A 56735-nucleotide genomic window follows, 5' to 3' on the forward strand; every position below is an offset into this window, starting at 1 on the left:
GAGCCAAAAACCACCTCGCTGCCCGAGCCGCACCAGGTCCCGATTTTCGACGGGCGTCTGATCGCGGATAGCTTCTCGCTCGACCGCGAGGGCTTCGCATTGGTGCGCCATCCGACGCGCGTGAAGGATTTTTACAACGACGAAGAGGTGAGGGCGATCTACTATCCCGCCGCCGAAGCTTTTCTCCGCGCGATGCTGAAGGCCGACCGCGTCGTCATCTTCGATCATACCGTGCGCAAGCGCGTCGAAGGCGCCGCCGACATCCGCGGCGGTAGTCCGCGCCAGCCGGCAACGCGCGTCCATGTCGACCAGACCGTCACCTCAGGTGCCAACCGGGTGCGCGAGCATTTGCCGGACGAGGCCGAGGAGCTTCTCAAGGGGCGCGTGCAGGTGATCAATCTCTGGCGTCCGATCCGCGGTCCGTTGCGCGATTCTCCGCTCGCGATGGCCGACGGCACGACGGTAGCGTCCGACGATCTCGTCGCCTCCGACCTGATCTACCCCAACCGCCGCGGCGAAACCTATTCGGTGAAATACAACCCGAACCATCGCTGGTTCTATTTCCCGGAGATGACGCCGGACGAAGCGCTGCTCCTGAAGTGCTATGATTCCGCGACCGACGGCCGCACCCGCTTCGGCCCGCATACGGCTTTTGTCGATCCGACCACGCCGGTCGATGCACCCCCGCGCGAAAGCATCGAGTTGCGAACGCTGGTTTTTCACAAATCGTAACAATGTGTGATGGCGCTGCCGGTATCGGACCGGCAGTGCCTCTGGAACTTCAGGGAACCGATCGACGTTTGCAGCGCCGGGCAGGCCAACCCGGAGCGGTGCCGTGCGAGCGCTGACCACTTTATTGTTCTGTCTTGCGACTTTTTCTCTAGCGCGTGCCGAAAGTGGACTTGCCTCATATTACGGATACGGAAAAGCCGCCAGGAATGGCGAGCTGACTTGCGCCCATAGAACGCGGCCCTTTGGCAGCGTGCTTACCGTGTCCTATGGCGGGCGTTCGATCCAATGCCGCGTCAACGATCGCGGTCCGTTCATCCGTGGCCGCATCGTTGATCTATCCGTCCCTGCCGCCCGCGCGCTCGGCATGATGAGCGCGGGCGTGGTGCGAGTCTCCGTGCAATAGGCGGCCAAGTCGGCTCCCGGCCCCGCAACTATTTGGGCGTGTCGTAAAGTGGCGCGCCTTTGTCGACGATGTGCGTGGATAGGTAGACGATCGGCTTGTCGCCGACGACCTTGAAGGCGCCATGAGGAACGTCACGACGGTTGATGCCGGTCGTGCCGGTCGGGAAGGGCACCTGCTTGCCGTCTGGAAGCTCAATCGTTCCGCCCGACATGACGTAGAACGACTCCTCACCATGATGGACGTGGAGGACCGAGGAGTCGCCGGGCTTGATCTCATTGATGCTGGTGATGACCTCCATGCTCGTGCCCGAGAGGTCGGCTCGCTTCAGCTCCTTCCGGAAAGGAGAGTCCTGCGCATACGCTGCGCTCATCAGGACACCTGCCAAGAAAACGCCGAGACACCACTTCATGGAAACCTCCCTTTTCCCAACGGCAACAGCCGAACTAGACTAGCGGCCGGTGGCGCGGTCAGGCAAGGGCCTGCGGTGACGGGAAAACAATGCGCAAACGGAGGCGCTCGCAATGGCGAAGATCAGGGTGGGGCTCGTGGGCTGCGGCTTCGTGTCGGAGCTGCACATGTACGCGTTTCGGCGCGTCTATGGCGTGGATGTCGAGGTTGCGGCGGTGGCCGCGCGCGGAGACCACGTCGTAGAGTTCGCCCGGCGCCATCAGATCGCACGCAGCTACCGCAGCTTCTCCGAGCTGATCGCGGATTCCGATATCGACGTCGTCGACATCTGCACGCCGCCCAATCTGCATGCGACGATGATCGTCGCTAGCATGCAGGCGGGCAAGCACGTGATCTGCGAAAAGCCCTTTGCCGGCTATTTCGGCCGCGAGGGCGACAAGCAGCCGATCGGGAAGCACGTGCCGAAGGCGTTGATGTACGAGCGCGTGCTGGAGGAGATGGAGGCCACGCGCGATGCGATACAGCGGACCGGCAAGCTCTTCATGTATGCCGAGGACTGGGTCTACGCGCCGGCGGTGACCAAGACCGCGGAGATCATCAGGGCGACCAAGGACAAGATCCTGTTCATGAAAGGCGAGGAGAGCCATTCCGGCTCGCATGCCGCGCACGCTGCGCAATGGGCGATGACCGGCGGCGGCTCGCTGATCCGCATGGGCTGCCACCCACTCTCTGCCGTCCTGTACCTGAAACAGGTCGAGGCGAAAGCGCGCGGCGAGACGATTCGTGTCGCGAGCGTCACCTGCGATGTCGGCAACGTCACCGCTGGTCTCAAACCGGAGGAGCGCACCTACATCAAGGCCAATCCGGTCGATGTTGAGGATTGGGGCACGCTCACCATCACCTTCTCCGACGGCACCAAGGCGACGGTGTTTTCCGGCGACATGATCATGGGCGGCGTGCGCAATCTGATCGAGACCTACACCAGCGGTGGCTCGCTATTCGCCAACATCACGCCGAACACGCATCTGACGAGCTATCAGACCAGCGAGGAGAAGCTCGCCTCCGTCTACATCACCGAAAAGGTCGATCGCAAGACCGGCTGGCAATATGTCTGCCTGGAGGAGGAGTGGACACGCGGCTATTTGCAGGAGATCCAGGATTTCATGGAGTGCGCGGCGACGGGGCGACAGCCGCTGTCGGATCTCGCGCTGGCTTATGAGACGATCAAGGTGAACTACGCCGGCTATTGGGCCGCGGAGGAGGGGCGGCGGGTGGTGTTGTGAGGGCGGGGTGAGCGCGCTCTGCTTTGACCAAAAGCATGCTGCCTTCCCTTCTGCCCTTGCGGGAGAAGGTGGCGCAAAGCGCCCTCTCCCGCAAAGGGGGGAGGGTGTTCCGTCATCGCGGCAACTATGCCCCGTAGGTTGATCCCTTCGGCAGCGGAAACACCGGGTCTTGCGTGCGGATGTTGGTCGGCCACACCACCGAGATGTGCTCGCCGGCATTCTGCATCACGACCGGTGTCGAGCGCTCGTTCTGGCCGGAGAGCGGCGTGCCCGGCGGGAAGAATTTCACGCCGTAGCCCTGGATGGTGCCGCCCGCGGGGATGTCGACGTCGAGCGCGGCCTTGCGGATCGCATCCGGCTCGAAGCTGCCGTATTTCTCCTTCGCCACCGGCAGCACGTTGTTGAGCAGCACCCAGGTCTGGTTAAAGCCCATCGAGCAGTGCGGCGGCACGTCGGTCGCACCCGTCTTCGCCTGATAGCGCGAAACCATGGCCTTGATGAGATCGCCCATGCCGGGGGCGAGCTTGGACGGATCGAGCAATTGCGCCGGCACCGGGTCGATGTTGCAGAAATTGTCGATGTCGGTGCCAAACGTCGCGCGCAGCTTGTCGAGCTGGCTGTAGCCGGCGCCGGCACCGAACAGCATCTTGAAGCGCAGACCGCTCTCGCGGGCCTGGCGCAGGAACAGCGTGATGTCGGGATTGTATCCGGCATGCGAGATCACGTCGGCCTTGGCGCGCTTGATCTTCGTCACCAGCACTGAGAGGTCGGGCGCAGACGCCGAGTAGCCCTCGCGCAGCACGACTGAAATCCCGGCCTCCTTCGCATAGGCCTCGTCGGCGGCGGCCACGCCCACCCCATAGGGGCCGTCCTCGTGGATCAGCGCGACCTTGACGTCCTTCGGATCCATGCCGAGCTTGCCTTTCGCATGTTCGGCGAGGAAAGCCGCGAAGGCCTGGCCATACTGGTCGGAGTGAATCTGGGCACGGAAAACATATTGCAGGTTCTTGTCCTTGAACACGGCGGTCGAGACAGCGGTCGTGATCCAGAGGATCTTCTTCTGCTGCTCGACCTTTGCCGCGAGCGGCACCGCGTGAGCACTTGCATAGACGCCGTTGATGATATCGACCTTCTCCTGGTCGATCAGACGTGTTGCCTCGTTGATCGCGACGTCGGGCTTGCTCTGGGAATCCGCGGCAACAGGGACGATCTTGGTCTTGCCGCCGATGCCACCCTTCTCGTTGACGAGGTCGATCGCGATCTGCGCGCCGATCGAGGAGGCAACCGAGCCGCCAGCCGCAAACGGGCCGGTCAGATCGTAGATCACGCCGATGCGCAAAGTTTCAGCTTGTGCCTGGGCCCGTGTCCAATCGAGGCTGAGTGCGGCGGCGGCAGCCGCCGAGGTCTTCAGCAGCGTCCTGCGTGAAGTCGGCATCCTATCCTCCCTCTGATCCGGCGTTCGAGACCGGTTTATGCTTGTTTTTGCCGAGTATTTGGAGCGGGTGGTGGAAAGTCAACATGCGCCGCACTAGGCAGTTCGGACATACCGCAATGGGCGGCGCTGGCGATCGCGCTCGGGATTTCGGATCAGGTGTCGCGTCGCCCACTGGGGGCTCGGCGCCCACCGCGGACATTTTCCCCTGAGTATCATTCTTTTTGCGCCATCATCGGCGCGTCCTCAGGCGCGCTGCACGAGGTCGCAGTGCCTCCCGTTTTTGTGATGGATTTTTGCTGGCTTGTTTGGCGCGAGCCGAGGGCGACGATGGGCCTTCGGCTTGTGCGCATCGCAGATTGCGTGCCATCCTAGCCGGGTAAATTGCATGGGAAGCCCAATTCCCGGCATGGCCATCGGCCAATTCAAGGGTTGGAAACGTAAAACGCTCAAGGAGAAGGGACATGGAATGGACGCATCGTCTTGCAGGGCTGGCTTGTGCCGGTCTCCTGCTATCCCCGGTCAGTGCTTTGGCAGGCCCCAAGGTCGTGTCCGGTCCGGGCGCCGATCCCGGATGTTTCAAGCCTTGGTCCAGCCAGACCAAGTTCTTCCAGTGGGATAAGAAGCCGGGACCTTACAAGATTGCTCTCGTCAACGGTTTCGTCGGCAACACCTGGCGCATCCAGATGGTGAAGACGGCGAAGGCGTTTGCCGAGCAGCCCGGCATCAAGGAGAACATCAAGGAGTTCAAGGTGGTCTCGACCGGCACCGATGTTGCAGCGCAACTCGGCGCGATGGAGGACTTCATCAATCAGGGCTTTGACGGCATCGTCACCATCGCGGTGGCGCCCGACGGCTTCGACCGCATCATCCGTCTTGCCGACAAGAACAACGTGGTGGTCGTTCCCTTCGACAACATCCTCGATACCGACAAGGTGATGATGGTCAACGAGGACCAGAAGGAAATGGGCCGGATGTCGGCGAAATGGATCATGGATGAAAGCGGCAAGAAGTCCGGCGACATCCTGGAGGTCCGCGGCCTGCCCGGTAATTCCGTCGACCGCGACCGCCATCTTGGCTTCCGCGAGGTGATGGAAGCACCCGGCAACAGCTTCAAGATCACCGAAGTGGTCGGCAATTGGGATACCGGCACCTCGCAGAAGGTGACGGCGGACGCGCTTGCGGTGCACGGCCACTTCGACGGCGTGTTTACGCAGGGCGGCTCCGACGGCACCGTGCAGGCGATGATGTCGGCCAAGCATCCCTTCGTGCCGATGTCGGGCGAGGGCGAGAACGAGTATCGCAAGCAGATCGCCGATCACGCCAAGGACGGCCTCAAGGGCATGTCCTACGGTCAGTCGCCGGCGCTGGTCGCCATCGCCATGAAAGCGGCGATCTCGGCGCTGCAGGGCAATCCCATGCCGCAGCTGATCTCGATCCCGATTCCGGTCGCGACCTACAAGGATCTCAAGCCCGGCACCAATTACTGGCCCGATCTCAACGCGAACTTCTTCGCGCCGAACCAGTTCACGCCTTGCGGCGTGAATTTCACCGCGCCGGAGATCATGTCACAAAGCGAAAAGAACACCCAGTGACAGGGCTGGAGATGTCATGCTTGCGGCCCGGCCTTGGCCGGGCCGCCGCTGCGTGAGGATCCGCCATGTCGGATGCGGTCCGAACGCAAGGAGCCTTTCTCGAACTGTCCGGTATTTCGAAACGCTACGCCGGCGTGCGGGCGCTGGAAGGCGTCGACTTCGCCTGTGAGCGCGGCAAGATCCACGCCGTGCTGGGCGAGAACGGCGCCGGCAAATCGACACTGATCAAGATCATCGCCGGCGTGGTGCAGCCCGATAGTGGCAGCATGCGCCTCGCCAGACATGATGTGAGCTTCGCGACACCGTCGGCCGCCAATGCCGCCGGCGTGGTCTGCATCTTCCAGGAACTGTCGCTGATGCCCGACCTTTCGGTCGCGGACAACATCTCGATCGCTTCGCCGCCGCGCCGGTTCGGCCTGATCGACGCGCGGGCCCAGCGCCGCCGCGCCGAGGCGCTGCTGGCCGAGATCGGGTGCGAGGACGTCAACCCGCTGATGCGCGTCCGCGACTTGCCGCTGTCGCGCCGCCAGATCGTCGAGATCGCCAAGGCGCTCGGCAAGAAGCCGCAGCTTTTGATCCTGGACGAGGCGACCTCGGCTCTCACCAGCGCCGACGTGGAGAAGGTCTATGCGATGCTGGCGCGGCTCAAGTCCGAGGGCGTTGCCATTCTCTATATCTCGCACCGCATGCACGAGGTCGAGGCGCTCGCCGACCGTGCTTCCGTGTTTCGCAACGGGCGCCACATCGAAACCTTCGACAAGGGCAGGCGCTCGACCGCGGAGATCGTTCAGCTCATGATCGGTCGCGACATCGCGGCTCAATACCCTCCCAAACCGGCCCGCAGCTCGGTGAAACCGATGTTGGCGCTCGACAACCTGTCGTGGGAAGGTCGTCTCGACCGCATCTCGCTCCGTGTCGGCGCCGGCGAGATCGTCGGCCTCGGCGGCCTCGACGGCCAGGGCCAGAAATCCCTCCTCCTCGCGCTTTTTGGCGTGCTGCGCGGTATTTCCGGGCGGGTCACGGTCGAAGACCGCGAGGTACGGCCGGGCTCTCCGGCAGCCGCGAAATCGGCGGGCATTGCGCTGGTACCCGAGGATCGCAAGACGGAAGGCCTGATGCTGCCGATGTCGATATCAGACAATCTGGTTGTCGCCTCGCTCGCCGCAATCTCGACCGGACCTCTGGTCGATCGGGCCAAGGAGAGCGAAGCGGTCAAGCGTGCCATTGCGCGGCTCCAGATCAAGATCGGCGCGCCCGGCGACGCGGTCTCGACGCTGTCGGGCGGCAACCAGCAGAAGGTGGTGCTCGCCAAATGGTTGATGACCGAGCCGCGCATCATCCTGCTCAACGATCCCACGCGCGGCATCGACGTCGGCACCAAGCAGGAGCTCTACCGGCTGATGCGCGAGCTTGCCGACCAGGGCGCCGCCATTCTGTTCTACTCGACCGACTATGACGAGCTGATCGGCTGTTGCGACAGGGTGGCGATCATGTATGACGGCCGTATCGTGCGCGAGCTCGAGGGCGATGAACTCACCGAGACCAATATCATCGCAAGCGCGCTGAACATCGATGCCGCAGCGCCGGCTGGCACCGGAGCCGTCCATGCTTGACGATGTGGCCATTCGCGTCCGCCAGAACGTCGGCATCGTCACCGCCGTCCTGTTGTTCTGCGTCCTTTATGTGCTCTACAACCTCGCGCATCCCAAGGGCTTCTCCTCAGCGGTTCTGGTGCAGAACAGCGACGAGATCTTTGCGCTTGCCATGCTGGCCATGGCCCAGACCGTCCCCGTGCTGGCGTCGGGCCTCGATCTCTCGGTCGGCGCCGTCATGACCATGGTGGGGTGCTTTGCGAGCTATCTGCTTACGGGCACGCCGGGAGGCGCTCCGCTGCATCTCGATATCTTCGGCCTGCATCTTTCTCTGGGTACCTTTCCCGGCGGCATCAGCGGCATCCTGCTCGGAATCGTCGTGTGCCTGGCCATCGGTGCACTGGCCGGCTTCGTCAACGGCTGCGTCGTCGTCTATGGACGCATCCAGCCGATCATTGCGACGCTCGCGACCGGCGCGGTCTATATCGGTATCGCGCTGTTCCTGCGGCCGACGCCGGGCGGCAAGATCGATGAGGATCTCAACTGGGCGCTGACCAATTCGCTCGGCGATTTCGCTGCGACAGTGCACATTTTCGACGACGGTGCGGCAGGCTGGTTTGCGCCAATGGCATGGATCCCCGTGCCCTTCGTGCTGCTGGTCCTGATCGCTCTCCTCGTCTGGGTGCCGTTCCGCCGCTCCGTGCTCGGCCGCGCCGTCTATGCGGTCGGCTCGGCCGAAGGCGCCGCCTATATGTCGGGACTGCCGATCGACCGCGCCAAGATCGCGGCTTTCACGCTCGCCGGCTTCTTCGCCGGCTGCGGGGGTCTTTTCCTGGCCATCCAGACCTCCTCGGGCAATGCCGACATTCCGCAGGCCGGCGCCTATACGCTCAACTCCATCGCCTCCGTCGTGATCGGCGGCACGTCGCTGCTCGGTGGTACCGGCAGCGCGATCGGCTCGATCTTCGGGGCCATGGTCCTGCGCGTGATCTCCTTCTTCTTCCGCATCTTCGACATTGCGCCCCTGCTGCAACCGCTGTTCGAGGGCCTGATCCTGCTGGCGGCGGTCAGCATCGGCGCGCTCGGCGTCTTGCGCGTCAAGAACACGCTGGAGCTCTTTCGATGACGTCGGCCTCTCTCAGCCTCTCGCGCGACGACCGCCCGATCCTGATTGCGGCGCTGTTCATCCTGGTGATCCTGGTGGCGGGCACCGTCTATACGTTCGCCCGTTTCGGCAGCGCGCCGCTGCTGTCGCCGACATACCTGTTGCAGCAGCTCCAGATCGGCGCCTTCCTCGGCATCGTCGCGGCCGGCATGATGATCGTGATCCTGATTGCCCAGATCGACCTGTCGGTGCCGTGGACGCTGGCTGCCGCCGCCATGATGGCGACGTCGATCGGTGGCCCGCTCGCCATTCCGGTCGGGCTCGGGATCGGTCTACTCGTTGGGCTCGTCAACGGCATCGGCGTCGCGTATTTGCGCGTGCCCTCGATGATCTTCACCCTCGGCGTCAACGCGGTAATGCGCGGTCTGATGGTTGCCCATACCGGCGGCTACGCGCCGCAGACGGCCGCCACCGATTTGATGCGGACGCTCGCCGCCGACCGTACGCTCGGCATTCCCAATGCGTTGTTCGTCTGGGCCGCGGTGTCCGTGCTGGTCGCCGTCATGCTCCTGCGGACCGCGCTCGGCCGTTACATCTATGCCATCGGCAACAAGGAGGCTGCAGCGTATCTCGCCGGCGTCGACACCCGCTGCATTACCGTGATCTGCTTCGTCATCTGCGGCGCTGCGGCTGCACTCGCCGGCGTCCTGCTCGCCGGCTATTCCACAAAGGCCTATCAGGGCATGGGCGATGCCTATCTGCTGCCGTCGATCGCGGCGGTGGTGATCGGCGGCACCAACATTTTGGGCGGTCGCGGCCGATATCTCGGCACGCTGATCGGCGTCGTTCTGATCGTGCTGCTCAACAGCGTACTCTCGATCATGGACATGCCCGAAGCTGGCCGGCAGGTGATCTACGGCCTCGTCATCATCTTCATGCTGCTGGTCTATGGGCGCGGCGAACGCGTCACGAGCTGACGCATCGCTTTAGCTGATGCCCCTCGCCAAAGGCTACTTTGCATGGGGTTGTTCTCGACATTCTTGTTTGTCGTGCGGCCGTGCGTGCTCGTGGCGCTCCCTACACCGCCGCGCGCGTGTTGAGATAGATCGAGTACAGCGAGGTCTGGCCGCAGATGTAGAGCCGGTTGCGGCGGGGGCCGCCGAAGCAGACATTGGCGACGATCTCTCCAACCGGAACCGTGCCGATATGAGTGCCATCAGGCGCGTAGCAGAACACACTGCGACCTGCCGACGTCCAGATGTTGCCATGGATGTCGCAGCGGAAGCCGTCGTAGAGACCCTCGGCGCAGGTGGCAAAGAGAGCGGCGTCTCCGGTCGTTCGCTGTCCTTCCACCTTGTAGGACCAGATCGTTGCGGGCAGGCCGGGGACGTGCGTGGCGCCGGTGTCGGCCACATAAAGCAGCGTCTCGTCGGGCGAGAAGGCCAGTCCGTTGGGTTGCACCCGGTCGGATATGACGCGCGTGATTTTGCCGTTGCTGCCGTCGATCCGGTAGACGTTGCTGGCGCCGATCTCGGACGGGCTTTGCTGCCCTTCATAGTCGCTGTCGATGCCGTAGGTCGGATCGGAGAACCAGATCGAGTCGTCGGATTTGACCACGACATCATTCGGCGAGTTCAGCCGGCGGCCCTCGAACTGGTCGGCCAGCACGATGATCGAGCCGTCATGCTCGGTGCGGGTGACGCGCCGCATGAAATGCTCGCAACTGACAAGCCGTCCCTGGCGATCGGTCGTATTTCCGTTGGAATTGAAGCTGGGCGAGCGGAATACCGACACCGATGCATCGGTCTCGTCGAACCGCATCATCCGGTTGTTGGGAATGTCGGACCAGACGAGGTAGCGGCCGGCCGGGAAATAGGCCGGGCCTTCGGCCCAGCGGCAGCCGGTAAAAAGCTTCTCGATATTGACATGACCGATGACGAGTCGCTCGAAGCGCGGGTCGTGGCTGACATAGGGGAGCATGGGTCCTCCGCGATGAGCCGCAGGTTCTGAGATGCCTGCGTGCTGTTGATGGTCACTCTGATCGACCCTGCGAAATTTGCAAGTGGCGCTTCATCGGAGGGACGCACCGAGACAAGGACGCAAATGCCCGGGACGAGCCCGGGCATGACGCGTTTGAGGGGGACAGCCTTTACTGCGACAGCTTCACAAAATTGGGAAACTTGAGCTTCCCTTCCGCGATCTTCTGCGGCCAGACCGTGATCTGCTTGCCGTCCTGCCATTGAAACACCAGGCCGGTCACCGCGCCGGGACCGGACTTGATGCCGTGGGTGAACTCGTCGTTCCTGCCATAGAACTGGATGCGGCCGATCGTGCCCTCGAAGTCGGTCTTCTCCAGCTCGGTGACCATCTTGTCCGGATCGGTCGAGCCCGCGCGCTTGATTGCATCCGTGATGATGTAGACATCGTCATAGGCGGTATAGCCGGTATAGGCCGGCGGCGTGCCGAACTTGGCCTTGAAGGCGGCTGCGAACGGTTTCGTCTTGGGCGTCACCGCAACGTCGGGTGTTGCGACCGCCAGCGAAGGCACGCCGTCGGCAGCGCCGTTGGTGTCGTTCCAGAAGGTCGGGCTCAAGGCTTGCGCACTGATGCCGAACATCGGGATCGGCACCTGCTGGTTCTTCCACTGCACCGTCGGCTGCACGCCGACATGGGAGATTCCGGTCACGATCACGTCCGGCTTCTTGCTCTCCATGTTGTTGAATATCGGCGTGAAGTCGGTCGTGTCAGGCGAGAAGCGCACATGCTCGACGACCTTCAGGCCGGCCTTGGGCAGACAGGCTTCGTAACCGACGTCGAGCGGCTTGGTCCAGGCCGCGTCCTCGCTCATGATCGCGACCGTCTTGAACTTGAGCTGATCAACGAGCAGCTCCTTTGCGGCATCGCAGACGAGCTGCGCCTGCGCGGCTGACGTCAGGTAACCGTGGAAGGTGTACTTGTTCTTGTCGTAGTCGTTGTGGATCGCCTTGGTGATCTCGTTCGAGGCCGCGCCCGGCGTGATCAGCGGCATCTTCAGCCGCGCAGCCCAAGGCTCCAGTGCCAGCACGACCTCGCTGATATAGCTCGCGATCACCGCGGAAACCTTGTCTTCGCTCACCGCACGCTGGAACGCACGCACCGAATCCGCCGACGAGCTCTTGTTGTCATAGGTGACGATCTCGATCTTGCGGCCGAGCACGCCGCCCTTGGCGTTGATCTCGTCGGCGGCGATCTGCGCACCACCCGGCGTCGCGGCGCCCGCGATCGATTGCACCTCGGCGATGACGCCAATCTTGATGGGGTCGCTGGACTGCGCGTAGGCGGGCGCCGCGAGGCACAGCGCCAGCGCGGAGGCAAGAAGAAGGTTGCTGGTGAGGCACTTCGATACTGGCATGCTTGTCTCCCTTGCTGCGTTTTATTGTCGTTGTGGCAATCGTCAGAGATATCCGGCGCCGGCCTCCGCGGCGAACCGCCCGGGGTCGCCCTCCCAGACGATCCGCGCATGTTCGAGCACATACACGCGGTCGGCGTGGGGAAGGGCGAAGGTCACGTTCTGCTCGCCGAGCAGTACCGTGATTGACGTCGTCTGCCGCAGCTTCTCCAGCGCCTTGGACAATTGCTCGAGGATGACGGGCGCGAGCCCCAGCGTCGGCTCGTCCAGGATCAGGATTTGCGGTTGCATCATCAGCGCGCGGCCGATCGCGAGCATCTGCTGCTCGCCGCCGGAGAGCGTCTGTGCGAGCTGTCCCTGGCGTTCCTTGAGGATCGGGAACAGCTCGAACAGCCAGGCGAGCTGCGCCGCGCGTGCCTCGTCGGTCAAATGCTGGCCGCCGAGATCGAGGTTTTCGCGCACCGTCATCTCACCGAACAGCTCGCGCGACTCAGGGCATTGCACGAGGCCGCTGCGCGCGATCTTCGCCGCGCTCGTGCCGCGCAGCTTTTCGCCGCTGCGCAGAATCTCGCCGTCATAGGGCAGGAAGCCGGAAATGGTGTTGAACAGCGTGGTCTTGCCGGCACCGTTCAGGCCGACGACTGAGACGAACTCGCCTTCATGGACATGGATCGAGACGTTCTCCAGCGCCTGCGCCTTGCCATAATAAACGCTGACATTCTCCACCTGCAGCAGCGGCACCTTGTCCTTGAAGCTGGTCTCAGGCCGAGCATGGGTCTGGATCGCGCCGCCGAGATAGACCCTCCGCACGGTTTCGTTTCGCATCACCTCGTCGGCCTTGCCGGTGACGATTTCCTCGCCGAGATACATCGCGAGCACGCGGTCGACGAGCGCGGCGACGCTCTTGACGTTGTGGTCGACCAGCATCACCGCGCGGCCCTCGTCGCGAAAGCTGCGGATCAGGTCGGAGAAGACGTCGACCTCGGCCCGCGTCAGGCCGGCGAAGGGCTCGTCGACCAGCACCACCTTCGGGTCGCGTGCGATCGCCTTGGCGAGCTCGAGCCGGCGCAGATCGGCAAAGGGCAGCGTCGGCGGACGGCGATTCATCACGGCGCCAAGTCCGACGCGGTCGGCGATCCACTTGGCGCGGTCGACCAGCGCCTTGTCCGGAAACAGCATGAACAGGCTGTCCGGCAACAGCGCGACCATGATGTTCTCCAGCACGGTCTGCCGGTTCAGGGGCCGCGAGTGCTGGAACACCATGCCAAAGCCCTTGCGCGCGATCTTGTGCGCGGGAAGGCCCGCGACGTTCTCGCCTTCGAAGATCACTTCGCCCGCGCTTGGGCGCTCGATGCCCATCACGCTCTTCATCGCGGTGGACTTGCCCGAACCGTTCGGCCCGATCAGGCCAAAAATCTCGCCGCCACGCAGATCGAAGCTGAGATTTTTCACGGCCGTCAGGCCGCCGAACCTCTTGGTCAGGCCGCGAACCGTGAGAACGGAGGTGGTTGCGACGGTTTGATCCATCATGAACGCGCCTCGCGTGACAGGGCCGCTCCGAGGAAACCGCCGGGGAAGAAAAGGACCACAAGCAGCGCAACCGCCGAGACGATGAAGGTCGCAAGCTCGCCGGTCGGTCGCAGGAACTCGCCGGCGACGATCAGGAAGATCGCGCCCAGCGCTGCGCCGAGCACGGTACGCCGGCCGCCGAGCACGGCCGAGACGATGACGTTGACGCCGACCGCAACGTCGACAACGGTGCCGACCGAGGCGGTGCCGAAATAGAACACCAGCAGCGCGCCTGACAGTCCCGAGAAAAACGCGCTGACAACGAACGCGGCGAGCTTGTGCTTGACGATGTTGAAGCCGAGCGCCCCGGCCTGCACCGGGTCCTGACCACTTGCTTGCAGCACGAGGCCGATCGGCGATTGCGACAGGCCGTAGAGGATGGCCGCCGAGATCGTCATGAAGCCGAGCGCGATCCAGTAGTTGGCGCCGGCGTTGATGGTGATAACGTCGGGAATGGTCAGCCCGATCTCACCGCCGGTGAGATCGGCAAACACCACAATGAAGTTTTGCAGCATCAAAACCGCAACCAGCGTCGTCAGGCCGAAATACGGCCCCCGCACCCTGAGTGCCGGCAGCGCCAGCACGAGGCCGGCGACCACGGAGGCAAGCGCGCCGAGCACGATGCAGAGATAGACCGACCAGCTGAACTGGTTGTTGAGAATGCCGGCCGTATAGGCGCCGACGCCGATCAGGAAGGTCGGGCCGAAGTTGACCTCGCCCGCGAAGCCGAACAGGAGGTCCCAGGCCATGGCGAAGACGCCGAAATAAAAGGCGACGGTGAGCAGGCCGAGGACATAGCCGGAGACGTAGAGCGGCAGGGTCGCCGCGATCAGGACGAGCGCGAGCGAGACGAAGAACAGCCGTGAGGTGAAGAATCCGGACATCTCAGCGCCTCCCCAGAAGGCCCTGGGGCCGGATGTACATGACGACCACCAGGAGCAGCAGCGCCGGAATGGTGCGATAGGCGGGCGAGATCAGATAGGCTGTGATGGTTTCGAGATAGCCGACCACGAAGGCCGCGATCAGCGAGCCGGAGACGCTGCCGAGGCCGCCGAGCACGACGATCGAGAACGCGCTCGCCGTCAGCGGCCCCACGCTGTAGGAGCTGACGCCGAGGAACATCCCAAGCAATACGCCCGCGATACCGGCGAGCACGCCGTAGATCGCCCAGACCACGATGTAGATGTTGGTGAGCTCGAGGCCGAGCAGGGTGACGCCGCGCGGATTCATCGATGCCGCCAGCACCGCCTTGCCGGTGCGGGTGCGGTTCACCAGCAGCCACAGGAGCGCGATGACGAGGCAGCACACCACCGCGGTGAAGATCTCGTTGCGCGGCGTGCGCACGCCGAGAATGTCGACGACGCCCTCGACGATCGGCAGCACGGTCTTGGCGTTGTTCGTGAAGAAATAGGCGATGAGCTCCTGGATCATGATGCCCCAGAGCAGCGTGCCCGTGAGGACGAAAATCTCCTTCTCCTCGTTGGGGATGCGCCGGGAATCCTGGATCGGCTTCACCACCGCGAAGTAGGTGGCAAAGGCGGTGACGAGGGCGACGGCCACTCCGATCAGCGCGCCGGAATAGGTATCGACATGCAGGATGCTGGCGGCCGCCCAGGCCGCCACCGCCGCCGCCACCATGATGGCTCCGTGGGAGAGGTTGAGCACGCCGGAGACGCCGAAGATCAGCGTGAATCCGGTCGCACCGAGAGCGTAGAGGGCGCTGATGGCAAAGCCATCGATCAATATCTGGAATGCTCGCATCTATGACTGGCAATCTGGTCTATGAGAGGCGGTCTCGCTGCCTCTTTGGAGAAAAGGTGCTGCGTCCGCCAGATGTGAAAGCTCCCGGGAGATGGCCCGGGAGCAGTTCCGACTAGTTGGTTGTGAGCTTGATGAAGCTCGGGAACTTGACATCGGTCTTGGCGACGTCCTTGGGCCAGACCGCGATCTGTTTGCCGTCCTGCCATTGCAACATCAGTCCGGTGATCAGACCCTTGCCGTATTTGATGGAATGGGTGAACGGATCGTCCTTGCCGTAGAACTGGACACGGCCGATTGTGCCTTCCCAATCAGTCTTCTCCAGCGCCTCGACCAGCTTGTCGGCATCGGTCGAGCCCGCCCGCTTCACGGCGTCGGCGATGTAGTAGACCTCGTCATAGGCGGTGTAGCCGGCATAGGACGGATAATTGCCGTACTTCTTCCGGAAACCCTCCGCGAACGGCACCGACTTCGGTGTCACTGCGACACCGGGGCCGGAGACGCCCTGGTAGAGCACGCCCTCGGCCGCCTGGTTGGTGTCCTTGCCGAATGTCTCGTTGGTCGCCTGCGAGGAGATGCCGAACATCGGAATCGGCACCTGCTGGTTCTTCCACTGCACAGTCGGCTGCACGCCGACATGCGAGATGCCGGTGATGATCACGTCGGGCCTTGCGCCCTCGATCTTGTTGAAGATCGGCGTGAAGTCGGTGGTATCGGGTGAGAAGCGGATGTGGTCGAGCACTTTCAGCCCGATCTTCGGCAGGCACTCCTCGTAGCCGACGTCGAGCGGCTTGGTCCAGGCGGCATCCTCACTCATGATGACAGCCGACTTCATGTGCATCTTGTCGACTAACAGGTCCTTGGCGGCATCGCAGACAGAGAGCGCCAGCGCGGCGGAGGTCAGGTAGCCGTGGAAGGTGTACTTGTTCTTCTCGTAGTCGGCGTGAACGCTCTTGCTGATCTCGTTGGAGGCGGCACCCGGCGTGACGAACGGCGTCTTCAGGCGCGAAGCCCAGGGCTCCAGCGCCAGCACCACTTCGCTGATATAGCTTGCGATGACGGCGTTGACCTTGTCTTCGTTGACGGCGCGCTGGAATGCACGCACTGAATCAGCCGAGGAGGAGTGATTGTCGTAAGAGATGATCTCGATCTTCCGACCATCGACGCCGCCCTTGGCGTTGATCTCGTCGGCGGCGAACTGAGCGGCCTGCGGGATCGATGCGCCGGCGATCGCCTGCGCCTCCGCGATCACGCCGATCTTGATGGGATCTGCTGCAAGTGCCGCGCCTGATCCGGTCATCAGCGCGCCGAACGCTGCCGCACCGAGGAATATCCGCAATGCACCAGGGAGTATGCTTTTCATTCTGTTTCTCTCCTCTTAAACAAGCCTCTTTTGAGCTATTGGGCGCGACTATAACGGTGACGACAATCTCGGCAAGCGAAACTGCATTCAGGATTGTGAGAGCCGGACTAAAGTCTAGCGCTGCGCAAACAGAGGGCAGCAGGGTTCGCTGCAGGCATGCAGAATTCGCTGGCGGGCATGCGTTCGCGCCCGCCGCGGATTGCAGGGTGCTCGTGACGCGAGCACACACCGATCGACGCCCGCCTCAAGCGCGAGATACGAAGGCGGTCGCCCGGCCGGCATAGCCGGGATAACGTTACGCGGCCCAGGAAGGTCCTATTGATGGCTCAACTCGTTCAGTGCCGCCTTGTCAACGAGCCGTTCGCCGACCCCGGACTGCTGGTCGATTTCAGGTTCGGGCGGCGCGCCATGTTGTTCGACCTTGGTGATCTATCTTCCCTGGCCAATCGGGAATTGCTGCGCGTCAGCAACGTCTTCGTCAGTCATCGTCACATGGATCACTTTGCCGGATTCGATCAATTGCTGCGGATCAGGCATCATCAGGCGGGCCGTTTGCGCGTGATCGGGCCGCCCGGTCTCACCGCGGGCATCGCCGGCAAGCTGGCGTCGTACAGCTGGAATCTGCTGAACGAGGAGTCGCCGGATTTCGAGATCGCCGCCGCTGAATTCTGTGATGGCCGGCTCGGCGACTGGACCGGCTTCTCGGCGAGGCGGCAGTTTCATGGTTCGCCGATCGAAGAGCCATTCGTTGCACCAGGGCTGGTGTTTGCAGATGGCGATCTGCGGATCGAGGCTGCAACCCTCGATCACGGAATTCCCTGTCTTGGCTTTGCGTTGCAGGAAACCCAGCGCGTCAACGTCTGGACAGCCGGGCTCGCCGGACTCGGCCTTCAGGTGGGTCCGTGGCTCAATGCGGCGAAGAGCGCGGTGCGGATGGGCGCCGATGAGAACACGCCGATTGAAGTTGACGGTGGCCGGACAATCCGGCTTGGCGAGCTGACCAGGCACGCGCTCAAGATCGCGCCCGGGCAGCGCGTCACCTACGTGACCGATGCCGCCTTCACTCCGGCCAACGCCGAAAAGATCGTCGCGCTCGCGCGCGGCGCCGATCACCTGTTCATTGAGGCCGCCTTCGCAGGTGACGATGCACAACTGGCATCCGAGCGTCGTCACCTGACCGCGGCGCAAGCCGGACATCTTGCGCGGGAAGCGGGCGTGAAGCGGATGACAACGTTTCATTATTCTCCGCGCTATCTGGAGACACCGGACCGGCTGCGAGATGAGGCGGAGGCCGTGTTCGCCGGCCGTGCGGCGACGCCGGCGTGATCATCGCGCTTGTAGCAGCGACGGATCGAGCGGCCGAAGCCGGGCGGGATCGAACGACGTCAAATCGACCTTGCGTGTTGCGCCCTCGGTGATCAATTCTGCCATCGCTTCGCCGGTTGCGGGCGCATTGAGGATGCCCCAGACATTGTGTCCGGTTGCAACGTAGAGCCGCTCGCTGTTCGGCACGCGGCCGATCAGCGGCAGGCCGTCCTGCGTGACCGGACGGAAGCAGGCCTGCCGGGCAATGATCCTCTCACTGTGAAACAGCGGCGACAGCCTTTCAGCGATCGCTTGCAGGCGATCGATAACGTCCTGATCCGGCGTTACGGCCGCGGGATCCACCGGTAGCGGCGCGACGTCCGAGAACGCCGTGATCAGCGTGCTGCCGTCCGCGCGCGGAAAGACCTCGATCGAAATCGCACTGCCGCTCTCTTCATACTCCAGGAACAGCGCCTCCGCCGGAACGTGCGTGCCTGTGTCGTACACGATGCTCGGACTTCGCTGGCCGTACACGGCAGGCAGCCGCATCCACTGGGTCGCCAGCAGCGACCATGGTCCCATGGCGACGACAACGCCGTCCGCCTCGATGACGTCGCCCTCGATCTCAACGCCCTTAACGGTCGTTCCGTCTGCATCGCGCGCGATGTTCGTGACGCGTCCCCGGCGCAGCTCGGCGCCCTGCGCGCGCGCCGCGTTCATCATCGCCGAGGCGAATTTGCGCGGATGGACGATGGCCGTCGTATCCGTCGTGCCGAGCCGGTGCGCGATAACGACGCCGTCGGACAGCCAGCCGAGCGCGGATGGTGCGTCACGCTGTGCGTCATCGCCGGCAACGAAGCCGCCATAGGCGGTCATGCGGCGGTAGTCCCAATCGCCTGTGACCTCGTGCGGCAGTTGCGCATGAAGCGCAAAGCTTCGCCGCGCCAGCGCATCGAGCGGCGTTCCCGCGCACCAGTCGAGCGCGAGGAATCCTCCGGCCTTGCCGGATGCCGCGGCGGCAACTTCGGTCCGTTCGACGACGACGACATCGACGCCGCGGCGGCTGAGGAAATAAGCAGTGCAGGCGCCAATCACACCGCCGCCGCAGATGACAACGCGCATGGTGTCTCCTCGATGATCTCCTCGCGCATCGGCTATCAAAACAATTCGGCGCCGGCGGGGCACGCCGGCGCCTCGTCGTGATCCGGCTCGCGCTGCTTCAACCCGGCCCGGCGCCTTGCGTCGCTGTGTACACGGCGTAGAGCGACTGGCTCGCGGCCATGAACAGGCGGTTGCGCTTGGGACCTCCGAAGCAGACGTTGCCGCACACCTCGGGTAGGCGAATGCGGCCAAGCAGCTTGCCTTCCGGTGACCACACTGTCACGCCGTTATAACCGACGGCGCGGCCGGCGTTGCTTGAGGCCCAGACATTGCCGTTGACGTCGCAGCGCACGCCGTCCGGCCCGCACTTCACGCCGTCGATCGTAAAGTCGCTGAACAGCTTCTGATTGGAGAGCTTGTTGTCGCTGCCGACATCGAAGACGTGCACGTCGCCCTTGCCGCCTGCACCGGTGTCGCCGGGACCTTTGCCGGTCGAGACGACGTAGAGCTTCTTGAAGTCGGGCGAGAAGCAGAGACCGTTGGGATCGGGCACCTGATCCTCGCTGACCACCAGGTCGATCCGGCCAGTGGGATCGATACGATAGCAATTGGTCGGCAGCTCGCGCTTGCCCGGCGCGAAGCCGGCCGGTTGGCCGATCCGCGGATTGAGCTTGCCGCCGGCGTTGCTCGGGCCGCCCGGAGCATCCGGCTCGCCCTCGTAGAGCTGGCCGCCATAGGGTGGGTCGGTGAACCAGTAACTGCCGTCGGGATGCGCCACGACGTCATTCGGCGAGTTCAGCTTCTTGCCCTGATAGGAGTCGGCGAGCACCGTGGCGGTGCCGTCGTGCTCGTAGCGCGTGACGCGGCGCGTGAGATGCTCGCAGGAGAGCTGCCGCCCCTGGAAATCGAAGGAGTTGCCGTTGCTGTAGTTGGATGGCATGCGGAACACGCTGACATGACCATCGTCCTCGCTCCAGCGCATCTGCCGGTTGTTGGGAATGTCACTCCACACGAGGTAGCGGCCTTGCGAGCTCCATGCCGGCCCTTCGGCCCAGAGCAGCCCGGTATGAAGCCGCTTGATCGCCGTGTTCGGTTGCGCGAGGTCATTGAAGGACGGGTCGACCGCGATGATGTCGGGGTCCCAGAAATAGGTGGTCGGCGCACCACGCGGGCTGAAGTCACGGGGCGGATTGGTGATCGTCGTCGGCGGTGCCGCCGGCGCGTTCTGCGCCAGTGCCGCGCCGGCGCCCGTCATCGTGGCGCCTGCAGCGATCGCAAGACTTTGGACGATTGATCGTCGTGAAAGCGTGGTTTCCGGATCGCGCTGCTCAGAATTATTCTGTTGGCGTGTCATCGCTTCCTCCCGGTGGGGTTCGCCGGCCGGTTGATCCCGGCCGAGCAACCTCAAGGTTAGTCCCGTCCGTCTGCGGTTGCGAGAGCCGCGTTCGATTTTTAGGCGTAGCGAGACGCGCGTGCGATGCAAGATGGATTCTTCCGTCGCGCGAGAGCGTCGCCACAGTTTCGATACAATTGCTCGCGCGATCGTGTGACCGGCGCCAGTGCGCATTGACACGCGGTAGCAACAAAATACCCTGCGCGCGATCGAATACGAGACCGGCGGGCAAGCCGCGCAGGAAAGAGCAAGGTTCATCATGGCTTCACAATCAAAACTGCCACGCCGCACCCTTGGCCGGACCGGGCTCCAGGCCTCAATCCTTGGTTTCGGGACCGCGCCGCTCGGAGACCTTTTCCTAAGGCTTGACGACCGCACGGCGATCGCCGCCGCGGAACGGGCGTTCGAGCTTGGCGTCAATCTGCTCGACACTTCCCCGCTCTATGGCTACGGCCTGTCGGAACACCGCTGCGGTACTGCGCTGCGGCGCGTGGCCCGCGAGGACGTCGTTCTCTGTACCAAGGTCGGACGCTGGATGGACGCGTTCCACCGGCCGGAGAATCGGTCGGGCTTTGTCGGCGGTCAGCCGCACAACGTCGTGGTCGACTACTCCTATGACGGCACGATGCGCTCGGTGGAGCAGTCGTTGCTGCGACTCGGCACCGACCGGATCGATCTGCTGCTGATCCATGACGTCGACGTCTGGACGCATGGCGCTGCAGCGATCGAGGACCGGTTCCGCGAAGCAATGTCCGGCGCCTATGTGGCGCTCGACAAGCTCCGCTCGGAGGGCGTGGTCGCAGGCATCGGGATCGGCGTGAACGAAGCCGACATGTGCGTGCGCTTTGCCAAAGCCGGCACGTTCGACGTGATGCTGCTGGCCGGGCGCTATTCGCTGCTCGAGCAGCCGGCGTTGAAGGAATTCTTGCCGCTTGCGCTTGACCAGGGAATTGCCGTGCTGCTCGGCGGCGTCTTCAATTCGGGCATTCTCGCCACCGGCGCGGTCAAGGGCGCCAAGTACAACTATCAGGACGCGCCGCCGGAGATCCTCGCGAAGGTCGCCGAGATCCAGCGCGTCTGCGAGGCCCATCGCGTGGCGCTGCCGACGGCTGCAGTCCACTTCGCGCTCGGCCATCCGGCGGTGGCGAGCGTGGTACTGGGAGCGCATGGTCCGGAGGAGGTCGAGCGCAACGTGGCAACGCTCACGACCATGGTGCCGAGCGCACTCTGGGCCGATCTGAAGGCTGCGCGCCTGCTCGATGCGGATGCACCCGTGCCTGTGTAAGCGCGTTGATCGCCGCTATTTTCCGGCGCCCGTCGTCAGGCCGCTGACGATGTAGCGCTCAAGGAAGATGCCGACCACGACAAGCGGCGCGATCGCCGCCGTCGACAGCGCCGCCATCGACCACCAATTGATGCCTTGTGAGCCGGTCTGGCTCGCAACCATCACCGGCAGCGTCTTTGCGTCGGTGCTGGTGAGGAGGGCGGCAAAGAAATATTCGTTCCAGCACAGCACCAGCGAGAGGATGAACGCGGCGACCATGCCGGGTATCGCGAGTGGCAGGATGATGCGCAGGAACGCGCCCCAGGTCGACAGGCCGTCGACGAAGGCCGCCTCATCGAGTTCGATCGGAATCGCGTTGAACTGGTCGCGCATGATCCAGATGACGATCGGCAGTACGGTCAGCGTGTAGAGCAGGATCAGGCCGAACGTGGTGTCGAGCAGCGCCAGGGCCTTGTAGAGCACGAGGAAAGGCAGCGCGAGCACGACCGGCGGCAGGATCAGCTGCGACATGAAGAAGAACAGGATGTCGTCATTGCGCATCCAGGCGAACTTGTAGCGAAAGCGGCTCAGGCCATAGGCGGCGAGCGATCCGAGGATGAGCGCGAGCAGCGATGCGCCGACCGAAGTGATGACGCTGTTGACGAAGCGGCTCATGAATTCGGAACGCGCGGTCGAGGTACCGAACAGCGTATCGGGCGACAGGCCGAGCGAGCGCCAGCCTTTCCAGTCCGGCTGGAAGTCGACCCAGGGGATCAGATGCGCCTGTGTCACATCGACCGCCGATTTGAACGAGGTCGTCACGGTCCAGTAGATCGGAAACAGGCAGATGAAGGTCCAGAGCAGCAATGCGGCATAGATCAGCGCGCGGCCCAGCATCCGTCTTGCACGCGGCGCTGCCGGACGCTTTCGGATCGGGTTCGATGCCACGGTCGAGATAGCCAAAAGCTCAAACTCCTTTTCCGACCTAGACGACCTTCTGGGTCCAGCGCTTCGACAGGCGCAACATCAGTGTAAGCAGCACGATGATCAGCAGCAGATAGACCATGGCGAGCGCCGTGCCGTATCCGACGTTCGAACGGTCGCGATAGACGCGGTAGATGAAGCTCGAGACCGTGTCGGTCGCGCCGCCGGGACCGCCGGCCGTCACGTTGATCACGATGTCGGCGAGCTTCAGCTTGAAGATGATTCGGATGATCAGGACCGTGATGCTGACAGGCAGCATGATCGGGAAGGTGACGTGCCAGAACGACTGCCAGCCATTCGCGCCGTCGACCTTGGCGGCTTCCTGCACTTCCTTCGGCATCGCTTGCAGGCCTGCGAGCAGGATGATCATGATGAAAGGGATCGAGACCCAGGCGTCCATCGCCTGGATGCTGAAGCGTGCCATCCATGGCGAGGCGAAGAATGCCGGATTGTCCCAGCCAAGATAGCGCGCCAGCGTTGCCGCCGGGCCGAAGCGATATTCCAGCAGCGACTTTCCGATCATCCAGCTCACGGCCACGGGGCTCAGCATCATCGGCAGCAGGAAGACGACGCGGAAGAATTTTCGCGCGCGAATCTCGGCGCTGAGCAGCAGCGCAAGCCCGAATGCGATCGCGTATTCGCCGAGCACCGCGACGGTGTAAAAGACCATGTTGCCGAGTGCATTCCAGTAATAGGTGTCGTTCAGCATTCCCTTCAGATTGTCGAAGCCGGAAAAGCGCGGGCCCTCGATCGAGCTGAGATTCCAGTCGAGCGAGGCGATGTAGATCCCGAAGATCGTCGGAAAGATCACGACCGCGACGGTGAAGAATACTGCTGGCAGCAGGAATAGTGCGCGCTGGCCGCGCTCGCCGCGGATCAAGACCTGTCCGACGCCAAATGCGACGGCCCAGACGAGATAGGCGATGAGGATCGGCCGCCAATCGGAAAATCCGGCGGTCATCGCGCCGGTCGTGTGTAAGACCTGAATGAGGAGGACAAGCAGGAAGCCGATCGACGCCAGCAGAACGAGCGAGCGGCCGGCGGCCTTCCTGCTGCCGGGAGCGCGCTTCGTCGCCGGCTGGTGGTGCGCATCGGCGCTCACGGGTACGGAATTCTGCATCGAGATGAGTCGCATTCAGGGCCGGTTCTGTTGCCGGGCAAGTTTTCGGCTGGCGCCCGGGGACGCCAGCCGAAGCTAGATGATCTCGCGTAAGCGCGCTACACGCCGAGCGAGGCCTTATAGAGCGCGATCTGCCGTTCGCGGCCGATCTGGTCGGTCAGCTTCTCCCAAGCCGCCGCGATGTTGTTCGCCCCGGTCTGCGCGTCGACCTTGCCGGCGAAGATCTTCGTCAGCTCGTCTTCGGCGATGCTGTAGTACTGGAAGATGCCGGGGATGCGCGGTTCAACCGCCCGGTTGGGGTGGTTATAGGAACCGAGCTGCGAGTTCAGATAGGACGTGATGTACTTCCTGTCATAGCCCGCAGCCACCCACTCATCGTACTGGAAGTGGCTGGTGCGGTGAGCCTGGAAGCCCGACGGATATAGCACCGTCCAGAACGACAGGTCCTTGCCGCCGAGATGGGCGGCTGCGCTCCAGGCGGCCTTGTGCTTCTTCTCGTCGCCATTGACACGCGCCATCACGTAGATGCCCCAACCGAGATAGGCGCAGTTCGGTGCATGGTTCGGACCGCTCGCGAGCTTGTCCCATTGCCCGGTCTTGGAATTGTAGACATCGTCCGAGCCGGGGAGGATGTCGAAGCCGACGATATCGCCGATGACAGAGGTGTCGCTCGCCTTCGCCACCTGGCCGATGTCGCCCCACCATGGGATCATCGAACCGATACCGGCCAAAAATTGCTGGAAGCCGGTGGTGTTGGGATCGGCGTTGAGCTGGTCGGCCGGCTCGGACGGCAGCGCGTCGATCACGTCCTGGATGGCGCGCACCCAGGCCGGATTGTTGATGCGCGGCTTCATCGTGTCGATGTCGAACAGCCAGGCCTTGTCGTCGGGATGTTTGGCGTAAGCCGTGGCGCGGCTGCCGAGGAAATAGAAGCCGAATCCGCCCCAGGGCTTTGGCGCATCGAGATAGCCGTATACGTTCTGGTTCTTGAACTTCTTTCCCTTGAGGAATTTCGTCACGGCCTGGACCTGCTGCCAGGTTTTCGGCACGCCCCATTCTCCGGTGTTGCCGGCATCCTTCCACGCTTTGGCGAGAGCCGGATCGGAGAAGACGTCAGTGCGGTAGTTGAAGTTGTGGCAATCGCCGTCGATCGTGATGCGGTAGGTCTTGCCGTTCCAGGTTCCGACCGGCGGCTTCAGATAGTCGACATAGTCGTCGATATCGATCTGCTTCTTGACCCAGTCGGGCATCTCCGAGGCGAGCCCCTTGCCGCAGACGTCGCCTTCGAACGGCGCGCCCATCTCGAGGATGTCGAAGTCGACCGTGCCGGTCGCGATCGCCTGCTGGAGCCGCGGGTTGTAGTCGGCTTGGGCGAGATCGATCCAGGAGATTTTCGCGCCTGTATAGGCCTCCCAGGGTTTCAGGAAGCCGCGGAACAGGAGATTGTGCAGGTTCTGATTGTTGAGCCCCATGAAGGAGAGCTCGACACCCTTGAACTCGCCTTCCTTGATGCTTGCCTTGGTCGGTCCGAGGCAGAGCTCGCCGACCTTCTGCCAGTCGGCATCGGTCGGTGCGCCCTTGCCGACACCGGGAATTTGCGCGATCTGCGCGCGCAGATTGTTTTGTGCGAGCGCAATCTCCGAGAACGTGCCGAGCGCGCCGCTGGTGCCCAACGCCGCGGCGCTTGCCGCGCCTTTCAGCACCGTGCGCCGGTTCGGCCGCATGGCGGAAAGCCGATCGTAATCCTGCTGTTTCACCGCGATACCCTCCCTTGCTGACTTTCTTGATGTGAAGTCTGAGTAGCCGAAGCACATCGAGGACGTGACGCTCGTGAGCTTCGGTGTCGTCGTGATGGGTGACTGAGGCCGCTTTCGAGTATGCAACGGCGCTCATCAATGTCAACGAAAGCACGCCGAGTTGAAGCCGTCTGCCATCGCGAAGAGATGACGAAGAGACGTTTTGCGATGCCGCGCTGCAAGATGGATGTCCGCGCGCGACATCATTTGGATGTCATAGTTGTGCCCGGGCTCTCATGCGGCCCTCGTCGATACTGATTGAGGTGCACACCTCAACTGGCTTCGGGCGGGATGACACCTTTCTTGAAGATGAAGCAGCCATAGAAGCGCCGGTCTCCGGTCTGGATCACGCAATAGGATTTCTTGGCGAGCTCGTAGAAGGCGAAGCGCTCGATCGAGCCCATGGGAGAGGATTTTCCCTCCGCCGCGTCGATTTCAGCCTGTACTTCGCGCTGCACGGGTGGGATCTCGTTGGGCTGGCCGACGATCTCCATGCGCGATGCGGGTTTGTCGACAAAACTGTCGAGCGGCAGCACCGAGAGGATCGCACGCGCGGCGCGCGCAGAGGTGACGTTGTCGATGCGGATGAGCTTGCCCAGCACGGTCTGGCGCGCGACCGCGTCGGCCGGAAAATTGGTGTCGCACAGCACGAGATCATCGCCGTGGCCCATGGACCGCAGCGCGTAAAGAACATCGGCATTCAGAAGCGGGTCGATCGATTTCAGCATGCAACGCCTCCCGGGACGCAGGTCAGTTTCTTAAGGCTGACGACTATCCAACGTCGCGGCGCCGCCGTCCATATCGACGTCAAAGTCCGCAGTCCGGCTCAAGTCGGCTTGAACCGGACTCCGTTGGTGTGCCCAGGGCCGCAAGCCGGTCAGAGCAGCCCGTTCTTCTTCAGGATCTCCGGGGCATTCTCCTTGGTGATCAGCATTGTCGGCAACGTGATGACAGGCTCCAGCTTTTCGCCCTTGAGCAGCTTGACCGCCTGCCGCAGGCCTTCGGCACCGGGCGTCGCATAGAGGAACGTCGCGGTGAGCTGCCCCTTGGACACCCAGGTGACGCCTTCGTCCGGCAGTCCGTCGATGCCGATGATGAACTTGATGTCCTTGTCGCGGCCGGCGTCCTTGGCGGCGAGGTAGGCACCATATGCCATCGGATCGTTGTGGCCGTAGACGAGGTCGATCTTCTCGTTGTTGCGAAGCGCGGTCGTCATGATGTTGTAGGCTTTGTCCTGCTTCCAGTCGCCCGACTGGTTGTTGAGCAGATATTTGATGCCCTGCTCCTTGTCGGTGTGGGCATGGAAGCCGTCGTGCCGGTCGTGCGCCGGCTGGGTGCCCATGCCGCCCCAGATTTCGACGACGTTGCCCGCTGCCTTGCCCGGCCCGCCGAGCAGCTTGACCGCATGCTCGCCGGCGGCCTTGCCGATCGCGACATTGTCGCCGCCGATGAACTGGGTGATGCGCTTGGTATCGACGTTGCGGTCGAGCACGATGACCGGAATCTTGGCGTCGATCGCCTTCTCGACCACACCGGTCAGGCCCGCCGACTCCTTGGGCGAGATCAGGAGCACGTTGACCTGCTGCACGATCAGGTTTTCGCAGTCGGCGACCTGCTTCTCGGTCTTGTCCTGGCCATCGGTGATGACGAGGTCCACGTCCGGCTGGTTCTTCGCCTCAGCCTGGATGTCCTTGTTGAACTGCACGCGCCACGGTTCGAGCGTGGTGCACTGGCTGAAGCCGACCTTCCACTTGCCTGCGGCTTTGGCCGGGCTCCAGCCTGCCGGCAGATAGACGGTCATGGCCGCGCCGGCCATGGTGGTCGACAGTTTCAGGAATTCACGACGCTTCATCGAGATCCTCCCTTTCTTTTGATTGCGCCTTTGCGGCGTTTGGCAGCCGACTGGTTTCGGCTGTTTTCGGATCGGCATGGGCGCCCCGCGACAGGTTGAATCGCCATCGCGAGACGAGCTGGCCGAGATTCTGCTCCTGCACCAGCACGGTGCAGACGATGATCAAGCCCTTCATCAGGAGCTGGACGTTGGAATCGATGTTCTGGAGTTGAAGAATGTCCGACAGCAGCCCGAAGATCAGGACGCCGACGAAGGTGCCGGCAAGGCCGCCGCGACCGCCCATCAGGCTGGTGCCGCCGATCACCACCGCGGCGATGGCATCGAGCTCGAGGCCGGCGCCGGCATCGGGCTTGCCTTGCCGATATTGCGCGACGAACAATACGCCTGCGATGCCGGCGAGCAGTCCGGACAGAAGATAGGCCGTGAGCTGGACCCGGGCGACCTTGATGCCCGAGAGCTTGGCAGCCTCGACGTTGCCTCCGATCGCATAAGCATAGCGGCCGAACGTCGTGAAACGCAGGATCGCGCCGAACAGGATGATCGCCGCCAGGAAGAAAACGCTCGGCACCGGCAGCACGCCCCAGAGCATCGAGCGCAGCAGCTCGAAGGCCTCGGTGGCATTGGTGCCGGTATAGACCGGGACCACGGCGTTGTCCGATCCAGCCGTCAAACGTGCAATGCCGAGGGCGCTGACCATCATCGCGAGCGTCACGATGAAGGGTTGCATTCGTCCGGTGACGATCAAGAGCCCGTTGATGGCCCCAAGCAGCAGCGCAAGGCAGGGCGCCACCAGGAGCACGCCGAGAACGCCGAATTTGACCGGCACCTGGCTCACCGTCCACCATCCAATCGCGATCGCGACGATCAGGCCGAGCAGCGCGGGAATACCGGCGCCGTGCCAACGCGACAGCACGGTGTCGCGGCGCCGCCCGGCGCCGACATCGCGGCCGCGGGCAAGGCCTGTGAAGATGAAGCGCGCTGCCAGCGCCGACGCCGCACCGCAGACAAGCACGGCCGCCGGCACGCCCAGCGCCGAGGCCGCCGTCCAGCCGGGCTTGGTGAGCAGCATTGCGCATATCACGGTCGAAAAGCCCATCACGGAGCCGACCGACAGGTCGATGCCGCCGAGCAGGATGACCATGGTCATGCCAGTCGCGACCAGTCCGGTGATCGAGACCTGGCGAAGCACGTCGGTCAGGTTGCCGTAGGACAGGAAGATGTTGTTGCCGGACGAGGTGTGCGGCGAGGTGAGGGCGCCGATCAGGCAGATCAGCAGCAATCCCCAATAGAGTTTCGTTTGCGAGAGAAGTTTGAGTGCCTTCATGATGCTTCTTCCTGCGACCACGTCGCCATGCCCGGTGCGGCGAGGCGCATCACCGCCTCCTGTGTCGCATTTTCGCGCGTCAGGAGGCCGGTCTGCCGTCCCTCGCACATCACGAGGATGCGGTCGGACAACAAGAGAAGTTCGGGCATTTCCGAGGTCACCACGATGATGCCGAGGCCTTGCGCTGCGAGATCGAAGATGAGGCGATAGATCTCCTGCTTGGCGCCGATATCGATGCCGCGGGTCGGCTCGTCGAGCAGGAGGATACGTGGCTCGGTGGCGAGCCATTTGCCGATCACGACCTTCTGCTGGTTGCCGCCCGACAGCGCGGCGGCCGTTTGGCCAATGCCGGTGCAGCGGACCGACAGCCGGCCAACCATCTCGCGAGCCAATGCACGTTCGCGCGCGAAAGCGCGCAGGCCGAATTGCGCCAGGATCCCGATCGACGGCAGCGCAATGTTGTCGCAGATCGAGGCCGCAAGATGCAGCCCACGTTCCTTGCGATCCTCGCTGACGAGCGCAAGGCCGAGGCGATAGGCGTCCGCCGGCGCGTTGATGTCGGCGGTCGCGCCGTCGATCGCGATGGTGCCGCCGCGCCAGCCCCGCGCGACGCCGAAGATCGATTCTAGGATCTCGGTCCGTCCGGAGCCGAGCAGGCCGCCGATACCCAAAATCTCGCCGCGCCTGAGCTCGAAGCTGACGCCGTGCAGCATCCGGCGCCATCCCCGCGGACTGAGCGTGTCGAGCGTCAGGTCCTTGATCGACAGGATGACCGGGCCATCCGCCGCTGCCGCACCGCGGTCGCTTGCGGCCATGTCGCGGCCGACCATCGCCGAGATGATCGCGCCGCGCGACAATTCGCCGATTGGAGCCGTGACCACCCGCCTGCCGTCGCGCAGCACGGTGACGCGGTCGGCGAGCTCGAGCACCTCCTCGATGCGGTGTGAGGTGTAGATGATCGCGACGCCTTCGGCCGCGAGCTGTCGCACGATCATGAACAGCGTCGCGCATTCGGATGACGACAGCGCGGAGGTCGGCTCGTCCATGATGAGGATACGGGCATCGAGCGACAGTGCCTTGGCGATTTCCACCAGTTGCTGCTCGCCGACACGCAAGTCGGCAACGCGGCTCTCCGCGTCGAGCCTGACGCCCAGCCGCGCCAGCAGGCGCCCGGCCGCCTTCACCATGCGGCGGCGATCGATCAGCAAGCCCGCGATCAGTGGCTCGCGACCAAGAAAGATGTTGTCGGCAACGCTCAACTCGGGAACGAGATTGAGCTCCTGGTGGATGATCGCGACGCCGGCTTCCTCGGCATCGCGCACGCCGGCGAACGACACCGCCTGGCCTTCGACCTGAATGATGCCGTCATAGCTGGTGTGCACGCCGGCCAGGATCTTCATCAGGGTGCTCTTGCCGGCGCCGTTCTCGCCCATTAGCGCGTGCACTTCGCCGGGACGCAGATCGAAGTCGACATTCTGGAGCGCCTTCACGCCGGCGAAGGATTTGGAGATCTGTTCGGCGGAGAGAGCGATGTGACCGCTCGGCGCGCCGGCGCGGGCGCCAAGCTCGATCACGCGGGAGGAGGCGCGTGATTCATCCTGCGCTCCGAGAGCACCGACGCGTACTTCCATGCTGCTCCTCCCGGCCCTGACTCTTCGGTGTCCGACGGACGTTGAGCCGTAGGGTGGATGGTTGTTGTTTTGCTGGTATGCTAGTTATATCAGTCGTTGTTCGTCAAGCCTTCGTCCGCGCAATTGGACTTCGCCAACCGAAAAAGTGAAAATCAGGAGGGGATTCCATCATGCATTCAATCGACGGACTCAGGGGCGGAACCGTTGCAGGGCGAGGGCGCAGGGCAGGCGGGTCGAAAGTCGACCAGGCCTATTTCGCACTGAAGCGCGCGATCGTGTCAGGACAGCTCGCGCCGGAAACGCCGATCGACAAGAACGAGTGGTGCGCCGCCTTCGACGTGTCACGGCTGTCGATCACGACCGCGATCAACCGCCTCGCCTTCGAAGGCCTCGTCGTTGTCGAGCCACAGCGCGGCTCCTATGTCGCGCGGATTCACCTCGAGGATGTGCGCCAGTGGATGCTGATGCGTCGCGCTCTGGAGGTGGAGGTCGTCGGGGTCTGTGCCGCCGACATGTCGGACGAGGCGATCGCTGCGCTTGGTCAGAATCTCGCCTATCAGAAAGCCGCCATCGCCAGCGGTGATCTTGGAGGCTTCCATGAACTCGACACCAGATTTCACCGCCAGATGACTGAAACCCTGAATCTTGCGCGGGTTGGCGAGGTGCTTGATCCGATCCGCACCCATCTTGAACGCGTGCGTCGGACCCTGCTTCCCGAGCCGGGGCGGCCCGAAGGGACGTTCCAGGAGCACGAAGCGATCTATCGCGCGATTGCAGCCCACAGGCCCGACCAGGCCAGGCGCGAAATGGCTGATCATCTTGACCGCGTCTCGCGCGAGCTGCAGTCCTTTGTCGCCAAGCATCCCGGCTTCTTTGACGAGTAGAGGTCTCTGCCGGCCACTATCGCGTCAGGTGAAAGCATCATGTATCTCGGCATCGATCTCGGCACCTCGGCGGTCAAGACCGTCCTCGTCGACGACACCCAGCGCGTGATCGCGAGCGCGAGCCGGTCGCTCGCCACGGCCTCGCCGCGTCCCGGTTATTCCGAGCAGGATCCGCGGCAGTGGATCGAGGCGGCGTTTGCGACGCTGGATGAGCTGAAGGCGGATCATCCGCGCGAATTGGCGGTGGTCGAGGGCATCGGCCTGTCCGGCCAGATGCACGGCGCCATGCTGCTCGACGCGAACCTCAAGCCGCTCCGTCCCTGCATTCTCTGGAATGACGGCCGCTCTGCGGCCGAATGCCGTCGACTTGAAGAGCGCTGGCCGGCCTTGCGCGCCACGACCGGCAACAAGGCGATGCCCGGCTTCACCGCGCCGAAGCTTTTGTGGATCGCGGCGCACGAGCCCGAGATCTTTGCGGCGACAAAACTCGTGCTGCTGCCCAAGGCCTATTTGCGCCTGGTCCTTTCGGGCGAAGCGATCGAGGATGTCTCCGACGCCTCGGGATCGCTATGGCTCGACGTCGCGCGCCGCGACTGGTCGGATGAGGGCCTTGCCGCGACCGGCCTGTCGCGCGCGCGCATGGCGCGGCTGGTCGAAGGCTGTGCGCCGTCGGCGCGGCTGACGCGCGTGCTCAGCGAGCGCTGGGGCATGGTGAAACGGCCGATGATCGCGGGTGGTGCCGGCGACAACCCGGCCGGCGCCGTCGGCATCGGCGCGATCCGCCCGGGAACCGCATTCATCTCGCTGGGCACATCCGGCGCGCTGTTGACGCCCACCGACAGGATTGCCGCGAACCCGGATCGCGTCGTGCACACGTTCGCACATGCGATCCCCGCCATGTGGATTCAGGCGGGGGCGATCCTCTCGGCCGCATCCTGCCTTGCCTGGATCGCGCGGCTGCTCGGCGCCCCGGAGGCCGAGCTGCTGGCGCCGCTCGGTGCGCGCCCGCAGGCGCCGTCGGCCATAAGCTTCCTGCCTTATCTTGCCGGTGAGCGGACGCCGCATGACGACCCCAATGTGCGCGGCATGCTCGATGGCCTGAGCCATGGCAGCGATCGCACTGATATCGTGCAGGCGGTTCTTGAAGGTGTCGCGTTTGCGCTGGCCGATTGCCGCGATGCGCTCGCTGCCGCCGGCCTCACAGTCTCACAGGCCGATGTGATCGGCGGCGGCTCGCGGTCCGCCTTCTGGCTCGCCGTGCTGGCGAACGTGCTGAATATACCGATCCACCGCTTTGCAGCAGGCGAGACGGGTGCCGCATTCGGTGCGGCGAGATTGGGGCGCCTTGCTGTCACGGGCGAGGCGATCGCAGCCGTCTGCACGCCGCCTCGGCGCGTCGAGACTTTTGAGCCGGAGCGAGCGCTCGCCGATGCCTATGCCGCGCGGCTTCCCGCATGGCGCGAACTGTATCGGCCCCGCCACTGACCTCGTGCGATCTGGCTTTCAATACCTCGGTATACCCGTCTTCGGTATTGCTCTGCGTCACCGCTTTTGTTTAATGGGCAAACCGCGCGACACACGAATGAGACGCGGGTGGGAAACGCATTGTGCGCCGGGAGGCACGATGAACGATCCGATCCTCGAGATGCGCGGGGTCTCCAAATCCTTCTTCGGCATCAAGGCGCTGCGCGCCGTTGATCTCACCGTCTATGCCGGCGAGGTCCACGCCCTCATGGGTGAGAACGGGGCCGGCAAATCGACCCTGATGAAAATTTTATCGGGTGCCTACCGGCCCGATCCCGGCGGCGAGATCCGCATCGAGGGCAAGCCGGTACGGATCGAAGGCCCGCTCGGCGGCCGCGCCGCCGGCATCTCGATCATCTACCAGGAACTTTCATTGGCCCCCAATTTAACCGTCGCGGAGAATATTTATCTCGGCCGCGAGGTTTCACGTTCGGGACTGCTCGCGCGCGGGGACATGCGTGTCGGTGTCGGCCCGATCCTGGAGCGGCTGGGCGCCGACTTCACCCCGTCGACGCTGGTGGCACATCTTTCCATGGGCCAGCGCCAGCTCGTCGAGATCGCACGTGCGCTGCACGCGCGTTCCAAAATCCTGATCATGGATGAGCCGACCACCGCGCTGTCGGCCGGCGAGAGCGAGCGGCTGTTCGCGCTGGTCCGGCAATTGCGCGCCGAAGGGCTTGCCATCATCTACATCTCGCATCGCATGGACGAGGTCTATGCCCTCGGCGATCGCGTCACGGTGCTGCGCGACGGACGCTTGGTCGGCTCGCTCGACAAGTCCGACATTCGCGCCGACAGCATCGTCCGCATGATGGTCGGGCGCGACGTCTCGTCCTTCTACAAGAAGGACCACGATCCCGAGGCTGGAAAGGGGCATCCGGTGCTCACCGCGACCGACATGTCCGACGGGCAGCGCGTCAAGGGCTGCTCGCTGACCGTGCATGCGGGCGAGGTCGTGGGACTGGCCGGCCTGATCGGCGCGGGTCGCACCGAACTTGCACATCTGATCATCGGCGCCGCGCCGAAGATTTCCGGCCATGTCGAGCTCGAAGGCCGCCCGATCGACATCCGCACGCCCGGCGAGGCGCTCGAGGCTGGCATCGCCTATCTCACCGAGGACCGCAAGGCGCTCGGCCTGTTCCTGGACATGTCGTGCCAGGATAACATCAACCTTGCCGTGCTTGGGCGCGATGCGAAGCTCGGCTGGTTCCTCGATCGCGACAAGGCGCGTGAGCGCGCCGACAGGGCTTTCGCAGGATTAAGCATCCGCGCCGCCAACGCTAGCGTCCCCGCGGGCGGACTATCCGGCGGCAACCAGCAGAAGGTGCTGCTCTCGCGGTTGCTTGCAATCGGACCCAAAGTCCTGATCCTCGACGAGCCGACGCGCGGCGTCGACGTCGGGGCCAAGTCCGAAATCTATTCGATCATCGACAATCTGGCCAAGGCCGGTACGGCGATCCTCATCATCTCGTCGGATCTGCCCGAGATTATCGGCATCTGCGACCGCGTCATCGTGATGCGACTGGGGCACGTCGAAGGCGAGATCAGGCGAACCGCGACACAGCCGCTGACCGAGGAGGATATCATGGCACTTGCCACGGGGATGGAGCACCTCGATGCCTGATCAGGGATCTTCACCGACAAAGGCGGCCACCGCAAACGGACTTGCCGCTGCCCAGGAGACGAAACGCCAGAGGGTCCGGCTCCTGATCCAGGCGGCCGGCATGCTGCCGGTGCTGCTGATCCTGTGCGCCGGCTTTCATTACCTGTCGGACGGCCGTTTCTTCACCGGCCAGAATCTCGGCATCGTTCTGCAGCAGGCTGCCGTCAACACGGTGCTCGCCGCGGGCATGACCTTCGTCATCCTCACCGGCGGCATCGACCTGTCGGTCGGCTCGATCCTGGCGGCGTCGGCGATGGCCGGGTTGACGCTGTCAAAGCTGCCTGAGCTCGGGGCGCTGTGGCTGCCGGCCGCCGTCCTCACCGGACTCGGCTTCGGCGTCGTCAATGGCGCGCTGATCGCGCTGTTGCGGCTACCGCCCTTCATTGTCACGCTCGGCTCGCTCACCGCCGTACGCGGTCTGGCGCGCCTGCTTGGCGCCGACACCACCGTGTTCAACCCTTCAATTCCCTATGCTTTCATCGGCAACGGCTCGCTCACTCTCATTCCCGGCGTGATTTCGATTCCCTGGTTGTCTGTGATCGCGCTGCTCGTGATCCTCGTTTCCTGGCTGGTGCTGCGCCGCACCGTGCTAGGCGTGCACATCTACGCGGTCGGCGGCAATGAGAGCGCGGCTCGGCTTGCCGGCATCAAGGTGTGGGCGGTGCTGATCTTCGTCTATGGCGTGTCAGGACTGTTTGCCGGTCTCGGCGGCGCGATGCAGGCAGCGCGACTCTACGCGGCCAACGGATTGCAGCTCGGACAGAGCTACGAGCTCGATGCAATCACCGCCGTGATCCTGGGCGGCACCTCCTTCGTCGGCGGCATCGGCTCGATCTGGGGAACGCTGGTCGGTGCGCTGATCATCGCCGTGCTGTCGAACGGCCTGATCCTGGTTGGCGTGTCCGACATCTGGCAATACGTCATCAAGGGGCTGGTGATCATCGGTGCGGTGGCGCTCGATCGTTACCGCCTGCAAGGCTCGGCGCGCACCTAACGTCGGTGCGCGAAGGTACAGCCACTCGCGCTGTGGAACTCCGTTGCGGCAACTGGTCAGCCGCGCGGCACGTCAAATCAGACCAGGGAGGAAGCCAATGTTGAAGACGATCTCGCTTACCAGCGCCGCCGTGGCGCTTGCTCTGAGCTCCGCGCCGCTGCAGGCGAAGGAGCTCAAATCCATCGGCGTCTCGCTCGGTTCGCTCGGCAACCCGTTCTTCGTCGCGCTGTCGAAGGGCGCGGAGTTCGAGGCCAAGAAAACCAACCCCAACGTGAAAGTCACGACAGTCGGCTTCGAATACGATCTCGGCAAGCAGGTGACGCAGATCGACAACTTCATTGCCGCCGGCGTCGACCTGATTCTCCTGAACCCCGGTGATCCCAAGGCGATCGGCCCGGCGATCAAGAAGGCGCAGGCCGCCGGCATCGTCGTTGTCGCGGTCGACACCGCCGCCGAAGGCGCCGACGCCACGGTGACCACGAACAACGTCCAGGCCGGCGAGATCTCCTGCCAGTACATCGTCGACAAGCTCGGCGGTAAGGGCGACGTGATCATCGAGAACGGCCCGCAGGTTTCCGCGGTGATCGATCGCGTCACCGGCTGCAAGACCGTGTTCGGCAAGAATCCCGGCATTAAGGTCCTTTCCAGTGACCAGGACGGCAAGGGCTCTCGCGAAGGTGGCCTCACGGTGGCGCAGGGTTACCTGACCCGCTTCCCCAAGATTGATGCCATCTTCGCCATCAACGATCCGCAGGCGATCGGCACCGATCTGGCGGCACGCCAGCAGAGCCGCTCCGGCATCATCATCACCGCCGTCGACGGCGCGCCCGACATCGAGGCCGCGCTGAAGGATCCGCAGTCGCCGCAGATCCAGGCCTCAGCCTCGCAGGATCCGTTCTTCATGGCGCGCCGAGCCGTGCAGGTCGGTGTCGGCATCCTGGGCGGACAGAAGCCCGCCTCTACCGTCGAGCTGTTGCCCTCGAAGCTCGTGACGCGTGACAACGTCAAGGACTACAAGGGCTGGACCTCGGACCGCACGCAGTAAGCGGCATTGCATTTGCCGGCGTCGCCCCTTGCGGGCGGCGCCGGAACGCTGCAAGACGGGAGGCGTTGTGATCGGCGGCTTGTGCCGTTCGACATATCCCCTATGAGTAGCGCAGCCCATGCAGCAATCTGATCAATCGACTTCGTTCGCATCCCGCCTCGTCGGGCAATACGCACTCGTGACCGGAGCGTCGCAGGGTATCGGGCGCGCGATCGCGGTTCGCTTCGCGCAGGAAGGGGCGACCGTCGCCATCAACTATCTGGAGCATCGTGCGGATGCCGAGCAAACGCTCGCACAGGCGCAGGCGGCCTCGCGCGAGCGCGGGCATGGTGATCGGGACCATCTCGTCGTTCAGGCCAATGTCGCCGTCGAGGCCGACATCGCGCGGATGTTCGAGACGATTCTGTCGCGCTGGCGGCGGCTCGATTGCCTCGTCAACAATGCCGGCTTCCAGAAGGAATCGCCCAGCGAGGCGCTCGACATCGAGGCCTATAGGCGCATCATCGACGTCAATCTCAACGGCGCCGTTCTCTGCGCGCAGAAAGCGCTGGCGCATTTCGTCAGCCGCAAGGGCGGCGGCACCATCGTCAATTGTTCGAGCGTGCACCAGATCGTCCCGAAGCCCGGCTATCTCGCCTATTCGATCAGCAAGGGCGGCATGGCGAACCTGACGCGCACGCTGGCGCTCGAATTCGCCGGCCGCGGCATTCGCGTCAACGCCGTGGGGCCGGGCGCGATCGACACGCCGATCAACGCTGCCTGGACCGGGGATGCGAAGAAGCGCGCGGATGTGGAGAGCCACATCCCTCTCGGCCGGGTCGGAACGGCCGAGGAGATCGCGGCGGTGTTCGCCTTTCTAGCTTCCGACGAGTCGAGCTACATCACCGGCCAGACGATCTATGCCTGTGGCGGCATCACACTGTTCGGTGAATTCCGCGAGAACTGGGCAAGCTAGAGCTTCCGACCTCTGCTACGCTCCGCTTCAATCCGAAAAGCGCGCCACGCGCGTGACACGAGCGGCAAACGGGGAGGGGAAAAATGTCGACGGCCACGGGCTCTGACGAGCAAGGTAGCGGCTACTTTCCGCGCTGGAAGCTGAAGACATCGGGCGTGATCCTGCCCGAGGAGCGGCTACCCTGGGGCCAGACTATCATCGCCAGCCTCCAGCACGGCGTCGCGATGTCGGGGGCCACGATCATCGCGCCGCTACTCATGGGGTTCGATCCGAATCTCGCGCTATTCTTCTCCGGCGTCGGCACGTTGATCTTCTTTGCGATCGTGGCGGGACGTGTGCCGAGCTACCTCGGCTCCAGCTTCGCCTTCATTGCTGTCGTCATCGCGGCGACCGGTTATTCCGGGCAGGGTCCGAATCCGAATATCGAGGTCGCGCTCGGCGGCATCGTTGGCGCCGGCGTGCTCTACGGCATCATCGCGCTGATCGTGATGTGGGCCGGCGTCGGCTGGGTCGAGCGCCTGATGCCGCCGGTCGTCACGGGTGCGGTCGTCGCCGCGATCGGTCTCAATCTGGCGCCGGTGGCTGTGAAGGCGGTCAGCGCCAGCGCGTTCGACACCTGGGTCGGATTGCTGACCGTGCTGATCATCGGCCTGACCGCGGTGGCCGCACCGGGACTTTGGCGCCGGCTGCCGATCATCGTCGGCGCTGTCGGCGGCTATCTTTTGTATCTCCTGCTCGCCAATGGCTTTGGCCTGGGCAAGCCCATTGATTTCACCCAGCTTTCGGCTGCGCCATGGATCGGCCTGCCAAAATTCACGACGCCGACCTTCCATGCCGATGCGATTTTCCTGATCGCACCGGTCGCGATCATCCTGGTCGCCGAGAATCTCGGCCACATCAAAGCCATCGGCGTGATGACCGGCCGAAGCCTGGATGGCTATCTCGGTCGTGCGTTTCTAGGCGACAGCCTTGCAACGATCGTCTCGGCCTGCGGCGGCGGCACCGGCGTCACCACCTATGCCGAAAACATCGGCGTCATGGCGGCAACGAAGGTCTATTCGACGCTCCTGTTCGCGGTGACCTCCGCGGTGTCGATCCTGCTTGGCTTCTCTCCGAAATTCGGTGCGCTGATTCTGTCGATCCCGGGACCGGTGATCGGCGGCCTGTCGATCGTGTTGTTCGGCCTGATCGCGGCGATGGCCGGGCGAATCTGGGTCGAGAACAAGGTCGACTTCTCCAACCCGCGCAACCTGATCACGGTCGCCGTTGCGCTCACCGCCGGCGCCGGAGATCTCACGCTCAAATTCGGCGCCTTCACGATCGGTGGCATTGGCACCGCGACCTTCGGCGCGATCATCCTCTACCAGATTTTGGCCACAAAGGACGCGGGCAACTGATCAGCGGAAGCCGTGATGCGCGGATTTCATCAGGCCACGGGTAGCTCGAGCGCGATGACGCCGTCGCCGCTCTCCGTGGACCTGATGCTGTCGCGCGCCACCGATTCGATGGCGGGCCATCGCTCGCGGAACAGCGCTGATGCGTCGTGGAAGTTCGGGGCGTCGACCCTGACACAACAGGCCCGCCGCTTGCCGCCATCCGCTATCTGAAATGAGAAGGTGAAGCCGACCTGCTCTGCATCGCCGTCGATCGCCCGCTGTTTTTGCATCAGTGTCCCCTGATGTTGCATTCACGAGCGTACCTTGCGTCTTCGATTTGGAAATTCCTGCGACACGATTGTGGCGCCGATCAAATAGGTTTGCAGTGTTGCAAACATCTGACACTTGTCGTGAGGTGAGGCTTCCAGGCCTTGTTCCCCATGACTACGATTGAGGCAAGCAGCCGAACGCATGAGCTGAAAACGACATGAGAGCGGGACGCCATATCATCGCAAGCTTCACGCTTGCGGTTGCAGTCACCTTCGGCGGGGCAGTGAATGTCGAATCATCGGCGCACGCGCAGCCGGTCGCGCTCACCGCTAAGCAATCGGGGGCGATCGAGGCCTACAGTCGGGCCTTGAATGATTTCAGGGCGATCCTCACCGAGCGGCGCCGCCAGATTGACGCGCATGAGTCGCTTCCGAACCTGCCGGGGCAAGCCCTTTACCTGGCCCGCGTCGAGGTCATGAGCACTTACAAGGACCTCACCGATGCACTTCCATCACGGATCGGACGGCCCAACAAATACGAGGTTCCGCCGGCCTATTTCGACGCTGATATCGAGCCGCTGATCGACGAATACAGAAGCCTTTTCGACGTCATGGAGGCGCCGCCCGCGAATGCGCAGGCCTCACCGACGCCGTTCAAGGACGTCGTCGATCTCGGCACGGCGATCGCGCGCGCGAAGGGATTGGATACGAAGGGCGCGGACGCCGCCGGTCGTATCAGCCTGGGGCTGTTCTTCGCCGAGACCAACGGCAAGCAGAATGTCGGCAACGGGCGTTCCAACACCTATATCGGCAGCTTTCAGACCGGCCCGTCCGAAGACCGCAATGGTCGGAAGCGATGGCAAGCGATCAAGTCGTCCATCGCCTCGCTTGATCCGAAACTGATCGCGCGCGACGACAAGGAGGAGGCGCGCGTCAGTGGCCTCGACCATCGGCTCAACCACTGGACCGCAGTGCGTGACGGCCTCATGAACGCCCACGCGGATCTCTTCGCGGAGATACCCGATATAGCCAGGACGCTGCCGGACCCGATCGACCAGATGAAATTCTTCGAGCTCATCCAGATCATCCCGACCGCGACGCGGGCCGCGCTGAGGTCGGGCAATTTGCTTCAGAGCCGGGTCTCCGACCCAACGGTCCTGAAATACTTACGCAACAACAGCATCTTTGCCTATGGCCGCGCCGACAGGGCCAGAACGTCGGCGAGCTTCCGCGAGATCCTCGACGCGATGTGGCTGTTCAACCAGAAGTTCGCGCGGGCGCAGGCGGAGTTCGAGCGCGTGCGCGCGCGGTGAGGATATTCACCCCCGTCGTCTTCGACAGCTTGCTTCATCCGCCGGCGGAGCAGGCGAGGGCAAGGCCGGGTTGGGCCGGCGGATGGCCCCAATCAGGTCAGCTACCCTGACCATCTTTTGGCGTTGCAGTTTCGGCCATTTCTCGTCTAGAAACGCGTCAACGGGCCTCCCGGCAACGAACCGTCAACGGTTTTGGCCGAGGATTTTGTGGCTCAAAGGGTCTGGCAATGTTGATTCGCGGCCAAAACGATGGGATCTCGGGGGAGGCGGCTCTGGCCGTCGGCACCGCCGCGTCCCGGCCCGCGATCCTGCCCACCCTCCTTCTTGGCGAGCTCCTTCTTAGCTGCCCCTGAGGGCCGGCTGGGCGACCGCGCCTGGGCACTCAGGGGTTGTACGAGATCACCGGACACCTCAAGCGCTCGAGCCAAATATGAAGGGCGCACCAGCTTAAAGGAATTTCGAAATGGCCTCCGTGAACAAGTCCGAGAAGGACCGCGTCATCATTTTCGACACCACCCTGCGCGACGGCGAGCAGTGCCCCGGCGCGACCATGACGTTCGAGGAGAAGCTCGAAGTCGCGGAGTTGCTCGATGATATGGGCGTCGACGTGATCGAAGCGGGCTTCCCCATCACCTCCGAAGGTGACTTCCAGGCCGTCAGCGAGATCGCCCGCCGCTCCAAGAATGCCGTTATCGCCGGCCTGTCGCGCGCGCATCCGGCTGACATCGACCGTTGCGCCGAAGCGGTGAAATTTGCAAAGCGCGGCCGCGTCCACACCGTGATCGCGACCTCACCGCTGCATATGCGGGTGAAGTTGAACAAGACCCCGGAGCAGGTGATCGAGACCTCGGTTGCCATGGTCGCGCGCGCCCGCAACCTGATCGACGACGTCGAATGGTCGGCTGAGGACGGTACCCGCAGCGAGATGGACTTTCTCAGCCGCATCGTCGAGGCCGTCATCAAGGCCGGCGCCACTACGGTGAACATCCCCGACACTGTCGGCTACACCACGCCCGACGAGTACACCCACTTCATGAAGACGCTCATCGAGCGCGTGCCGAACTCGGACAAGGCGGTGTTCTCCGTGCACTGCCATAACGACCTCGGCATGGCGGTTGCGAATTCGCTGGCAGGCGTCGTCGGCGGCGCGCGCCAGGTCGAATGCACCATCAACGGCATCGGCGAGCGCGCGGGCAATGCCGCGCTCGAAGAGATCGTGATGGCGATCAACGTGCGCAACGACAAATTCCCGTACTGGAACAAGATCGACACTACGCAGCTCACCCGCGCCTCGAAGGTGGTATCTGCCGCGACCTCGTTCCCGGTGCAGTACAACAAGGCGATCGTCGGTCGGAACGCCTTTGCGCATGAGAGTGGCATCCACCAGGACGGCGTGCTGAAGGACGCCTCGACCTACGAGATCATGCGGCCGGAGATGGTCGGCCTGAAGCAGTCCTCGCTGGTGCTCGGCAAGCATTCCGGTCGCCACGCCTTCGTGCACAAGCTGGAGGAGATGGGCTACAAGCTGGGCCCGAACCAGCTGGAAGATGCGTTCGCGCGGATGAAGGCGCTGGCCGACCGCAAGAAGGACATCTACGACGAGGACATCGAGGCGCTGGTCGACGAGGAAATGGCGGCCTCGCACGACCGCATCAAGCTGACCTCGCTGACCGTGATCGCCGGCACCCATGGTCCGCAGCGCGCGACGATGAAGCTCGATGTCGACGGTCAGACCAAGATCGAGGAAGCCGAGGGCAATGGTCCGGTCGATGCCGTCTTCAACTGCATCAAGGCGCTGGTGCCGCACGAGGCCAAGCTCGAGCTGTACCAGGTTCACGCCGTGACCGAAGGCACCGACGCGCAGGCCGAGGTGTCGGTCCGTCTGTCCCATGACGGCCGGTCGATGACGGCGCGCGCGGCGGATCCGGACACGCTGGTGGCCTCCGCCAAGGCCTATCTCGGCGCGCTCAACAAGATCGTCATGAAGCGCCAGCGCGATACGGTGCAGGCGGCAGCGGCGAGCTGACGAACGTTGGCTTGTCATTCCGGTCGAGCAGCCCCGGAGTGACGCCGTAGGCGATGAATACCTGCCCTGCTAACGGCCAATAGCACCGGTGTGCGCCGGCCTGTATTGATGCAGCCAGCATAAGGATGGGCCACCCGCGCGCCGGGTGGCCCAAATAACAACAGGGAGAAATCATGCGCACCTTCGCGATCGCGGCATCCGTCGCGGCTTTGGTTCTGGGGCTTGCGGGCTCGGCGGCCGCCGATCCCATCGTCATCAAGTTCAGCCACGTGGTTGCGACCGATACGCCGAAGGGCAAGGCGGCCGAGAAGTTCAAGGAGCTCGCCGAGAAGTACACGAGCGGCAAGGTGAAGGTCGAGGTCTATCCGAACTCGACGCTCTACAAGGACAAGGAAGAGCTCGAGGCTCTCCAACTCGGCAGCGTGCAGATGCTGGCGCCGTCGAACTCCAAGTTCGGTCCGCTCGGTATCCGCGAATTCGAGGTGTTCGATCTGCCTTACATCCTTCCCGACCTGAAGACGTTGCGGAAGGTGACGGAGGGACCGTTAGGGGCGAAGCTGCTCAAGCTGCTGGATTCCAAGGGAATCACCGGTCTTGCCTATTGGGACAACGGCTTCAAGCAGATGAGCGCCAACAAGAAGCTCGTCACGCCGGCCGACTATCAGGGCGTGAAGTTCCGCATCCAGTCCTCGCGCGTGCTGCAGGCGCAGTTCAAGGCGCTGGGGTCGCTGCCGCAGGTGATGGCGTTCTCGGAAGTGTATCAGGCGCTCCAGACCGGCGTTGTCGACGGGCAGGAGAACACCTGGTCGAACATCTACACCCAGAAAATGCACGAGGTGCAGAAGTACATCACCCAGACCAATCATGGCTACATCGGCTACGTCGTGATCGTGAACAAGAAGTTCTGGGACGATCTGCCGGGCGACATCCGCGACCAGCTTGCGAAGGCCATGAAGGAAGCGACCGACTTCAACAACGCACAGTCCCAGAAGGAGAACGACGACGCGCTCGCGGAGATCAAGAAGAGCGGCAAGAGCGAGATCATCTCGCTGACGCCTGAGCAGGACGACGCGATGCGCAAGGCGATGGAGCCGGTCTACAAGGATGCTGCGAGCCGCGTCGGCCAGCCGTTGATCGACGAATTCCAGAAGGAAGCAAAGAGCGCGACGAACTGAGTTCGCGCGGCGTTGCAACGCGAAGGGCTTCCGTGCGACACGCGGAAGCCCTTCGTCTTTTCAGCCGTGATTGTTGCGAATGATTTCAAAGTGCAGCCGCGGATTACATCTTGGTAAGACTGCTCTCTCTATCGAACTTGTAAGTTGAACCGCGCGCAAATGGCGCCCATCTTCAGGGAACCTTGGAAGAGGAGGTTCGTATGAGGAAGTTCGCCATCGCCGCCATCGCCGCGCTCAGCATTGCCGGCTCGGGCGCAGTCTACGCGCAATATCACCGCTTCTCCGATCACATGCGCCACATGCGCATGAATCCGGAAGATCGCGCCGCGTTCGTCGACGCGCGCATCGCGGCCGTGCACGCCGGATTGAAGCTGAACGCCGACCAGGAGAAGCTGTGGCCGCCGGTCGAGGCAGCCGTTCGCGATCTTGCCAAGCTGCGGATTGATCGCGCCAACGCGCGGATGAATGCGGCGCCTGGTGATGCCGACAAGCCGGATGATCCGGTCGCTCGCCTGCGCCAGCGCGCTGACGACATGGGCGCCACGTCCGCGGCGCTGAAGAAGATCGCCGATGCTGCCGACCCCCTCTACAAGACCCTGGATGAGGGCCAGAAGCGGCGCCTGGCCGTCCTGACCCGTCACCAGGGCCCGTTCGGCGGCGAAGGCGGCTGGCACCACCGCTTCATGGAGCGCGGCATGGATCGCATGATGGACGGCGGCATGAACCGCTTCCACGGCGGCGACCGGGATGCCGGTCCGGATCGGGACGGCGGGCGTCTCTAGGCCCCGCAATGCTCCGGGCAAAGCGAGCGAAGCCGCTGGAATCCGGCGGCTTTTCTCTTTTTGGGACCCGGCCATGAAGACTTGGAAAACCTCGTCCACATCGCTTGCCTTCCCGGGATCGCTTTGCTAAAGGACCGGCCTCGCAAGGCGTTAGCCGCCTTTCGGGCGCATAGCTCAGTTGGTAGAGCAGCTGACTCTTAATCAGCGGGTCCCAGGTTCGAGCCCTGGTGCGCCCACCAAATAAATCAAACACTTAGCGGTTTGAACAAGCGGCAAAACCAGCGCCGTTTACACCACCGTTTACAGTTTTGTTCTCGCTTCGAGCTTCAGCACCGCAGCTTCTGCGAGCTGAATGTCACGACCGAGATCGTGCGCATCGAGGATGGCCTCGACGTCCTTTAACGAATGACCGGTGACCGCCGCGATCTGCGGCACGCTGGCGCCTGCGATCGCGAGGCGAACCACCGCCGTGCCGCGCAGATCATGAAACGTCAGGCCGTCGATGCCGGCACGCTCGCATGCCTTTCCCCAAGACGTCCGAAAGCCATCGGAGGTCCAGGGCCGGCCCAGCGTGTTCGTCAGGATAAGCGGCCCCCGGCGGCTCGTCGCGTCGAGCAGGGCCCTCAGGGGTGCGCCAGCGGGCATTGCAACCCGGCGGCCACCTTTCGACTGGCGAAGGCGAATGTAGGGGCTCTCGTAGGCCGACCAGGGTAGGCGCAGCAGGTCGCCCTGCCGTTGCCCGCTCCATAAAGCCAAGATCAGCGCGAGCTGGATCTCGCTGGATGCGACGGCGAGAACCGCAGCAATGGCTTCCTCGGTCCAGATCTTATCTTTGCGGTCAGCCACGTAGAGACGGCCGCCACGTTCGCACGGGTTGGTCGCGATGATGCCGCGGTCCTTCGCGAACGACATGACGCGCGCAAGCGTCGTCCAGGCATAGTCGGCCTTGCGGGGCGTCTCAGCGAACGAGTCGCGCCAGGTCTTGAATTCGCCACGCACACGACGGTCGGCTAGAGCCGCCACCGGTAGGTCGCCGAATTCGTCTTCAATAAGCTTAATATAGGCGAGGTACGCGACGGCGCGTCGAATTCTGGTGCGGCCTTGTATTGTCCGATGATCGTCATGAACGTGCCGGCGCGTGGTTGCCGAAGGCTTGCGTGCGCGTCGTGATATTCGCGAACGAACTCGGGTGAGCCTGGCCTAGCCTGGATCGCGGGCCCACCGCGCCACGCGTAAAAATGCACCTTCATCTCGCCGTTGGCGAGCTTTCGTTTGACCCTATGAATTCCTTTCAGAACGACGCGCACGTTTAGCTCTCCATTCATCTAAGGCAGACGATTCCTGTTGCGGTTGAAGGCCGCTCATCGCATCTAATGCGAAGTCGATTGCTCGCAGATCCTACCGGGTCGTGCCGGGAAGGGGGCGGTAGCTTGCCGGACCGCACCCAAGTTGAGAATGAGGTTAGTCATTTCCGCGGAAGCATCAAAAAGGCACCGAAGACGGAAGGCGCAGGTGACAAAAGCGATGGCACCGACATCCCGACCGGCGTCCTTCAGGACGGGCAACACAATGGGCTTAGCGCGCTACTTTGTTCGCGCGCGGAGGTGGTGAACCATCGTGGCGAACTCGACGGTGACTACCAGCTCGCGCCGAACCCCCATGCCGACGTGGCTTTGCCGGCGACATTCCGGCTTCGCGGCATTTACTATGCGGTGGAGCAAAGCGGGGATGGCTACAACATCACACCTCAAAGGAATGAACTTCTCACCTGACACGTCCTTTTGCCGATCATCAGTGAAAATTCCGCGCCTTGATCTTGAGCGTATCGATGTGAAGGTCGGGCTCATACATATCGCGGGGGCGAATGATCGGTGCCTTGGGCTCACGGCTGTCCATGCCGCTGCCGCCCTGCTTTGCTTCATCGCCGCGCCCGGCCGGCAGCGTTAGCGTGTCACCGGCACCAGACATGAGCTTAAGGTCGTTTGTAAAGTCCTCGCACTCTTGGTTTCAAACGGCGTGAGGGCTTACGAGACCTTCGGGCGACTGTAAGATTTGGTCGCAAATGGAGTCAGTTCTTCAACTGATAAGGTTTCTAAGAAAACCTTATCAGTGGCGAATTTGGCCGGCTTTATCCGATGTTACGCCCCAGGTCCTGCGCCACAGCTTTGCGAGCATCGCCAACGATTTCGGTTTTACCGAGGTGGCCATTGCGGCTTTGGTCGGCCATTAGCTGGCGGACGATCCGTATATGCAAGGTCGTATTTCTCCTTGCTCCTCTGCCTACGCTGCAAGCGCCAGGCGATGCGTGAGCCGTTCGCCGGTGCTCCGCGAAAACAACACGGCGTCCGAAAGGTCCAACCCGACGGTCACGGCATCGCCGGTCTGCAAGTCGCTATAGCCTGAGACGGTAATCATGATTTCACCGGGAACCGCCCCTTCCTCCTCATGCGCTGTGTTGGCCTGCGATAGCTTGACAGCGACTAAAGACTCGGCGCCCACGTGCTCCACGAGGCTAACAGTGCCGATCAGGCCTTTCCCATCTGCACTTCCGAGCGTGAGCGCGTTAGGCCGGATACCGAGCAGCACGATTTCCTCACCGGCGCTGCGGCCGGCCGCCGCGAGCGCCGGAGGCAGCGCGAGGTTCGTTTCGCCGATTCTGATGCCGCCGTGTTGGATGTGTCCCTCGATCAGGTTCATCGGCGGCGTACCGATGAATCGTGCGACATAGGTGTTGGCGGGGGATGTGTAGATCTCGCGCGGCGTACCGAATTGCTGGACGACACCATCGCGCATCAGAGCGATCCGCGTGCCCATCGTCATCGCTTCGACCTGATCATGCGTGACATAGACGAAGGTGCCGCCGACGCGCTGGTGCAGGCGCGTGATCTCGCCGCGCATGGCGGTGCGCAGCTTGGCGTCGAGGTTGGAAAGCGGCTCGTCCATGAGGAAGACCTCAGGCTGCCGCACCATCGCGCGTCCGAGCGCCACACGCTGACGCTGGCCGCCGGACAGCGTGCGCGGGTGGCGGTCCAGCATCTCGGTGAGGGAGAGGATCTTCGCCGTCCTTTCGACGAGTTCGGCTACGTCGGGCGAGCGTTCGATCCGCCGCTTGACCAGGCTGCCGATGATCGGAAGATGAAACCACCATTTGAACTGCCGCATGATCAGGGGGAAGGCGATGTTTCGCCGGACCGTCATATGCGGGTAGAGTGCATAGGATTGGAAGACGAACGCCATGTCACGCGCGCTCGGCGGAAGCTGGTCGACGCGTCGCTCGTTCAGATGAATCTCTCCGCTCGAGACGCTTTCGAGCCCAGCGAGCATGCGCAGCAGGGTGGACTTTCCGCAGCCGGAAGGGCCGAGCAAAACGAGAAACTCGCCGTCGGCGACCTCGAGATCGACGTCGGCAATTGCGACCTTCGGGCCGAAATTCTTGGCAATGTGTTTGAGTGCGATCGAAGCCATGTCGGATCCGCTTTCTCAGCCCTTGACGCTGCCGGCAGTCATGCCGGCCACGACGTAGCGCTGGACCATGAGGTAAAAGAGAACGGCCGGCAGCGTGTACATCGCGCTGATGGCCATGACGGTGTGGATCGGCGTCGAGAGCTCGCCGATGAAACTGGCAAGGCCGACCGAGGCCGTGCGCAGTTCCTGACTGGAAACCAGCGTCCGCGCAAACACGTACTCGTTCCAGCCATGAAAGAAGGCGATCACCGCAGCCGCCGCGAGTGTAGGGGCGACCACCGGAACCACGATCGACAGCACGATGTCGAGCCGCGAGCAGCCGTCAACGCGTGCCGCTTCCTCGACCTCCAGCGGAACGCCGTCGATCGCGCCTTTGAGAATCCAGGTGATGACCGGAACGGTGAAGGCCGTGTTGGCCAAGATCAGGCTCCCGAGACTGTTGAGTAGAGACAGATTGGCGAAGATCGCGTAGAGCGGCACCACCAGCATGGCCTCCGGCAGCATCTGCGTCGCAAAGAGCAGGAAGCCGATTCCGCCTTTCCCCCTGAAGCGGAAGCGGGACAGTGCGTATGCCGGAAGGATGGCAAGCAGGATCGATAACACCATCGTGCCAACCGCCACGATCGTGCTGTTGATGAGCCAGGTGATAACGCCCGTGTTGCGGAACGTATCGGTATAGTTGAAGGCCTGGCTGGGGTCCGGAAGGAGCTGCGGCGTGTCGGAAAACAGGTTCGCCGAAGCCGTCAGAGAAGTCACGATCATCCAGTAGATCGGAAAGACGGACACGCCCAGCAGAGCCAGGACGAGCACGATGCGTACGGTATGAGAGTTGGAACGGCGCATCAGCGTCGGCCCTCCGCTTTCTCGGCCTGGTGCGTCCGCCAGAAATAGACGAGCGTCACGACAAGGGCGATGGAAAGGCCGACCATGCCGACCGCCGCCGCCTCGCCAAGCTCGCGGGAGACGAAAGCGCGGCTGTAGAGCTCGATGACGATCGTCTTCGTAGCGCCGATTGGGCCGCCCTGGGTCATCACCCAGATGAGGTCAAAGCGGCGAAGCGACCAGATCGTGACGAACAGGGCGAGCAGAGCCACCGTGGGACGAATCGTCGGCCAAACCGCGACCTTGAAGATGTTGAGACGGTCGGCCCCGTCGATCTGTGCGGCCTCGCGCACCTCGTCGGAGACGCCTTGGAGCGCAGCGAGGAGGACCACGGACGAGAAGGGGAAGATCTGCCAGATCGTGGTGAAGAGAATCGCAGGCAGAGCGAGCCGAGGGTTATCGAGCCAATTCTCGTAGCCGATGTCGAGATCGAACAGCTTCAGGACGTGATTGAAGATGCCGTATTGCGCGTTGAGCATCCACGCGAAGATCGTGGCCACCGCTATCGGCGGCGCCGCCCATGGCACCGTCACCAGCGCACGCGCGATTCCCCGACCGAGGAAGGGGCGATCGAGCAGCAGGGCTGCGCCGAGGCCGAGCGAGATCGCAATGATCACGCAGGCGACGGTGTAGACGGCGGTGACGCCAATGACGCGCCAGAAATCCGGGCGCGCCATCAGCTCCGAATAGTTGCGCACACCCACGAATGTCGATTGTTGCGGTGTCAGCAGGGATGTCTGGGTGAAGCTGAGCATTAGCTCGCGCAGCAGGGGATATCCCTGCAGCAGCAGCAGATACAATACGACCGGCGCGACGAACAGGTAGGGAGTCCACCGACTGCCTTCAATTCGCGCGGCCCGTCTGGGCCGCGCGTCGAGTGGCGGGGAAATTGTCGGCGAATGTCGAATGGTCGCGTCCGCCATCGCGTCACCGTCTCAGGATGCGGCTGAGCGCCTGGCTTTGCGCGTCGTCCATCACCTTCTTGGGCGTTTCGTCGCCGATCAGGCAGCGCAGCACGTTCTCGCAGACGATCTGCTGGAAATCGAGCGTCTTGCTCTCCAGCGATCGCACCAAAAACGGCTGGCCATACGGCGTATTCTCATCGAACGCCTTGACCCAGGGATATTTCTTGAGCTCTTCCTCGGCCCGCGGGATCTGCGTTGCCACGTTCGAGGCGCCGAGCAGCAGCTGCAGTTCGGCCTGCGGCTCAGGCTGCAGCATCCATTCAATGAAGGCGGCGGCCGCCGCGTTCTTCTTGGAGTTGGCGTTGAAGGCCAGCATCGTCAGGACGATACCCTGCTCCTTGCGCGGGAAGGGCGAGGGCGCAGCGTCGAACTTGAAGTCCGGCGCCTGGGCCGAGAAGATGCCACCGACGCCGCCATTGTCGACGTTCATGGCAATCTTGCCTTCCCAGAACATGCGCCGATAGGTCGCTGCGTCCGTGCCTTTCGGGATCACGCTGAGATCGTAGACGCGCTTATATTGGGTGATTGCCTCGACTACTTCGGGGCTGTTGAGCAGCGGTTCGCCGCCGCCGCCCCATTCGCCGCCGAAGCCATAGACGTAATTCGACAGGTCGAACCAGAATCCAGCGCGCTCCGGCATGGTGGCGCGATAGGCGTAGCCGAACTTGCCGCGTCCGGTCGCTTCCTTGGCAGCGGCCAGGAAAGCGTCCCAGGTCTTGGGCGGCGCGCCGTCTTTCAGGAGCGCCGGATTGTAGAGCAGGGCATAGTTTGCGGTTTCGAACGCGATCCCCATGCGCTTGCCGTCGACCTTCACGAACTTGTCGGCGGCCTGAAACTTGTACTTCGACAGATCGAGGAGATCGTCGACCGGAAACAGGCGTTTGGCTGGCACGGCTGCGAAGAAATCGGTCTGGTCGAACCGGATTATGTCCGGTCCCCCGCCGCCCCCCATCTGGGTGAAGACGGTGTCGGCGAGCTTCGAGAACGGGATTGCCACCGGCTCAACGACATAACGGTCCTGGCTCTTGTTGAACTTGCCGATCCATGCGCGGGTTCGATCGCCGCGACCGGCCTCGGCAAAGAGCCCGGCCGCGAAGGTCAGCGTCTCCCTTGTCTGGGCGAAGCTGCGGGTGACGTTGAAGGCGGCGGCGCCGGAAATGGCTTTCAGTAGGTTGCGTCTGGAAAGTCTCGTCATAAATTTCCTCCATTGATGTTCTGGTTGGGAGCGCCCGGTATTCCGGGTCGCGGGCAAGCGTCATGCGAGATCACTTGATGTCGTGGTCCGACATCAGGCGCCGGTTCGGCTTTGAGCGGTCTTCTGCTGCACCTCGTTCTGCCGCTCCAACGCGTCGATCAGAACGTTGCCCCACCGGATATCGTCTTGGATCGCCGCGCGTGCGCCCTTCGCGTCGCGTCTTCGCAACGCTTCGAGCACCTGGTGGTGGAGATGCTCGTCGGCCGAGAGCTCGCGTTTGGGAATGTGCACGTGAAACATGCGCAGGAACGGCCCCATCAGCACCCATGCATTCTCGACGATGCCTTCCAGGATCGGCAGGCCTGCGACATGCAGCAGCGCAAAGTGGAAGTCGCGGTTGTGAAGGCTGGCCTCGGCTGGGTCGCGCGCGGCCGCATCGAGAAAGCGCTTGTGGATCTCGGTCAGCTCCGCGAGCTGCTTCTCGGTGATCACCTGCGCCGCGCGTTCGGCGGCGGCGCCTTCCAGCTCGATACGGATGAGCTGCACTTCGCGCAGCCGTCCGGCATCGAGATGCGGCACATGCACGGCGGTCGCGGCCCGCATCTCCAGGGCCCGTTCGCTGACCAGGCGGAAGATCGCTTCGCGAACCGGCGTAATGGAGGTGCCGAATTGCTCGGCCAATGCCGAGATCGTCAAGCGTTCGCCCGGCTCGAACTGGCCGTTCATCAGCGCGCCGCGCATCTGGGCATAGATGCGCGCGGAGAGGTTGTCCTTGCTGACCTGCTTGATCGGCATTCTGGGTTCAGCCATTGCGCGGTGTCTCCGGTATCTCGACGAGTTCGATCAGGATGCCGTGCGGATCACGCATGAAGAGCCCGCGCAGGCCCCGGGCAATTCCCTCGGTGATCTCGCTGACCTCGCCCTGGAGCGCGCCGCCGGCATCGAGCACCGCCTGGCGCAGCTCCGACAGCTTCGTCACGCGCAGACAGACATGCGCGGCACCGGGTTGATTGGCCGCGGGACGAATCGGCTCGCCCGAGGGCGACACGAACTGGATAAATTCGATGTGCGCGCCATGGCCGTAGAGATGGACGAGCCGCATATGTGCGCCCGGTACGCCGATGAACCGCGCGAGCCATGGCCGGCTCCGCTCGCCGATCGGCTCGGCGCGAAAGCCGAGCACCTCCGTCCAGAATGCGACGGAGCGTTCGATGTCGGGCGTGATGAAGCCGGTATGGTCGAAGGTGATGGTCGGTATTGCCGCGTTGGCCGTTTGAGACTGATGCATCCTCATCCTCCGATGCGCTCACTGCGCAGCGCGAAGCACGTCGCACGATCCCAATCGAAGGCGATCGCCGCGCCCGGAGCCTCCGAAATCAAGAGATCGCCGTTCTCGATCCGGGCTTCCTCGGTGAACAGCCGGTCGATCGGATCGGCTCCGACCTCGGGCAAGATCGTCTCGACGCAGCGAATTGTGGGAAAGGCGGCCGCGAGCTGGCCGTGCAGGCTGGGAAAGACGTGCGGAATGACGTCACGGTCCATCGTTGTCGCGAGGTGGAGGGCTTCTATGACGCCGGTCAAGCCGCCGGAGACCGAGGCGTCGATGCGCAGCACGCGTGCCGATTCGGCGAGATCGCGAAACCCATAGCGGTCGATCACGTCCTCTCCAACGGCGAGCGGGACCTTCAGCTCGGCCTGCAAGGCCGCGACGTTGCGCCATTGCTGCGGCAGGAAGGGATCTTCGACGAAGATGGCGCCGAGATGCTCGGCGAGCCGACACGTCGGCAATGCGTCCGCCAGGGTCTTCCAGGACCAATGGGCGTCGATGCCGAAGGCGACCGCCTCGGGCAGTGCTTCGCGGACGGCGCTCAGAAGTCGGGTGTCGCCGGCAAGATCGTTCCCGTTGATCATCACCTTGACCAGCCGGAAGCCGCGGCTGGCGAGGTCCCGGCATTGCCCGGCAATCGCTTCCGGCGAAGAGCCGTAGCCGACCACGGGCATGACCGGGACTCGTGTTCGCGTTCCGCCCAGGAGCGCCCAGAGCGGAAGTCCCTGGTGCCGCGCGCATGCATCCCACATCGCGACATCGAGCAGGCTGATGCCGCGCATCAAAACGGCACGGGCCGGAGGCGTTGCGCTCTCTGCCGCCTGGCGGGCCGCGCCGCGCATAGCGGGCGAACGGCCGACATAATGCGGCGCAACCCGCGTCACGAGGTCGAGAAGCGGCATGCCGCGCTCGAAGCCGACGGCATGACCGATGCTGCCGTCGGCCAGCTGCAGGCGCACCAGCACGTAGTCGCGATGCGTCATGCGAACCTTGCCGAGCTGCAGTGGATTCGGAAACGGAATCCGGCAATGCATCGCCTCGACCGCGATGACCGCAGGCATGGTCGCAACGTCGGCAACGGAGGTGGCGGGGGAGGAGGTCATGCGGCAAGCCCGAGATCGGTGACTTCCGGCTGGAACAAGGTTGCCGACATGCCACCATCGACCATCAATATGTGACCCGAAACGAAGCCCGCTGCCGCCGAGGCGAGGAAGATCGCGGGGCCGACCAATTCGTCCGGGGAAGCCCAGCGTCCAAGCGGCGTGCGATCGACGACCTGCTGGTGAAAACGCTGGTCGGCGAGGGTCGCCTTGTTGATCTCGGTCTCGATATATCCTGGTCCGATCGCATTCACGGTGATTCCATGGGCGCCGAGCTCGGCGGCGAGCGCGCGCGTGATCCCGACGACGCCGTGCTTCGCCGCCACGTAGGAGATCACGCCGGGGCGCGAGGAAATGCCCATCAGCGAGGCCGTGTTGATGATGCGGCCATAGCCGGCCTTGCGCATGTGGCGCGTGGCCTCGCGCGCAAGCGCGTAGAACGACGTCAGGTTGACGGCGATGACCTTGTCCCAATCGCCGATCTCGTGGGTTTCGACCGGCTTGCGGATCAGGATGCCGGCATTGTTCATGAGGATGTCGAGCTTGCCGTGGCGGGCGACGATTGCATCGATGGCGTCGGCGCCCGCGGGGTGATCGGTCACGTCGAAGGCTTGCGGCTCCGCCCTCAATCCCTCCGCCTGCAGGCGCTCGCAGGCCGCTCGCGCGGCTTCTTCGCTGATGTCGTTGATGACGACGGTCGCGCCAGCTTGCGCAAAGCCGCGTGCGATCGCATAGCCGATCCCGCGTCCCGCACCTGTCACCAGCGCGACCCGTCCGGTGAGCGAGAAATCGGCTATTGGGCGGTAGGTCTCAGACGTCTTCATTCGGCAGCATCCTTCTTGCGCGAGGACATCGCTTCGACCGTTTCGATCGCCTGTACGAGATCCTGCGTCGAGACGGGACGCAAGAAATGCTTCATATGTGCGGCCTGTGCGGTCAGCTCCGCGATCGTCACGATGTCGTTGGGACCGCCCGTAAAGCCGAGATCGGCAAGGCTTAGCGGCAGATCGACCTCGACGAAGAAGCCACGTATGTCGTCGATGAATGCGGCGTCGCGCCCCTCCAGAACGAGCTGGACCAGGAGGCCGTAGGCCACCTGGTGGCCGTGCAGAGCGGAGGCGGCCCCGGGCACGGCCGAAAGGCCGCGCGTCATCGCGTGGCAGACCGACAGGCCGCCGCTCTCGAAGGCAAGGCCGCTCATCAGCACGGTTGCTTCCACCAACCGCTCCAGCGCTTCGTCAGGTTCGCCGCGCCGCACCGCCGCAAGCGCGGCGACTGAATCGGTGCGTACCGCATCGTAGCATGCGCGCGCCAGCGCCAGCGCCGTGCGTGACGAACGGCCTCCGAAGACGTTGTTGCCCTGAACGCCGGCGCACTGCTCGACCTCGAAGCGCTTGACGATGGCATCGCCGATGCCTGCCGAGAGCAGGATAGGGGGCGCCTTGGCGATGATCGCCGTATCGACCAGCACGAGATCGGGATTGGCCTTGAGCTTTTCGACTCCGACGAGCTTGTGCTGCTCGTCGTAGATCACGATGATATGGCTGGTCGGCGAGTCGTTCGAGGCGACGGTCGGCAGGGTGACGAGCTTCGCGCCGATCTTGCCCGAAAGGAATTTCGCGGCGTCGATTGTCTTGCCGCCGCCGGCGGCGATGACGACGTCCGGCGGCTTTGCGGCGCACTGTGCAGCCATGCGATCAACCTCGGCGTGCGTGATCTCTCCGCTGAAGGTGATTTCCGTCAGTGCCACTCCGGCCGTGCGGCAACTTTCCTGCGCAGCGGCTGACACCAGCTCAAGAACGCGCGCATCCGCGATCAGGACCGCGCTGTTGCCGATGCGAGCGAGCTCTTCACCCAGACGGGAGATCGCGTTGGGACCTTGCAGGTATCGTCGCGGTGAGCCGAAAATGATCATGCTTATCTTTCTCGTTGGTTCGGACTATGAGGCGATGCGTGGCGACAATGCCGGAATTGTTGTGGCTGGATCTTGGCTGAGAAGGAAATCTATGAAGAGGTCGATCTGGGCGTTGAGCATATGGATGCCTTGATGGATCTGGGCACCGCGTGCTTGTGCACCACGCAGAAGCGGCGTCAGCGCAGGTTTCATGATGATGTCGGCAACCATGATGCCGGCCGCGATCGTGCCGATATCGACTGGGCTTGCCGGATCACCGTCGAGACCGACTGAGGTGCCGTTCACCACAAGCTCGAAGCCACGAGCGTCGGCTGGGCCGGCCGTGACCCGATGGCCCGGGTAGAGCGTCCGCAGTCGCGTTGCGAGCGCCTCGCCGCGGGCGGCATTGCGGTTGGCGATGACGAGTTCGGCGACACCGGCTCCGAGCAGCGCTTGTGCGAGCGCGGTCGCAGCGCCGCCGGCGCCGAGCAGCAGGGCACGCCGGCCGCGCGGTTCGTAGTCATGCGATCTCAATCCGGCGACGAAGCCTTCGCCGTCGTAAAGGCGGCCGGTCATGCGGCCATCGGCATCGCGTCGCACGACATTGGAGACGAGGAGCTCGGCAGCTACGCCTTCGAGCGCGTCGCATCGGCGAGCGACAGTTTCCTTGTGGGGGATGGTGACGATGACGCCCGCGAGGCTACGCACAGCCTTGAGCCCAGCCCACACGACCTCGAGATCCGACGGCGCGACCTCCCAAGGGACCAGCACGGCGTTGATCCTGCGCTCGGCACAACGCGCGTTGAACAGCGCCGGCGTGCGCAGATGCGCCGATGGATACGCCAGATGGACGATGACGCGGCTGCGTCCGTCGATTTCCACGAGTGCCTCCCGGAAATTCCGTTTGTCGCCGCGCGGCGACCTTGTGGGGTTGTTATCATATATGATGCATGATACGAGATGTTCGTCAACCGGCGAGTAGCAAGTCTTGGCGACCATCCTGCGGTCGACCCAAGTGTTTGTTTTAACGAGAAAACCTTCTGACGGTCGCGACGTGCCGCGGACCTGAAGAAAACGGTGGCTCGCCCCGCAACATGATCGGAGGACCACCCAGAATGATCGCTGCATCCGATACTCAGCCCCGTGCCAGCAACAGCTACGAGCCTTCACCTGCAGAGATCGCGCGCCTGCGCGAGAAAGCGCGTTTCGTTCGGCTCGAGACCATTCGCCTGATCGAGATCGCCAAGGTCGGTCACTATTCGTCGGTCTTCTCGGCGGCCGAGATCTTCTCGACGCTCTACTATGATGTGCTGACGCTGAAGCCGGGCGATCCAGCCTGGCCCGATCGCGATCGCTTTCTGATGGGCAAGGGGCACGCCGCCGTCGGCCTGTTTCCGATCCTCGCCGATCTCGGCTATCTGCCGACCGACGTTTTGAATGGCTACACGCGTCTTGGGAATCCGCTCGGCGACCATCCCGACATGCGCAAGGTTCCGGGCATCG

53 protein-coding genes and 1 tRNA gene (2 of these 54 running past the window's edge) are annotated in these 56735 nt (G+C 63.5%); 23 read left to right on the forward strand and 31 right to left on the reverse strand.

What is annotated here, in order from left to right; all coding sequences use genetic code 11:
* Together ACV1FX_RS16490 and ACV1FX_RS16495 are read left to right on the forward strand one after the other, a co-directional pair.
* Positions 1-732: the 3' portion of a CmcJ/NvfI family oxidoreductase gene (locus ACV1FX_RS16490; protein WP_473118606.1), read on the forward strand. The gene continues 114 nt to the left of window position 1, outside the view; 732 of the gene's 846 nt are visible here — the last part of the coding sequence; its start codon lies beyond the left edge, outside the window; its stop codon occupies positions 730-732.
* A 103-nt stretch (positions 733-835) separates the two neighbouring features.
* A complete protein-coding gene (locus tag ACV1FX_RS16495; RefSeq protein ID WP_473118607.1) occupies positions 836-1135 on the forward strand; it encodes a septal ring lytic transglycosylase RlpA family protein in 300 nt (99 codons plus the stop codon).
* Positions 1136-1163: 28 nt separating this feature from the next.
* Here ACV1FX_RS16495 and ACV1FX_RS16500 read toward each other — a convergent pair whose 3' ends face one another.
* The gene (locus tag ACV1FX_RS16500) at positions 1164-1505 is read right to left on the reverse strand and encodes a cupin domain-containing protein (protein ID WP_473118608.1); all 342 of its coding nucleotides are present in this window, start codon (positions 1503-1505) and stop codon (positions 1164-1166) included.
* Between the two features lie 151 nt (positions 1506-1656).
* Here ACV1FX_RS16500 and ACV1FX_RS16505 point away from each other — a divergent pair, with 151 nt between their 5' ends.
* Positions 1657-2826 (forward strand): Gfo/Idh/MocA family protein, encoded by a 1170-nt coding sequence (locus ACV1FX_RS16505; RefSeq protein ID WP_473118609.1) that lies wholly within the window; start codon positions 1657-1659, stop codon positions 2824-2826.
* 124 nt (positions 2827-2950) lie between these two features.
* On the opposite strand, the gene ACV1FX_RS16510 is transcribed toward ACV1FX_RS16505, so the two are convergent.
* Positions 2951-4261, reverse strand: coding sequence for an ABC transporter substrate-binding protein (locus tag ACV1FX_RS16510; RefSeq protein WP_473118610.1), 1311 nt, complete (start codon positions 4259-4261; stop codon positions 2951-2953).
* Positions 4262-4722: 461 nt separating this feature from the next.
* Here ACV1FX_RS16510 and ACV1FX_RS16515 point away from each other — a divergent pair, with 461 nt between their 5' ends.
* The 4 genes from ACV1FX_RS16515 (at position 4723) to ACV1FX_RS16530 (ending at position 9527) form a co-directional block, all read left to right on the forward strand.
* Positions 4723-5853 carry a sugar ABC transporter substrate-binding protein gene (locus ACV1FX_RS16515; protein WP_473118611.1) on the forward strand — a complete coding sequence of 377 codons (1131 nt, stop codon included), beginning with the start codon at positions 4723-4725 and terminating at the stop codon, positions 5851-5853.
* Between the two features lie 65 nt (positions 5854-5918).
* Complete coding sequence (locus tag ACV1FX_RS16520; protein WP_473118612.1) at positions 5919-7466, forward strand: sugar ABC transporter ATP-binding protein; 1548 nt, start codon at positions 5919-5921, stop codon at positions 7464-7466.
* Entirely contained in the window at positions 7459-8571 is a 1113-nt protein-coding gene (locus tag ACV1FX_RS16525) for an ABC transporter permease (protein ID WP_473118613.1), read from the forward strand. Before ACV1FX_RS16520 ends, ACV1FX_RS16525 begins: the two co-directional genes overlap by 8 nt.
* Positions 8568-9527, forward strand: coding sequence for an ABC transporter permease (locus ACV1FX_RS16530; protein WP_473118614.1), 960 nt, complete (start codon positions 8568-8570; stop codon positions 9525-9527). Before ACV1FX_RS16525 ends, ACV1FX_RS16530 begins: the two co-directional genes overlap by 4 nt.
* Before the next feature lie 100 nt (positions 9528-9627).
* On the opposite strand, the gene ACV1FX_RS16535 is transcribed toward ACV1FX_RS16530, so the two are convergent.
* The 6 genes from ACV1FX_RS16535 to ACV1FX_RS16560 all read right to left on the reverse strand — a co-directional run bounded on the left by ACV1FX_RS16535 (position 9628) and on the right by ACV1FX_RS16560 (position 16628).
* On the reverse strand, positions 9628-10530 hold the full coding sequence (locus ACV1FX_RS16535; protein WP_473118615.1) for an SMP-30/gluconolactonase/LRE family protein: 903 nt from the start codon (positions 10528-10530) through the stop codon (positions 9628-9630).
* A gap of 169 nt (positions 10531-10699) precedes the next feature.
* Positions 10700-11941, reverse strand: a complete 1242-nt coding sequence (locus ACV1FX_RS16540; RefSeq protein ID WP_473118616.1) for an ABC transporter substrate-binding protein — start codon at positions 11939-11941, stop codon at positions 10700-10702.
* 42 nt (positions 11942-11983) lie between these two features.
* The gene (locus ACV1FX_RS16545; RefSeq protein WP_473118678.1) at positions 11984-13465 is read right to left on the reverse strand and encodes an ATP-binding cassette domain-containing protein; all 1482 of its coding nucleotides are present in this window, start codon (positions 13463-13465) and stop codon (positions 11984-11986) included.
* On the reverse strand, positions 13465-14391 hold the full coding sequence (locus ACV1FX_RS16550) for a branched-chain amino acid ABC transporter permease (RefSeq protein WP_473118617.1): 927 nt from the start codon (positions 14389-14391) through the stop codon (positions 13465-13467). Before ACV1FX_RS16550 ends, ACV1FX_RS16545 begins: the two co-directional genes overlap by 1 nt.
* Position 14392: 1 nt before the next feature.
* The gene (locus ACV1FX_RS16555) at positions 14393-15268 is read right to left on the reverse strand and encodes a branched-chain amino acid ABC transporter permease (protein ID WP_473118618.1); all 876 of its coding nucleotides are present in this window, start codon (positions 15266-15268) and stop codon (positions 14393-14395) included.
* A 112-nt stretch (positions 15269-15380) separates the two neighbouring features.
* A complete protein-coding gene (locus ACV1FX_RS16560) occupies positions 15381-16628 on the reverse strand; it encodes an ABC transporter substrate-binding protein (RefSeq protein ID WP_473118619.1) in 1248 nt (415 codons plus the stop codon).
* Between the two features lie 321 nt (positions 16629-16949).
* Here ACV1FX_RS16560 and ACV1FX_RS16565 point away from each other — a divergent pair, with 321 nt between their 5' ends.
* Positions 16950-17954 carry a ribonuclease Z gene (locus ACV1FX_RS16565; protein ID WP_473118620.1) on the forward strand — a complete coding sequence of 335 codons (1005 nt, stop codon included), beginning with the start codon at positions 16950-16952 and terminating at the stop codon, positions 17952-17954.
* On the opposite strand, the gene ACV1FX_RS16570 is transcribed toward ACV1FX_RS16565, so the two are convergent.
* Positions 17955-19055, reverse strand: a complete 1101-nt coding sequence (locus tag ACV1FX_RS16570) for an NAD(P)/FAD-dependent oxidoreductase (protein ID WP_473118621.1) — start codon at positions 19053-19055, stop codon at positions 17955-17957.
* Between the two features lie 97 nt (positions 19056-19152).
* The gene (locus ACV1FX_RS16575; RefSeq protein ID WP_473118622.1) at positions 19153-20388 is read right to left on the reverse strand and encodes an SMP-30/gluconolactonase/LRE family protein; all 1236 of its coding nucleotides are present in this window, start codon (positions 20386-20388) and stop codon (positions 19153-19155) included.
* A gap of 298 nt (positions 20389-20686) precedes the next feature.
* Here ACV1FX_RS16575 and ACV1FX_RS16580 point away from each other — a divergent pair, with 298 nt between their 5' ends.
* Positions 20687-21712, forward strand: a complete 1026-nt coding sequence (locus ACV1FX_RS16580; RefSeq protein ID WP_473118623.1) for an aldo/keto reductase — start codon at positions 20687-20689, stop codon at positions 21710-21712.
* A gap of 15 nt (positions 21713-21727) precedes the next feature.
* On the opposite strand, the gene ACV1FX_RS16585 is transcribed toward ACV1FX_RS16580, so the two are convergent.
* The 7 genes from ACV1FX_RS16585 to ACV1FX_RS16615 form a co-directional block, all read right to left on the reverse strand.
* Complete coding sequence (locus tag ACV1FX_RS16585) at positions 21728-22588, reverse strand: carbohydrate ABC transporter permease (RefSeq protein ID WP_473118679.1); 861 nt, start codon at positions 22586-22588, stop codon at positions 21728-21730.
* Between the two features lie 88 nt (positions 22589-22676).
* Positions 22677-23795: a carbohydrate ABC transporter permease gene (locus tag ACV1FX_RS16590; protein WP_473118624.1), complete on the reverse strand. Its 1119-nt coding sequence runs from the start codon at positions 23793-23795 to the stop codon at positions 22677-22679.
* Positions 23796-23893: 98 nt separating this feature from the next.
* Entirely contained in the window at positions 23894-25519 is a 1626-nt protein-coding gene (locus ACV1FX_RS16595; RefSeq protein ID WP_473118680.1) for a type 2 periplasmic-binding domain-containing protein, read from the reverse strand.
* Positions 25520-25863: 344 nt separating this feature from the next.
* Complete coding sequence (locus ACV1FX_RS16600) at positions 25864-26319, reverse strand: RbsD/FucU family protein (RefSeq protein ID WP_473118625.1); 456 nt, start codon at positions 26317-26319, stop codon at positions 25864-25866.
* A 149-nt stretch (positions 26320-26468) separates the two neighbouring features.
* Positions 26469-27392, reverse strand: a complete 924-nt coding sequence (locus tag ACV1FX_RS16605; RefSeq protein WP_473118681.1) for a substrate-binding domain-containing protein — start codon at positions 27390-27392, stop codon at positions 26469-26471.
* Positions 27393-27429: 37 nt separating this feature from the next.
* Positions 27430-28767 (reverse strand): ABC transporter permease, encoded by a 1338-nt coding sequence (locus ACV1FX_RS16610; protein WP_473118626.1) that lies wholly within the window; start codon positions 28765-28767, stop codon positions 27430-27432.
* Entirely contained in the window at positions 28764-30398 is a 1635-nt protein-coding gene (locus ACV1FX_RS16615; RefSeq protein WP_473118627.1) for a sugar ABC transporter ATP-binding protein, read from the reverse strand. Before ACV1FX_RS16615 ends, ACV1FX_RS16610 begins: the two co-directional genes overlap by 4 nt.
* Before the next feature lie 170 nt (positions 30399-30568).
* Between ACV1FX_RS16615 and ACV1FX_RS16620 the strand changes: the two genes are divergently transcribed.
* The 7 genes from ACV1FX_RS16620 to ACV1FX_RS16650 all read left to right on the forward strand — a co-directional run bounded on the left by ACV1FX_RS16620 (position 30569) and on the right by ACV1FX_RS16650 (position 38860).
* Entirely contained in the window at positions 30569-31282 is a 714-nt protein-coding gene (locus ACV1FX_RS16620; RefSeq protein WP_473118628.1) for a GntR family transcriptional regulator, read from the forward strand.
* Between the two features lie 39 nt (positions 31283-31321).
* Positions 31322-32767 (forward strand): xylulokinase, encoded by a 1446-nt coding sequence (gene xylB / locus ACV1FX_RS16625; RefSeq protein ID WP_473118629.1) that lies wholly within the window; start codon positions 31322-31324, stop codon positions 32765-32767.
* A 139-nt stretch (positions 32768-32906) separates the two neighbouring features.
* Positions 32907-34430, forward strand: coding sequence for a sugar ABC transporter ATP-binding protein (locus ACV1FX_RS16630; RefSeq protein ID WP_473118630.1), 1524 nt, complete (start codon positions 32907-32909; stop codon positions 34428-34430).
* Positions 34423-35463, forward strand: coding sequence for an ABC transporter permease subunit (locus ACV1FX_RS16635; protein ID WP_473118631.1), 1041 nt, complete (start codon positions 34423-34425; stop codon positions 35461-35463). The genes ACV1FX_RS16630 and ACV1FX_RS16635 overlap by 8 nt, the downstream gene beginning before the upstream one ends.
* A 97-nt stretch (positions 35464-35560) precedes the next feature.
* Positions 35561-36508, forward strand: coding sequence for an ABC transporter substrate-binding protein (locus ACV1FX_RS16640; protein WP_473118632.1), 948 nt, complete (start codon positions 35561-35563; stop codon positions 36506-36508).
* A 118-nt stretch (positions 36509-36626) separates the two neighbouring features.
* Positions 36627-37463 (forward strand): SDR family oxidoreductase, encoded by an 837-nt coding sequence (locus ACV1FX_RS16645; RefSeq protein ID WP_473118633.1) that lies wholly within the window; start codon positions 36627-36629, stop codon positions 37461-37463.
* Positions 37464-37546: 83 nt separating this feature from the next.
* Positions 37547-38860 carry a solute carrier family 23 protein gene (locus ACV1FX_RS16650; protein WP_473118634.1) on the forward strand — a complete coding sequence of 438 codons (1314 nt, stop codon included), beginning with the start codon at positions 37547-37549 and terminating at the stop codon, positions 38858-38860.
* A gap of 29 nt (positions 38861-38889) precedes the next feature.
* Here the strand turns inward: ACV1FX_RS16650 and ACV1FX_RS16655 are convergent, their stop codons facing one another.
* Positions 38890-39129 carry a hypothetical protein gene (locus ACV1FX_RS16655; RefSeq protein ID WP_473118635.1) on the reverse strand — a complete coding sequence of 80 codons (240 nt, stop codon included), beginning with the start codon at positions 39127-39129 and terminating at the stop codon, positions 38890-38892.
* 197 nt (positions 39130-39326) lie between these two features.
* Between ACV1FX_RS16655 and ACV1FX_RS16660 the strand changes: the two genes are divergently transcribed.
* From ACV1FX_RS16660 to ACV1FX_RS16680, 5 genes are all read left to right on the forward strand, one after another.
* The gene (locus ACV1FX_RS16660) at positions 39327-40421 is read left to right on the forward strand and encodes a hypothetical protein (protein WP_473118636.1); all 1095 of its coding nucleotides are present in this window, start codon (positions 39327-39329) and stop codon (positions 40419-40421) included.
* Positions 40422-40884: 463 nt separating this feature from the next.
* Positions 40885-42447: a 2-isopropylmalate synthase gene (locus ACV1FX_RS16665; protein ID WP_473118637.1), complete on the forward strand. Its 1563-nt coding sequence runs from the start codon at positions 40885-40887 to the stop codon at positions 42445-42447.
* 173 nt (positions 42448-42620) lie between these two features.
* Positions 42621-43622, forward strand: a complete 1002-nt coding sequence (locus ACV1FX_RS16670) for a TRAP transporter substrate-binding protein (protein ID WP_473118638.1) — start codon at positions 42621-42623, stop codon at positions 43620-43622.
* Between the two features lie 200 nt (positions 43623-43822).
* Positions 43823-44404 carry a Spy/CpxP family protein refolding chaperone gene (locus ACV1FX_RS16675; RefSeq protein WP_473118639.1) on the forward strand — a complete coding sequence of 194 codons (582 nt, stop codon included), beginning with the start codon at positions 43823-43825 and terminating at the stop codon, positions 44402-44404.
* A 163-nt stretch (positions 44405-44567) separates the two neighbouring features.
* A tRNA-Lys gene (locus ACV1FX_RS16680) sits at positions 44568-44643 on the forward strand.
* A 61-nt stretch (positions 44644-44704) separates the two neighbouring features.
* On the opposite strand, the gene ACV1FX_RS16685 is transcribed toward ACV1FX_RS16680, so the two are convergent.
* Positions 44705-45316 (reverse strand): tyrosine-type recombinase/integrase, encoded by a 612-nt coding sequence (locus tag ACV1FX_RS16685; protein WP_473118640.1) that lies wholly within the window; start codon positions 45314-45316, stop codon positions 44705-44707.
* A 98-nt stretch (positions 45317-45414) separates the two neighbouring features.
* Entirely contained in the window at positions 45415-45711 is a 297-nt protein-coding gene (locus ACV1FX_RS16690; RefSeq protein WP_473118641.1) for a hypothetical protein, read from the reverse strand.
* 123 nt (positions 45712-45834) lie between these two features.
* Here ACV1FX_RS16690 and ACV1FX_RS16695 point away from each other — a divergent pair, with 123 nt between their 5' ends.
* A complete protein-coding gene (locus ACV1FX_RS16695) occupies positions 45835-46176 on the forward strand; it encodes a hypothetical protein (protein WP_473118642.1) in 342 nt (113 codons plus the stop codon).
* Between the two features lie 19 nt (positions 46177-46195).
* On the opposite strand, the gene ACV1FX_RS16700 is transcribed toward ACV1FX_RS16695, so the two are convergent.
* The 11 genes from ACV1FX_RS16700 to ACV1FX_RS16750 all read right to left on the reverse strand — a co-directional run bounded on the left by ACV1FX_RS16700 (position 46196) and on the right by ACV1FX_RS16750 (position 56114).
* Complete coding sequence (locus tag ACV1FX_RS16700) at positions 46196-46372, reverse strand: hypothetical protein (protein WP_473118643.1); 177 nt, start codon at positions 46370-46372, stop codon at positions 46196-46198.
* Between the two features lie 312 nt (positions 46373-46684).
* The gene (locus ACV1FX_RS16705) at positions 46685-47869 is read right to left on the reverse strand and encodes an ABC transporter ATP-binding protein (RefSeq protein WP_473118644.1); all 1185 of its coding nucleotides are present in this window, start codon (positions 47867-47869) and stop codon (positions 46685-46687) included.
* Positions 47870-47884: 15 nt separating this feature from the next.
* Positions 47885-48712, reverse strand: a complete 828-nt coding sequence (locus tag ACV1FX_RS16710; protein WP_473118645.1) for a carbohydrate ABC transporter permease — start codon at positions 48710-48712, stop codon at positions 47885-47887.
* Positions 48712-49674 carry a carbohydrate ABC transporter permease gene (locus ACV1FX_RS16715; protein ID WP_473118646.1) on the reverse strand — a complete coding sequence of 321 codons (963 nt, stop codon included), beginning with the start codon at positions 49672-49674 and terminating at the stop codon, positions 48712-48714. Before ACV1FX_RS16715 ends, ACV1FX_RS16710 begins: the two co-directional genes overlap by 1 nt.
* 4 nt (positions 49675-49678) lie before the next feature.
* The gene (locus ACV1FX_RS16720) at positions 49679-50911 is read right to left on the reverse strand and encodes an ABC transporter substrate-binding protein (protein ID WP_473118647.1); all 1233 of its coding nucleotides are present in this window, start codon (positions 50909-50911) and stop codon (positions 49679-49681) included.
* Between the two features lie 93 nt (positions 50912-51004).
* Positions 51005-51721, reverse strand: a complete 717-nt coding sequence (locus ACV1FX_RS16725) for a GntR family transcriptional regulator (RefSeq protein ID WP_473118648.1) — start codon at positions 51719-51721, stop codon at positions 51005-51007.
* Positions 51714-52199, reverse strand: a complete 486-nt coding sequence (locus ACV1FX_RS16730; RefSeq protein WP_473118649.1) for a VOC family protein — start codon at positions 52197-52199, stop codon at positions 51714-51716. The genes ACV1FX_RS16725 and ACV1FX_RS16730 overlap by 8 nt, the downstream gene beginning before the upstream one ends.
* A 2-nt stretch (positions 52200-52201) precedes the next feature.
* Positions 52202-53341, reverse strand: coding sequence for a mandelate racemase/muconate lactonizing enzyme family protein (locus ACV1FX_RS16735; protein WP_473118650.1), 1140 nt, complete (start codon positions 53339-53341; stop codon positions 52202-52204).
* On the reverse strand, positions 53338-54162 hold the full coding sequence (locus tag ACV1FX_RS16740) for an SDR family NAD(P)-dependent oxidoreductase (RefSeq protein ID WP_473118651.1): 825 nt from the start codon (positions 54160-54162) through the stop codon (positions 53338-53340). The genes ACV1FX_RS16735 and ACV1FX_RS16740 overlap by 4 nt, the downstream gene beginning before the upstream one ends.
* On the reverse strand, positions 54159-55253 hold the full coding sequence (locus ACV1FX_RS16745) for a glycerol dehydrogenase (RefSeq protein ID WP_473118652.1): 1095 nt from the start codon (positions 55251-55253) through the stop codon (positions 54159-54161). Before ACV1FX_RS16745 ends, ACV1FX_RS16740 begins: the two co-directional genes overlap by 4 nt.
* A 24-nt stretch (positions 55254-55277) precedes the next feature.
* Positions 55278-56114, reverse strand: coding sequence for a shikimate dehydrogenase family protein (locus tag ACV1FX_RS16750; protein ID WP_473118653.1), 837 nt, complete (start codon positions 56112-56114; stop codon positions 55278-55280).
* A 233-nt stretch (positions 56115-56347) separates the two neighbouring features.
* Between ACV1FX_RS16750 and ACV1FX_RS16755 the strand changes: the two genes are divergently transcribed.
* A protein-coding gene (locus ACV1FX_RS16755) for a transketolase (protein WP_473118654.1) crosses the window boundary here: on the forward strand, positions 56348-56735 show its 5' end (the start). It continues 497 nt past the right edge of the window; the window shows 388 of its 885 coding nt (coding positions 1-388); it begins with the start codon at positions 56348-56350; its stop codon lies off the right edge, out of view.

The sequence above is a fragment of the Bradyrhizobium ingae genome (genome assembly GCF_055791185.1).

Coding starts and splice junctions, on each gene's coding strand:
- ACV1FX_RS16570 (WP_473118621.1), bottom strand. CDS start 19,055: ATGCGCGTTGTCATCTGCGGCGGCGGTGTGATTGGCGCCTGCACTGCT.
- ACV1FX_RS16520 (WP_473118612.1), top strand. CDS start 5,919: ATGTCGGATGCGGTCCGAACGCAAGGAGCCTTTCTCGAACTGTCCGGT.
- ACV1FX_RS16745 (WP_473118652.1), bottom strand. CDS start 55,253: ATGATCATTTTCGGCTCACCGCGACGATACCTGCAAGGTCCCAACGCG.
- ACV1FX_RS16725 (WP_473118648.1), bottom strand. CDS start 51,721: ATGGCTGAACCCAGAATGCCGATCAAGCAGGTCAGCAAGGACAACCTC.
- ACV1FX_RS16660 (WP_473118636.1), top strand. CDS start 39,327: ATGAGAGCGGGACGCCATATCATCGCAAGCTTCACGCTTGCGGTTGCA.
- ACV1FX_RS16735 (WP_473118650.1), bottom strand. CDS start 53,341: ATGACCTCCTCCCCCGCCACCTCCGTTGCCGACGTTGCGACCATGCCT.
- xylB (WP_473118629.1), top strand. CDS start 31,322: ATGTATCTCGGCATCGATCTCGGCACCTCGGCGGTCAAGACCGTCCTC.
- ACV1FX_RS16525 (WP_473118613.1), top strand. CDS start 7,459: ATGCTTGACGATGTGGCCATTCGCGTCCGCCAGAACGTCGGCATCGTC.
- ACV1FX_RS16635 (WP_473118631.1), top strand. CDS start 34,423: ATGCCTGATCAGGGATCTTCACCGACAAAGGCGGCCACCGCAAACGGA.
- ACV1FX_RS16630 (WP_473118630.1), top strand. CDS start 32,907: ATGAACGATCCGATCCTCGAGATGCGCGGGGTCTCCAAATCCTTCTTC.
- ACV1FX_RS16555 (WP_473118618.1), bottom strand. CDS start 15,268: ATGCGAGCATTCCAGATATTGATCGATGGCTTTGCCATCAGCGCCCTC.
- ACV1FX_RS16740 (WP_473118651.1), bottom strand. CDS start 54,162: ATGAAGACGTCTGAGACCTACCGCCCAATAGCCGATTTCTCGCTCACC.
- ACV1FX_RS16540 (WP_473118616.1), bottom strand. CDS start 11,941: ATGCCAGTATCGAAGTGCCTCACCAGCAACCTTCTTCTTGCCTCCGCG.
- ACV1FX_RS16605 (WP_473118681.1), bottom strand. CDS start 27,392: ATGACCGTCTATCTGCCGGCAGGCTGGAGCCCGGCCAAAGCCGCAGGC.
- ACV1FX_RS16550 (WP_473118617.1), bottom strand. CDS start 14,391: ATGTCCGGATTCTTCACCTCACGGCTGTTCTTCGTCTCGCTCGCGCTC.
- ACV1FX_RS16510 (WP_473118610.1), bottom strand. CDS start 4,261: ATGCCGACTTCACGCAGGACGCTGCTGAAGACCTCGGCGGCTGCCGCC.
- ACV1FX_RS16565 (WP_473118620.1), top strand. CDS start 16,950: ATGGCTCAACTCGTTCAGTGCCGCCTTGTCAACGAGCCGTTCGCCGAC.
- ACV1FX_RS16655 (WP_473118635.1), bottom strand. CDS start 39,129: ATGCAAAAACAGCGGGCGATCGACGGCGATGCAGAGCAGGTCGGCTTC.
- ACV1FX_RS16700 (WP_473118643.1), bottom strand. CDS start 46,372: ATGTCTGGTGCCGGTGACACGCTAACGCTGCCGGCCGGGCGCGGCGAT.
- ACV1FX_RS16640 (WP_473118632.1), top strand. CDS start 35,561: ATGTTGAAGACGATCTCGCTTACCAGCGCCGCCGTGGCGCTTGCTCTG.
- ACV1FX_RS16610 (WP_473118626.1), bottom strand. CDS start 28,767: ATGAAGGCACTCAAACTTCTCTCGCAAACGAAACTCTATTGGGGATTG.
- ACV1FX_RS16720 (WP_473118647.1), bottom strand. CDS start 50,911: ATGACGAGACTTTCCAGACGCAACCTACTGAAAGCCATTTCCGGCGCC.
- ACV1FX_RS16710 (WP_473118645.1), bottom strand. CDS start 48,712: ATGCGCCGTTCCAACTCTCATACCGTACGCATCGTGCTCGTCCTGGCT.
- ACV1FX_RS16670 (WP_473118638.1), top strand. CDS start 42,621: ATGCGCACCTTCGCGATCGCGGCATCCGTCGCGGCTTTGGTTCTGGGG.
- ACV1FX_RS16715 (WP_473118646.1), bottom strand. CDS start 49,674: ATGGCGGACGCGACCATTCGACATTCGCCGACAATTTCCCCGCCACTC.
- ACV1FX_RS16615 (WP_473118627.1), bottom strand. CDS start 30,398: ATGGAAGTACGCGTCGGTGCTCTCGGAGCGCAGGATGAATCACGCGCC.
- ACV1FX_RS16705 (WP_473118644.1), bottom strand. CDS start 47,869: ATGGCTTCGATCGCACTCAAACACATTGCCAAGAATTTCGGCCCGAAG.
- ACV1FX_RS16665 (WP_473118637.1), top strand. CDS start 40,885: ATGGCCTCCGTGAACAAGTCCGAGAAGGACCGCGTCATCATTTTCGAC.
- ACV1FX_RS16675 (WP_473118639.1), top strand. CDS start 43,823: ATGAGGAAGTTCGCCATCGCCGCCATCGCCGCGCTCAGCATTGCCGGC.
- ACV1FX_RS16515 (WP_473118611.1), top strand. CDS start 4,723: ATGGAATGGACGCATCGTCTTGCAGGGCTGGCTTGTGCCGGTCTCCTG.
- ACV1FX_RS16545 (WP_473118678.1), bottom strand. CDS start 13,465: ATGGATCAAACCGTCGCAACCACCTCCGTTCTCACGGTTCGCGGCCTG.
- ACV1FX_RS16620 (WP_473118628.1), top strand. CDS start 30,569: ATGCATTCAATCGACGGACTCAGGGGCGGAACCGTTGCAGGGCGAGGG.
- ACV1FX_RS16535 (WP_473118615.1), bottom strand. CDS start 10,530: ATGCTCCCCTATGTCAGCCACGACCCGCGCTTCGAGCGACTCGTCATC.
- ACV1FX_RS16575 (WP_473118622.1), bottom strand. CDS start 20,388: ATGACACGCCAACAGAATAATTCTGAGCAGCGCGATCCGGAAACCACG.
- ACV1FX_RS16730 (WP_473118649.1), bottom strand. CDS start 52,199: ATGCATCAGTCTCAAACGGCCAACGCGGCAATACCGACCATCACCTTC.
- ACV1FX_RS16585 (WP_473118679.1), bottom strand. CDS start 22,588: ATGCTGGGCCGCGCGCTGATCTATGCCGCATTGCTGCTCTGGACCTTC.
- ACV1FX_RS16685 (WP_473118640.1), bottom strand. CDS start 45,316: ATGTCGTTCGCGAAGGACCGCGGCATCATCGCGACCAACCCGTGCGAA.
- ACV1FX_RS16650 (WP_473118634.1), top strand. CDS start 37,547: ATGTCGACGGCCACGGGCTCTGACGAGCAAGGTAGCGGCTACTTTCCG.
- ACV1FX_RS16500 (WP_473118608.1), bottom strand. CDS start 1,505: ATGAGCGCAGCGTATGCGCAGGACTCTCCTTTCCGGAAGGAGCTGAAG.
- ACV1FX_RS16560 (WP_473118619.1), bottom strand. CDS start 16,628: ATGAAAAGCATACTCCCTGGTGCATTGCGGATATTCCTCGGTGCGGCA.
- ACV1FX_RS16590 (WP_473118624.1), bottom strand. CDS start 23,795: ATGCAGAATTCCGTACCCGTGAGCGCCGATGCGCACCACCAGCCGGCG.
- ACV1FX_RS16645 (WP_473118633.1), top strand. CDS start 36,627: ATGCAGCAATCTGATCAATCGACTTCGTTCGCATCCCGCCTCGTCGGG.
- ACV1FX_RS16580 (WP_473118623.1), top strand. CDS start 20,687: ATGGCTTCACAATCAAAACTGCCACGCCGCACCCTTGGCCGGACCGGG.
- ACV1FX_RS16505 (WP_473118609.1), top strand. CDS start 1,657: ATGGCGAAGATCAGGGTGGGGCTCGTGGGCTGCGGCTTCGTGTCGGAG.
- ACV1FX_RS16530 (WP_473118614.1), top strand. CDS start 8,568: ATGACGTCGGCCTCTCTCAGCCTCTCGCGCGACGACCGCCCGATCCTG.
- ACV1FX_RS16595 (WP_473118680.1), bottom strand. CDS start 25,519: ATGCGGCCGAACCGGCGCACGGTGCTGAAAGGCGCGGCAAGCGCCGCG.
- ACV1FX_RS16600 (WP_473118625.1), bottom strand. CDS start 26,319: ATGCTGAAATCGATCGACCCGCTTCTGAATGCCGATGTTCTTTACGCG.